This window comes from Rhodococcus sp. RCBS9 (assembly GCF_029457415.1).
GTDB classification, from domain to species: Bacteria; Actinomycetota; Actinomycetes; order Mycobacteriales; family Mycobacteriaceae; genus Rhodococcus_F; species Rhodococcus_F qingshengii.
The window spans coordinates 5,962,382-6,005,000 of record NZ_CP120422.1 but is presented as its reverse complement, the minus strand read 5'-3'; the positions used below and the strand labels follow the sequence as shown (position 1 = coordinate 6,005,000).

The 42,619-nt window shown below is 61.7% G+C and carries 37 protein-coding genes, 1 tRNA gene and 2 rRNA genes (2 of these 40 cut by a window edge); 27 read left to right on the top strand and 13 right to left on the bottom strand.

The window, feature by feature from the left end:
• The 20 genes from P0M12_RS28060 to P0M12_RS27965 form a co-directional block, all read left to right on the top strand.
• Positions 1-2,028 (top strand): 23S ribosomal RNA (locus P0M12_RS28060); it begins 1,106 nt to the left of the window's first position.
• Between the two features lie 153 nt (positions 2,029-2,181).
• Positions 2,182-2,298, top strand: a 5S ribosomal RNA gene (gene rrf / locus P0M12_RS28055).
• A gap of 61 nt (positions 2,299-2,359) precedes the next feature.
• Positions 2,360-3,301, top strand: a complete 942-nt coding sequence (locus P0M12_RS28050) for a hypothetical protein (protein ID WP_073513327.1) — start codon at positions 2,360-2,362, stop codon at positions 3,299-3,301.
• A complete protein-coding gene (locus tag P0M12_RS28045; RefSeq protein ID WP_007731903.1) occupies positions 3,298-4,281 on the top strand; it encodes an HAD-IIA family hydrolase in 984 nt (327 codons plus the stop codon). Before P0M12_RS28050 ends, P0M12_RS28045 begins: the two co-directional genes overlap by 4 nt.
• Positions 4,282-4,357: 76 nt before the next feature.
• Entirely contained in the window at positions 4,358-4,600 is a 243-nt protein-coding gene (locus P0M12_RS28040; RefSeq protein WP_003946140.1) for a hypothetical protein, read from the top strand.
• Position 4,601: 1 nt separating this feature from the next.
• Positions 4,602-5,441, top strand: coding sequence for a TlyA family RNA methyltransferase (locus P0M12_RS28035; protein ID WP_003946142.1), 840 nt, complete (start codon positions 4,602-4,604; stop codon positions 5,439-5,441).
• Entirely contained in the window at positions 5,438-6,385 is a 948-nt protein-coding gene (locus P0M12_RS28030) for an NAD kinase (protein ID WP_003946132.1), read from the top strand. The genes P0M12_RS28035 and P0M12_RS28030 overlap by 4 nt, the downstream gene beginning before the upstream one ends.
• A 2-nt stretch (positions 6,386-6,387) precedes the next feature.
• Positions 6,388-8,166, top strand: coding sequence for a DNA repair protein RecN (recN, locus tag P0M12_RS28025; protein WP_003946143.1), 1,779 nt, complete (start codon positions 6,388-6,390; stop codon positions 8,164-8,166).
• Between the two features lie 86 nt (positions 8,167-8,252).
• Positions 8,253-9,437, top strand: a complete 1,185-nt coding sequence (gene steA / locus P0M12_RS28020; protein ID WP_007731902.1) for a putative cytokinetic ring protein SteA — start codon at positions 8,253-8,255, stop codon at positions 9,435-9,437.
• Positions 9,434-10,387 carry a copper transporter gene (locus P0M12_RS28015; RefSeq protein WP_007731900.1) on the top strand — a complete coding sequence of 318 codons (954 nt, stop codon included), beginning with the start codon at positions 9,434-9,436 and terminating at the stop codon, positions 10,385-10,387. The genes steA and P0M12_RS28015 overlap by 4 nt, the downstream gene beginning before the upstream one ends.
• Before the next feature lie 156 nt (positions 10,388-10,543).
• Positions 10,544-12,304 (top strand): CTP synthase, encoded by a 1,761-nt coding sequence (locus P0M12_RS28010; RefSeq protein WP_003946139.1) that lies wholly within the window; start codon positions 10,544-10,546, stop codon positions 12,302-12,304.
• 6 nt (positions 12,305-12,310) lie between these two features.
• Entirely contained in the window at positions 12,311-12,943 is a 633-nt protein-coding gene (locus tag P0M12_RS28005; protein WP_019748589.1) for an NUDIX hydrolase, read from the top strand.
• Between the two features lies 1 nt (position 12,944).
• On the top strand, positions 12,945-13,868 hold the full coding sequence (gene xerD, locus P0M12_RS28000) for a site-specific tyrosine recombinase XerD (protein ID WP_007731892.1): 924 nt from the start codon (positions 12,945-12,947) through the stop codon (positions 13,866-13,868).
• Between the two features lie 143 nt (positions 13,869-14,011).
• On the top strand, positions 14,012-15,025 hold the full coding sequence (locus P0M12_RS27995) for a ParA family protein (protein ID WP_003946138.1): 1,014 nt from the start codon (positions 14,012-14,014) through the stop codon (positions 15,023-15,025).
• Positions 15,026-15,075: 50 nt separating this feature from the next.
• Entirely contained in the window at positions 15,076-15,897 is an 822-nt protein-coding gene (locus tag P0M12_RS27990; protein WP_046379919.1) for a segregation/condensation protein A, read from the top strand.
• 41 nt (positions 15,898-15,938) lie between these two features.
• Positions 15,939-16,622 carry an SMC-Scp complex subunit ScpB gene (scpB, locus tag P0M12_RS27985; RefSeq protein WP_037127047.1) on the top strand — a complete coding sequence of 228 codons (684 nt, stop codon included), beginning with the start codon at positions 15,939-15,941 and terminating at the stop codon, positions 16,620-16,622.
• Positions 16,623-16,699: 77 nt separating this feature from the next.
• On the top strand, positions 16,700-18,109 hold the full coding sequence (locus P0M12_RS27980; protein WP_277377154.1) for a pseudouridine synthase: 1,410 nt from the start codon (positions 16,700-16,702) through the stop codon (positions 18,107-18,109).
• Between the two features lie 11 nt (positions 18,110-18,120).
• Entirely contained in the window at positions 18,121-18,801 is a 681-nt protein-coding gene (cmk, locus tag P0M12_RS27975; protein WP_172827088.1) for a (d)CMP kinase, read from the top strand.
• A complete protein-coding gene (gene der, locus P0M12_RS27970) occupies positions 18,798-20,225 on the top strand; it encodes a ribosome biogenesis GTPase Der (RefSeq protein ID WP_003946199.1) in 1,428 nt (475 codons plus the stop codon). Before cmk ends, der begins: the two co-directional genes overlap by 4 nt.
• A gap of 102 nt (positions 20,226-20,327) precedes the next feature.
• Positions 20,328-20,401 (top strand) — tRNA-Pro (locus tag P0M12_RS27965).
• A 1,456-nt stretch (positions 20,402-21,857) separates the two neighbouring features.
• Here the strand turns inward: P0M12_RS27965 and P0M12_RS27960 are convergent.
• Positions 21,858-22,283, bottom strand: coding sequence for a hypothetical protein (locus P0M12_RS27960; protein ID WP_064444631.1), 426 nt, complete (start codon positions 22,281-22,283; stop codon positions 21,858-21,860).
• Positions 22,284-22,621: 338 nt separating this feature from the next.
• Here P0M12_RS27960 and P0M12_RS27955 point away from each other — a divergent pair, with 338 nt between their 5' ends.
• Positions 22,622-23,077 carry a hypothetical protein gene (locus tag P0M12_RS27955; RefSeq protein ID WP_021333520.1) on the top strand — a complete coding sequence of 152 codons (456 nt, stop codon included), beginning with the start codon at positions 22,622-22,624 and terminating at the stop codon, positions 23,075-23,077.
• Here P0M12_RS27955 and P0M12_RS27950 read toward each other — a convergent pair whose 3' ends face one another.
• The 8 genes from P0M12_RS27950 to P0M12_RS27915 all read right to left on the bottom strand — a co-directional run bounded on the left by P0M12_RS27950 (position 23,078) and on the right by P0M12_RS27915 (position 30,712).
• Complete coding sequence (locus tag P0M12_RS27950) at positions 23,078-23,419, bottom strand: hypothetical protein (protein ID WP_042451032.1); 342 nt, start codon at positions 23,417-23,419, stop codon at positions 23,078-23,080. It lies immediately after the preceding gene.
• A gap of 35 nt (positions 23,420-23,454) precedes the next feature.
• Positions 23,455-24,135: a hypothetical protein gene (locus P0M12_RS27945; RefSeq protein WP_277377153.1), complete on the bottom strand. Its 681-nt coding sequence runs from the start codon at positions 24,133-24,135 to the stop codon at positions 23,455-23,457.
• A gap of 177 nt (positions 24,136-24,312) precedes the next feature.
• Positions 24,313-25,197, bottom strand: coding sequence for a hypothetical protein (locus P0M12_RS27940; protein WP_277377152.1), 885 nt, complete (start codon positions 25,195-25,197; stop codon positions 24,313-24,315).
• 65 nt (positions 25,198-25,262) lie between these two features.
• Positions 25,263-26,123: an ABC transporter permease gene (locus P0M12_RS27935; protein WP_020969703.1), complete on the bottom strand. Its 861-nt coding sequence runs from the start codon at positions 26,121-26,123 to the stop codon at positions 25,263-25,265.
• Positions 26,120-27,082, bottom strand: coding sequence for an ABC transporter permease (locus P0M12_RS27930; protein WP_277377151.1), 963 nt, complete (start codon positions 27,080-27,082; stop codon positions 26,120-26,122). The genes P0M12_RS27935 and P0M12_RS27930 overlap by 4 nt, the downstream gene beginning before the upstream one ends.
• An 80-nt stretch (positions 27,083-27,162) precedes the next feature.
• Positions 27,163-28,695, bottom strand: a complete 1,533-nt coding sequence (locus P0M12_RS27925; protein WP_277377150.1) for an ABC transporter substrate-binding protein — start codon at positions 28,693-28,695, stop codon at positions 27,163-27,165.
• 131 nt (positions 28,696-28,826) lie between these two features.
• Positions 28,827-29,801: an ABC transporter ATP-binding protein gene (locus tag P0M12_RS27920; protein ID WP_162114853.1), complete on the bottom strand. Its 975-nt coding sequence runs from the start codon at positions 29,799-29,801 to the stop codon at positions 28,827-28,829.
• A complete protein-coding gene (locus P0M12_RS27915; protein ID WP_238592730.1) occupies positions 29,801-30,712 on the bottom strand; it encodes an ABC transporter ATP-binding protein in 912 nt (303 codons plus the stop codon). Before P0M12_RS27915 ends, P0M12_RS27920 begins: the two co-directional genes overlap by 1 nt.
• A gap of 275 nt (positions 30,713-30,987) precedes the next feature.
• On the opposite strand from P0M12_RS27915, the gene P0M12_RS27910 reads away from it, so the two are divergent.
• Complete coding sequence (locus P0M12_RS27910) at positions 30,988-31,545, top strand: QsdR family transcriptional regulator (RefSeq protein ID WP_021333511.1); 558 nt, start codon at positions 30,988-30,990, stop codon at positions 31,543-31,545.
• An 85-nt stretch (positions 31,546-31,630) separates the two neighbouring features.
• On the opposite strand, the gene P0M12_RS27905 is transcribed toward P0M12_RS27910, so the two are convergent.
• Together P0M12_RS27905 and P0M12_RS27900 are read right to left on the bottom strand one after the other, a co-directional pair.
• On the bottom strand, positions 31,631-32,452 hold the full coding sequence (locus P0M12_RS27905) for a class II glutamine amidotransferase (RefSeq protein WP_277377149.1): 822 nt from the start codon (positions 32,450-32,452) through the stop codon (positions 31,631-31,633).
• 21 nt (positions 32,453-32,473) lie between these two features.
• Positions 32,474-32,917: a hypothetical protein gene (locus tag P0M12_RS27900; protein WP_030537512.1), complete on the bottom strand. Its 444-nt coding sequence runs from the start codon at positions 32,915-32,917 to the stop codon at positions 32,474-32,476.
• Positions 32,918-33,261: 344 nt separating this feature from the next.
• On the opposite strand from P0M12_RS27900, the gene P0M12_RS27895 reads away from it, so the two are divergent.
• From P0M12_RS27895 to P0M12_RS27875, 5 genes are all read left to right on the top strand, one after another.
• Positions 33,262-33,984 (top strand): hypothetical protein, encoded by a 723-nt coding sequence (locus tag P0M12_RS27895; protein WP_221742178.1) that lies wholly within the window; start codon positions 33,262-33,264, stop codon positions 33,982-33,984.
• Positions 33,981-34,595 (top strand): class F sortase, encoded by a 615-nt coding sequence (locus tag P0M12_RS27890; RefSeq protein ID WP_277377148.1) that lies wholly within the window; start codon positions 33,981-33,983, stop codon positions 34,593-34,595. The genes P0M12_RS27895 and P0M12_RS27890 overlap by 4 nt, the downstream gene beginning before the upstream one ends.
• A gap of 93 nt (positions 34,596-34,688) precedes the next feature.
• The gene (thiD, locus tag P0M12_RS27885; RefSeq protein ID WP_003946192.1) at positions 34,689-35,489 is read left to right on the top strand and encodes a bifunctional hydroxymethylpyrimidine kinase/phosphomethylpyrimidine kinase; all 801 of its coding nucleotides are present in this window, start codon (positions 34,689-34,691) and stop codon (positions 35,487-35,489) included.
• Between the two features lie 48 nt (positions 35,490-35,537).
• A complete protein-coding gene (gene pepN / locus P0M12_RS27880; protein ID WP_162114849.1) occupies positions 35,538-38,021 on the top strand; it encodes an aminopeptidase N in 2,484 nt (827 codons plus the stop codon).
• 65 nt (positions 38,022-38,086) lie between these two features.
• Positions 38,087-39,376 carry an alpha/beta hydrolase-fold protein gene (locus tag P0M12_RS27875; RefSeq protein WP_054187376.1) on the top strand — a complete coding sequence of 430 codons (1,290 nt, stop codon included), beginning with the start codon at positions 38,087-38,089 and terminating at the stop codon, positions 39,374-39,376.
• Here the strand turns inward: P0M12_RS27875 and P0M12_RS27870 are convergent.
• Positions 39,338-41,605: a DUF2254 family protein gene (locus P0M12_RS27870; protein ID WP_007731986.1), complete on the bottom strand. Its 2,268-nt coding sequence runs from the start codon at positions 41,603-41,605 to the stop codon at positions 39,338-39,340. The two genes, P0M12_RS27875 and P0M12_RS27870, sit on opposite strands and share 39 nt — an antisense overlap.
• 4 nt (positions 41,606-41,609) lie before the next feature.
• Positions 41,610-42,619: the final stretch of a DUF2156 domain-containing protein gene (locus tag P0M12_RS27865; RefSeq protein ID WP_192712379.1), read on the bottom strand. 1,126 nt of this gene lie beyond the right edge of the window; the window shows 1,010 of its 2,136 coding nt (coding positions 1,127-2,136); its start codon lies off the right edge, out of view — the gene reads right to left on this strand; its stop codon occupies positions 41,610-41,612.

Genomic DNA, 42,619 nt, shown 5'->3' with positions numbered 1-42,619 from the left:
CCCTAAGCGTGTACTAAGTGGAAAAGGATGTGGGGTCGCGAAGACAACCAGGAGGTTGGCTTAGAAGCAGCCACCCTTGAAAGAGTGCGTAATAGCTCACTGGTCAAGTGATCCTGCGCCGACAATGTAGCGGGGCTCAAGTACACCACCGAAGCTGCGGCATTCACGCAATAGCCCCCAGTTGATCCAAGGATTTTCTGGCAGGTGTGTGGATGGGTAGGGGAGCGTCGTGTGGCCATGGAAGCGGCAGGGTGACCTAGCCGTGGAGGCCACACGAGTGAGAATGCAGGCATGAGTAGCGAAAGACGAGTGAGAAACTCGTCCGCCGAATGACCAAGGGTTCCTGGGCCAGGTTAATCCGCCCAGGGTGAGTCGGGACCTAAGACGAGGCCGACAGGCGTAGCCGATGGACAACGGGTTGATATTCCCGTACCCGTGTGAACGCGCCCATGGTGAATCAGTGATACTAACCATCCTGAAGCCACGAGAAGACCTTCGGGTCTCGAGTTGGTGGATGCATGGGACCTGATCTGGTAGTAGCCAAGCGATGGGGTGACGCAGGAAGGTAGCTGAGCCAGTCAGTGGTAATACTGGTGTAAGCGTGTAGGGCGTGACCTAGGCAAATCCGGGTCGCACATAGCCTGAGACGTGATGCGTAGCCGATTGAGGCGAATTCAGTGATCCTATGCTGCCGAGAAAAGCCTCTAGCGAGCTTTCACACGGCCCGTACCCCAAACCGACACAGGTGGTCAGGTAGAGAATACTAAGGCGATCGAGATAACTATGGTTAAGGAACTCGGCAAAATGCCCCCGTAACTTCGGGAGAAGGGGGGCCCTGTCTGGTGACGACATTTACTGTCTGAGCTGGGTGGGGCCGCAGAGACCAGTGAGAAGCGACTGTTTACTAAAAACACAGGTCCGTGCGAAGTCGTAAGACGATGTATACGGACTGACGCCTGCCCGGTGCTGGAAGGTTAAGAGGACCGGTTAGTTCCTTCGGGAGCGAAGCTGAGAATTTAAGCCCCAGTAAACGGCGGTGGTAACTATAACCATCCTAAGGTAGCGAAATTCCTTGTCGGGTAAGTTCCGACCTGCACGAATGGCGTAACGACTTCTCAGCTGTCTCAACCGTAGACTCGGCGAAATTGCATTACGAGTAAAGATGCTCGTTACGCGCGGCAGGACGAAAAGACCCCGGGACCTTCACTACAGCTTGGTATTGGTGTTCGGTTCGGTTTGTGTAGGATAGGTGGGAGACTGTGAAACGGTGACGCCAGTTATCGTGGAGTCGTTGTTGAAATACCACTCTGATCGAATTGGACCTCTAACCTCGGACCATGATCTGGTTCAGGGACAGTGCCTGGTGGGTAGTTTAACTGGGGCGGTTGCCTCCCAAAATGTAACGGAGGCGCCCAAAGGTTCCCTCAGCCTGGTTGGCAATCAGGTGTCGAGTGCAAGTGCACAAGGGAGCTTGACTGTGAGACTGACAGGTCGAGCAGGGACGAAAGTCGGGACTAGTGATCCGGCACCGGCAAGTGGAAGCGGTGTCGCTCAACGGATAAAAGGTACCCCGGGGATAACAGGCTGATCTTCCCCAAGAGTCCATATCGACGGGATGGTTTGGCACCTCGATGTCGGCTCGTCGCATCCTGGGGCTGGAGTAGGTCCCAAGGGTTGGGCTGTTCGCCCATTAAAGCGGCACGCGAGCTGGGTTTAGAACGTCGTGAGACAGTTCGGTCTCTATCCGCCGCGCGCGTTAGAAACTTGAGGAAGGCTGTCCCTAGTACGAGAGGACCGGGACGGACGAACCTCTGGTGTGCCAGTTGTTCCGCCAGGAGCACCGCTGGTTAGCTACGTTCGGAAGGGATAACCGCTGAAAGCATCTAAGCGGGAAGCCTGTTCCAAGATGAGGTTTCTCACCCCCTCGAGGGGTAAGGCCCCCGGCAGACCACCGGGTTGATAGGCCAGAACTGGAAGTGCAGTAATGCATGCAGGTGACTGGTACTAATAGGCCGAGGACTTACCACAAAGAAGCTACGCGTCCACTGTGCGGTATCTGAAACAACACACAGATACTGATGAGAAACCCTGTTTTCTCCATCCCCCAACACCAGAAACTGGTGTTGACGGGTGGTGAAACCAGGTGATCAGAAGAAGGTTACTGTGACAGTTTCATAGAGTTACGGCGGTCATAGCGAAGGGGAAACGCCCGGTCCCATTCCGAACCCGGAAGCTAAGCCCTTCAGCGCCGATGGTACTGCACTCGACAGGGTGTGGGAGAGTAGGACACCGCCGAACACCCGTTAACCGAAAGGGGACCCAACATATTGGGTCCCCTTTCGTGCGTTGTATGAGAGGAATGACTGTGTCGGAGAATGGCGACGAGCGTCGGTCCTTCCGTGGGGGAGGAGCGCCTCGATCAGGTGGCCCCCGTCGTGACAACGACGGGCGTGGATCACGCGGCGCTGCAGGCGGAGACCGCCGCGGTGGTGCCGGAGACAACAACCGTGGCGGTGCTGGAAACAGTAACCGCGGCGGCGGATTCAACGGCGGACAGCGTCGCGGCGGCGAGGGTGGGTTCACCCCTCGTGGACGCGATGGCGACCGCAACCGTCAGCAAGCACGACCTGACGAACCGGATTTGCCCGACAACGTAGAGCCCACGGAGTTGGACCCGGCCGTTCGTCGGGATCTGCTCAGCCTCGACAAGGACAACGCCAACACGGTTGCGCGTCACCTCGTCATGGCGGGCAAGCTCGTCGACGAAGATCCGGAACTCGCACTGCTCCACGCTCGCGCTGCCCGTCAGCGCGCCGGCCGAATTGCGGTCGTTCGTGAAGCTGCCGGAATCACCGCGTACCACGCCGGTGAATGGGCTGAAGCTCTCTCCGAGCTTCGTGCTGCCCGTCGAATGGCTGGCGGACCGGGTCTGATCGCTGTCATGGCCGACTGCGAACGCGGTTTGGGTCGACCCGAACGCGCGATCGAGCTCGGCCGTAGCGACGAGGCTGCCCTGCTTTCGGGCGACGAGGCGTCTGAGTTGAGGATCGTCGTCGCGGGCGCCCGCATGGATCTCGGTCAGTTCGATCAGGCAGTTGTCACACTGCAGACCAAGGATCTGGACGCAGCGCGTACCGGTGAAGCTGCGGCTCGGCTGTTCTACGCCTACGCCGATGCCCTCGTTGCAGCTGGTCGTGTCGAAGACGGACTGAAGTGGTTCCTCAACGCTGCAGCTGCTGACCTCGAGGGTGACACGGATGCTGAAGAACGGGTGGCCGAGTTGACCGGAGAAGATCAGTGACCGTGCTTCGTACTCAGTACGACGTACTTTTGCTCGATCTCGATGGCACTCTGTACGCCGGAGCTCATGCGATTCCCGGCACCCAGGCCGCTCTCGGTCAGGGCACGCAGGCCTTGTACTACGTGACCAACAATGCGAGTCGCTCGCCTTCGGCAGTGTCGGCGCATCTGACCGAACTCGGTTTCGATTCCGAAGACGATCGTGTCGTCACCAGTTCTCAGACGGCAGTGCGTCTGCTGTCGGAGCGTCTCGAACCCGGTGCCGCTGTGCTCGTCGTCGGTACCGACGCATTGGCCGACGAGGTGACGCGCGTCGGGTTGCTTCCGGTGCGCGAATTCGCGGATTCTCCGGTTGCTGTCGTTCAAGGACATTCGACGGAGACCAACTGGTCGATCCTTGCCGAGGCGTGCTTGGCGATCCGGGCCGGTGCGCTGTGGGTAGCGGCAAACCTGGACACAACACTGCCGTCGGAGCGGGGTTTGGTGCTGGGCAACGGCTCGATGGTGGCAGCTCTACGCGCTGCGACCAAGCAGGAACCGTTGGTGGCAGGTAAGCCTGCTGCACCGCTGATGGAGGACGCGCTCGCTCGCAGCGGGTGCTCGCGTCCACTGGTGGTCGGTGATCGTTTGGACACCGATATCGAAGGCGCACAAGCTGTTTCGATCGACTCGTTGTTGGTTCTCACCGGTGTGAGCACGCCGGGTGACGTACTGCGGGCTCCGGTTGAGCAGCGCCCCACCTACATTGCAGCAACTCTGGATTCGCTCAATCAGCCGGCCGTCGAATCGCTGGTCGGTGCGGACTCCAAGTGGTCTGTCTCCGTGAACGGGTCGGCGCTGGTTGTCGACGGCCCGGTTGTCGGGGACGAGATGTCGCTTCTACGCGCGGTTGCGCCTGTCGCATGGGCTAATCCGTCGTTCCGGACCCTGGAAGCGTCGGATGCCGGCGTGGCGGATCTGTTTGCATCCTGGCTCGTCTGATCTCTCGCAAATGTGTTCGACTCGCGGGGGTGCGGGTGTATGCGTAACCGAGAGTCATGCACTAACGTTGTGCCCGATGAGCACGCCGACACCGCACCCCGGAAACACGAGTAACGGATCTCCGTTGCCCGGGCCACGCCCTTCCGTCGATCCGGAACGCATACGTTCTGACGTCGACGGTTTGCTGGCGCGCCTCGGTGGCATCGAACAGGATCCGAACGATCAGCACGGAGCAGGTGTGATTCCGCAGAAGGCACATATTTTGGAACAGGCACACGAGGTGCTCGTCCAGGCACTCGCCTCTGTGGACAGGGCTTGACGTGGCACGTAGAGCACGGGTGGACGCCGAACTTGTCCGTCGCGGACTCGCACGGTCACGAGATCATGCGCAAGAACTGATTTCCGCCGGGCGAGTTCTCATCTCGGGAGCCGTTGCGACCAAGCCTGCGACGGCGATCGAAGCCGGAACGCCACTTCGGGTCGTCGAGGTGGAGCAGGAAGTTTCGTGGGCGTCGCGAGGTGCTCACAAACTGATCGGCGCACTCGACGCCTTCGGTGCCGAAGGATTGACGGTCGAAGGTCGCCGTTGCCTCGACGCCGGCGCATCCACCGGTGGGTTCACCGATGTTCTGCTGACGCGTGGTGCGAAGGAAGTTGTCGCAGTCGACGTCGGCTACGGACAACTGGTGTGGCGCCTGCAGTCCGATGACCGGGTGCACGTCATCGACCGAACCAATGTTCGTGCAATTGATGCAGAGACCATCGGCGGAACTGTCGATCTCGTTGTCGCGGACTTGTCGTTCATTTCTCTCAAACTTGTACTCGGGGCGTTTGTCGCCTGTACTGCTGACGGCGCGGACCTGGTTCCGATGGTCAAGCCTCAGTTCGAGGTGGGCAAGGACCGCGTCGGTGCCGGTGGCGTCGTACGAGATCCGGAATTGCGAATCTCGGCTGTGCTCGACGTGTCGGAGGCTGCTGCAAAGGTAGGTCTGCGGACGTTAGGTGTTGTGGCCAGCCCATTGCCCGGTCCGTCGGGAAATGTCGAGTATTTCCTGTGGCTTCGAAAGACAGGTTCGCCCGGTGATCACGAGCCGGACACCGAGGGAATTCCTTCGGTGGAGGACATGATTCGCAAGGCTGTAGAGGAAGGGCCCCAGTGAACGCGGTCACGAACGGCGAGTCGCGCGAGATCCTTCTTGTCGCACACCCTGGTCGACGTGACATCACGGAAACCGCCAAACGAGTCGGGAAGATTTTCGAACGGGCGGGAATCGGGCTGCGAGTCCTCGTCGACGAAGCAGACAGCTCGCGCATCGAAGCAATGACGGAACCCGCGGGCTTCTCTGCGCCGGGTCTCGACGTCACGGTTGTTCATCCCGGCCCTGATGCTGCCGTCGGATGCGAGTTAGTTCTGGTTCTCGGTGGTGACGGCACATTTCTGCGCGCCGCCGAACTCGCTCAAGAAGCGTCCATTCCGGTACTGGGCATCAACCTCGGACGGATCGGATTTCTGGCAGAGACCGAGGCCGAGCATCTCGACGAGGCGCTCGCACAGGTAGTTCGCAAGGAATATCGCGTCGAGTCCCGTATGACACTCGACGTTGTGATTCGGGTGGACGACGAGATCATCGATCGCGGGTGGGCGCTCAACGAGGCCAGTATCGAGAATCGTTCGCGTCTGGGAGTTCTCGAAGTTGTCCTCGAAGTCGACGGCCGACCGGTGTCTGCCTTCGGTTGCGACGGTGTTCTCGTGTCCACTCCTACAGGCTCGACTGCTTACGCATTTTCCGCAGGCGGCCCTGTCGTGTGGCCCGAACTCGAAGCTTTGCTCGTCGTACCCAGCAACGCGCACGCGCTGTTCGCGCGGCCGTTGGTCACCAGCCCGAATTCGATCATCGCGGTGGAGACCGTCGCCGGTAGCCACGACGGCCTGGTCTTCTGCGACGGTCGTCGTACGTTGGAACTGCCTGCCGGCGCTCGCGTCGAGATCGTTCGCGGCGCCACTCCCGTCAAGTGGGTCCGGTTGGACTCTGCGCCCTTCGCTGATCGGATGGTTCGCAAGTTCGAGCTTCCGGTTACCGGATGGAGAGGAAGGAAGCCTTAATCGTGCTCGCAGAGATCCGTATCGACAGTCTTGGTGTGATCTCCGAGGCCAGCGCCCAGTTCCACGAGGGCCTGACCGTCCTGACCGGTGAAACCGGCGCAGGTAAAACGATGGTCGTCACCAGCTTGCACCTCCTCAGCGGAGCGCGAGCCGATGCCGGGCGGGTGCGGTTGGGCGCGTCGCGAGCCGTCGTCGAAGGACGATTCATCGCCGACGACGTCTCACCGGCCACCGAGCGTGAGATCGTCCGAATCCTGGAATCGTCCGGCGCCGAGCGCGACGAGGACGGGACCATCATCGCCGTCCGGACAGTCGGCAGCGACGGCCGCTCACGGGCTCATCTCGGCGGACGAAGCGTGCCGGCGGGAGTTCTCTCCGAATTCACGGACCCACTTCTGACTGTCCACGGGCAGAACGATCAGCTGCGATTGCTTCGTCCCGACCAGCAACGCAATGCGCTGGACCGCTTCGGGGACAAGGCAATCGGAACGCTGCTGACGAGGTACCGCAAACACCGTCGTGAATGGCTCGATGCTCGTTCGGAGTTGATCGAACGCACGTCGAAGGCTCGTGAACTGGCGCAAGAAGCAGATCAGTTGACCTTCGCGCTCAACGAAATCGACGGCGTGGCACCCGAGCCAGGCGAGGACACGGCGATAGTTGCCGAAGTTCGACGACTCAGTGAACTCGATTCGCTCCGCTCGGCTGCGGAAGAGGCGCACGCTGCGCTCGCCGGTAGTGACGACATGGCAAGCGGCGACGTCGGGGTCATGCCGGCGCTAGACCTGATGTCCGAAGCGCGGGCGCGTATCGAGTCGGTCACCGACGCAGATCTGGACGGCCTCGGTTCCCGGTTGGCCGACGCTATTGCCGTCGTCACCGATGTTGCCGGTGACCTGAACACCTATCTGTCCGGGCTGCCCGCAGACCCGGGTGCGCTGGACTCTTTGCTGTCGCGGCAATCGGAACTGAAGACTCTGACTCGCAAGTACGCCGCCGATGTCGACGGGGTTCTCGAATGGGCAGATACCGCTCGCGCTCGTCTGTCCAAACTCGACGTGTCGTCGGATGCGTTGTCGCTGTTGGCCAAGCAGGTCGAGGAGACGGCTGGCCTCACCGCGGAAGCCGCCACAAAGCTGAGCGCCGCGCGAGTCAAGGCAGCGGCAAAGCTCGCCAAAGCCGTCAGCGCGGAACTCGCCGGTCTGGCGATGGGACGTGCGGGTCTCGAGGTGACTGTGCGTTCGCAGCCTGCCGGCCCGCAGGACTCGGCGCCGCTCAGTGTCGGGGGAGTAGACCTTCATGCCGGGTCTGCCGGCGTCGACGAGGTGGAATTTCGTCTGTCTGCGCACAGCGGGGCACCGTCACTTCCGATCAGTAAGAGCGCTTCCGGTGGCGAGCTGTCACGCGTCATGCTGGCGCTCGAGGTTGTTCTCGCTGGTAGCGACACCGGCGCGACGATGGTTTTCGACGAAGTGGACGCGGGGGTCGGTGGTCGCGCTGCTGTCGAGATCGGCCGCCGATTGGCGAAACTTGCTCGTACGCATCAGGTTATCGTCGTCACCCACCTTCCGCAGGTTGCTGCGTTTGCCGACACCCACCTCGTGGTGGACAAGGTCGACGACAAAGGCGGAGTGGTGAGCAGTGGCGTGCGGACCTTGTCGGATTCGGATCGGGTGGTCGAATTGGCTCGTATGTTGGCAGGGCTGGACGACACCGAGACCGGTCGTGCGCACGCCGAAGAACTGCTCGAGATCGCGAATGCGGCCCGCGTCACAGATTGAAGGTTCTGTGGTGTTGGTGTGACTGATGTGGTAGTTGTCGGCGCGCCTCCACCGGTCAACGCGGTTTCAGGTTCATCATCGAAGCCATGAAGATGCCCGGATTGCTCTCACGTAACACCGAATCCTTGCCTGGGATCAGTGGCATCGCCAGGGCCGATCGGAACACGGCGAAGCTTCTACGCCGCGTCGGTCCTGGAGACATCGTGATCCTCGACGAAGTCGACATCGATCGCCGGACCGCCGATGCTCTGGTGAAAGCCGGAGTCATGGCCGTGGTCAACGCGTCGCCGTCGATTTCGGGGCGGTACCCCAACCTCGGACCGGAAGTGATCGTCGCCAACGACATCGTTCTGATCGATGCCGTAGACGGTGACGTCTTCAAGAACGTCAAGGACGGCAGCAAGATCCGCCTGCACGAGGGCGAGATCTTCAACGGCGAGAAGAGCCTCGTCAAGGGCGAAGAGCAGACCGAGGCCGAGATCTCCGATCGGATGATCGAGGCCAAGACCGGCCTGGTCGATCACCTGGAAGCGTTCTCGGGTAACACCATCGAGTTCATCCGCACCGAAAGTCCTTTGCTGATCGACGGAATCGGTGTTCCGGACATCGACATCGACTTGAAGGATCGCCACGTCGTGGTCGTCTCCGACGGACCCGAACACGAGGCAGATCTGAAGAACCTCAAGCCCTTCATCAAGGAGTATTCGCCGATCCTGATCGGTGTCGGCGCAGGTGCGGACGTGTTGAGCAAGGCCGGATACCGCCCCGATCTGATCGTGGGCGACCCGGAAGAGATCACCAGTTCCACCCTCAAGTCCGGCGCGGAAGTTGTACTGCCCGCAGACCAGGACGGTCATGCGGCGGGGCTTTCCCGAATCCAGGATCTCGGTATCGGGGCGATGACGTTCCCGGCGACCTGCTCACCGACCGACCTTGCGTTGCTGCTCGCCGATCACCACGGAGCTTCACTGATCGTGACGGTCGGCAACGTGGTGTCCTTGGACGAGTTCTTCGACCGTGGGCGTCGTGAAAGCAATCCGTCGGCGTTCATGACACGGCTCAAGGTGGGACCGAAACTGGTCGACGCCAAGGCTGTGGCAACGCTGTATCGAAGTCGAGTGTCCGGCGGCGCGATCGCGCTCCTGGTGCTCGCCGCCCTGGTGGCAGTGATCGTCGCCCTGGTCGTGTCCAATGCCGGTAGTGAAGTTCTCGACTGGGCAATCGCAACGTGGAACAGCTTCGCGCTGTGGGTTCAGGGGCTCTTCAAGTGATTTCGATGCGTCAACATGCAATTTCCATAGCGGCAATCTTCCTGGCACTCGCGATCGGCGTGGTGCTCGGTTCCGGAATGCTGTCCAGTGGATTGCTTTCGGGTCTGCGCGACGACAAGGCGGACCTGCAGAACGAGATCGAAGACCTCAATCAACAGTCCAATCAGCTTCAGCAGCAACTCAATTCCGCGGACGGCTTCGATGCCGCTGTCGGCGGTCGCGTCGTGCGTGACAGTCTCGCTGGTCGCACCGTCGTCGTCATCACGGCACCGGACGCCGATCCCGGTGATCTCGACGGTGTCAACCGACTCGTCACTGCCGCCGGCGGTGCCGTGACCGGACGCGTCTCGCTCACCGATTCGTTTGTCGACGCCACCGGTGGTGACCGCTTGCGGACCGTCGTCACCAATGTCATCCCTGCGGGGATCACCCTCAAGACCGGTGCGGTCGATCAGGGCAGTCTCGCGGGTGATCTGCTCGGTTCGGTTCTGCTTCTCAACGGGCAGAACAGCGAGCCGCAGAGCACTCCGGACGAGATGAATCTCGCGCTCGACTCGCTGCGTAGCGCCGGTTTCATCAGCTACGACGACGGAGCGGTCAAGCCGGCTCAACTCGCCGTGGTTCTCACCGGCGACAACAAGAGTGAATCCGACGCAGCCACGGGTAACCGCGGCGCCGTCATCGCCCGGTTCGCCGGTGCTCTCGACGGACGCGGCGCAGGAACGATTCTCGCGGGCCGGCCTGGCTCGGCCGAGGGCAGTGGTCCGGTTGCCGTCGCTCGTGCGGACGCGGCGCTCTCAGCGGGCTTGACGACCATCGACAACATCGATCGGGAGTCGGGCAAGATCACCACGCCGTTGGCGCTGCAGGAACAGTTGAACGGCGGCGCCGGCCGCTACGGCACGGGACCGGGAGCGGCGGCGGTCACCGTCGGCGCACCCACCAACTGAACACCCCGGTATTGATACGCCGGTCACATCGGGGGCGGAAAGTCGGCGCGTTGTAGGCACCGACCCCCGATAGGTGTTACCGTGAAATCCCGTGGGTCGGCAGGCCCCAGCATGCTTCATCAGACCAAGCCCTGCACAGTCGTCACGGGAGCCCCTTTGCCACAGTCACGCACTAACACGCGTACCGCCACCAAGCACATCTTCGTCAGCGGAGGTGTAGCTTCCTCGCTCGGCAAAGGTTTGACCGCCTCGAGCCTGGGACAGTTGTTGACCGCGCGGGGAATGCGCGTGACCATGCAGAAGCTCGATCCCTATCTCAATGTGGATCCGGGCACCATGAACCCCTTCCAGCACGGCGAGGTCTTCGTTACCGAAGACGGTGCCGAGACCGACCTCGACGTCGGACACTACGAGCGGTTCCTCGACCGTGACCTCTCCGGCCAGGCGAACGTCACCACCGGCCAGGTTTACTCGACGGTCATCGCCAAGGAACGCCGCGGCGAGTACCTCGGCGACACCGTTCAGGTCATCCCGCACATCACCGACGAGATCAAGCGTCGCATCCTCGAGATGAGCGGTCCGGATCTGCAGGGACACCGCCCGGACGTCGTGATCACCGAAATCGGTGGCACCGTCGGCGACATCGAATCGCAGCCCTTCCTCGAAGCCGCTCGCCAGGTCCGCCACGACGTCGGCCGCGACAACGTCTTCTTCCTGCACGTCTCCCTCGTGCCGTACCTCGGCCCCTCCGGAGAACTCAAGACCAAGCCCACGCAGCACTCGGTTGCGTCGTTGCGCAGCATCGGCATTCAGCCCGACGCGCTGATCCTTCGTTGCGATCGTGACGTTCCGCAGGGCCTCAAGAACAAGATCGCCCTGATGTGCGACGTGGACGTCGACGCCTGCATCTCGACGCCCGACGCTCCCTCGATCTACGACATCCCGAAGGTTCTGCACCGTGAGGGCCTCGACGCTTACGTCGTTCGCCAGCTCGGACTCCCGTTCCGCGACGTCGACTGGACCGTGTGGGGCAACCTCCTCGATCGTGTTCACCAGCCGCGTGAGACGGTGCGCGTCGCATTGGTCGGCAAGTACGTCGACCTGCCCGACGCATACCTCTCCGTCACCGAGGCACTGCGCGCCGGTGGATTCGCGAACCGGTCCAAGGTCGAGATCTCCTGGGTACCGTCGGACGCCTGTGAGACCGAAGCCGGAGCGCAGGCCGCTCTCGGTGACGTCGACGGTGTTCTGATCCCCGGTGGCTTCGGCATCCGCGGCATCGAAGGCAAGCTCGGCGCGATCCGTTTCGCACGTTCGCGCAAGCTGCCGCTGCTGGGTCTGTGCCTGGGTCTGCAGTGCGTCGTCATCGAAGCTGCTCGTAGCGTCGGCCTCGACGATGCCAACTCGGCCGAGTTCGAGCCGGACACCAAGCATCCGGTCATCTCGACGATGGCTGATCAGGAAGACGTCATCGCCGGTGACGCCGACCTCGGTGGCACCATGCGTCTGGGTGCTTACCCGGCCGTGCTGACCAAGGGTTCCGTCGTCGCTCAGGCCTACGGAACCGAGGACGTTTCCGAGCGTCACCGTCACCGCTACGAGGTCAACAACACCTACCGCGATCGGATTGCCAAGTCCGGCTTGCAGTTCAGCGGAACCTCACCGGACGGTCATCTGGTCGAGTTCGTCGAGTACCCGCGTGAGCAGCATCCGTTCTTCGTTGCCACCCAGGCACACCCGGAGCTCAAGAGCCGCCCGACACGCCCGCATCCGCTGTTCGCCGCCTTCGTCGAAGCAGCGTTGACGTACAAGCTCGAAGAGCGCCTGCCCGTCGACGTCCACGGTGACGAGAAGATCGACACCGCCGCCACCGAGACGGCGCTCGACGCTGCAGTCGAGAACGTGGAAAAGGTCTAGCCACACATGAGCGATCCCGGTCGGCACGAATTCGACACCCTCGGCTCCAAGACGGTCTACACCGGCGCGATCATCGCGTTGCGCGTCGACACCGTTGCGATGCCTGGTGGTCAGCGTGCCGATCGGGAAGTCGTCGAACACCACGGCGCCGTTGCCGTCGTGGCACTGGACGAGCACGACAACCTGGTGCTGATTCACCAGTACCGTCACCCGCTCGGGCACCGGTTGTGGGAAATCCCTGCCGGTCTGCTCGACGCTGCGGGGGAGAGCCCGGTCGAGGCGGCAGCGCGCGAGCTGGGCGAAGAAACCGGACTCGGCGCCGATCGGTGGTCGGTGCTGGTCGATGTCGCTCTCTCACCCGGGTTCACGGACGAGGCGGTTCGCGTCTTCCTCGCCGAGGGGTTGCACGAGGTGGAGCGCGACGATCCCGAACACGAAGAAGCCGATCTCGAGATTTCGCGGGTTCCGCTCGCCGACGCCGTCGACATGGCGCTACGCGGCGACATCGTCAATGCCACAGCGGTATCAGGCATTCTCGCGATCGCCACCGCACGCGCGACGGGAAAGCCGCTACGCCCCGCCGACGCACCGTGGCCCGATCGTCCTCGCGCATTCGGAGAACGCAAGTCGCGAGCCTGAAGTGCTTGCCCGACAGGTGGACTCGTATCTCGACCATCTAGCGGTCGAGCGAGGATCTGCGCGCAATACTCTACTTTCCTATCGCCGCGACCTGAATCGGTACGCGGAGTACCTGCACGGACGCGGCATCGACGACGTCGCGGGCGTGACGGAGAACGACGTCACCGAATTCGTGACACATCTGCGCCTGGGTGACAAAGATTCCGGCGTCGTACCATTGGCGGCCAGTTCGGCAGCACGCACCCTGATCGCGGTTCGCGGATTCCACAAGTTTTCCGCCGCCGAAGGTCTGGTCAGCGTCGACGTGGCCCGAACGGTCAAGCCGCCGACGCCCGGACGCAAGCTGCCCAAGGCCCTGCCTCTCGACGACGTGATCGCCCTGCTCGACGCTTCGGGTGGCGGTGCGGCCGGTGACGGGCCCCGCGACCTGCGGGATCGCGCTCTGCTCGAGCTCCTGTACTCGACCGGAGCGCGAATCACCGAGGCGATCGATCTGGACGTCGACGACATCGATACCGAAACTCGTTCCGTGCTGCTCAAGGGCAAGGGCGGCAAGCAGCGGATCGTCCCCGTCGGCAGGCCGGCGATCGCCGCCGTCGACGCGTATCTCGTCCGCGGGCGCCCCAGCCTGGCGACGCGCGGTGTTCCTGCCCTCTTTCTCAACGCGCGCGGTGGACGCCTCTCGCGTCAGAGTGCATGGCAGATTCTTCAGGACGCGGCCGCGTCGGCCGGGATCAAGGCGGACGTCTCACCCCATACGCTCAGGCACTCGTTTGCCACACACCTGCTCGACGGCGGCGCGGACGTACGCGTCGTGCAGGAACTTCTCGGTCACGCTTCGGTAACCACGACGCAGATCTACACACTGGTCACCGTCACAGCGCTGCGCGAAGTGTGGGCTCAGGCACACCCACGCGCCCGTTAGGCGTTGGTTGGCTCATGCGTGTCTGCGAGACCATTCGGTGATGTAAGCGGTAGCGTTCAAGGAGCGCGAGCGGCCTCCACCGCAGTTTCGGGGGTTTGCCGGCGCCGAGAGCAACCGCCGAAAGAGTAGGGGAGCATCGGACCGTGTCGACATCGCAGCCACCAGCGGCGGAGTCCGCGCCGCCGCATGTCAATGCCCAACTCTTCGAGCGCGTGAACGAATCAGCACCAGCTGTACCCTCCGAACCAGAGGCGATGTTCGAAATAGATACGACGCCAGTAGCCTCTCCACCTGCGGAAACCCTCACCGTTTCCGCGGAAGAACTCGGCCCGACAGGTCGACCGGTCCGCGAGGTACCCCAACCGACACCGTTGGCGCACCACGGACCCGCGATGATCATCGCGATGTGCAACCAGAAGGGCGGCGTCGGCAAGACGACGTCGACCATCAACCTGGGTGCGTCGTTGGCCGAATACGGTCGCCGAGTGCTCCTGGTGGATCTCGATCCCCAAGGCGCGTTGTCTGCTGGACTGGGCGTCCAGCATCACGACCTGGAACTGACCGTCCATAACCTTCTGGTCGAACCGCGTGTGTCCATCGACGATGTGTTGATGCGAACTCGGGTCGACGGCCTCGACCTGCTGCCCAGCAACATCGACCTTTCGGCCGCCGAGATCCAATTGGTCACCGAGGTCGGACGTGAGCAGACCTTGGGACGCGTGTTGCACCCTGTTCTCGATCGGTACGACTACGTGCTCATCGACTGCCAGCCGTCGCTTGGCCTGCTCACCGTGAATGCGTTGGCCTGCGCCGATTCGGTCATCATTCCGATGGAATGCGAGTACTTCAGCCTGCGCGGCCTGGCACTGCTCAACGACACCGTCGAAAAGGTGCACGATCGTCTCAATCCGAAGCTCGAGTTGGCCGGTATCGTCGTCACGATGTTCGACGCTCGGACCCTGCACGCTCGTGAGGTGATGGCGCGAGTCGTCGAAGTGTTCGGCGACGTCGTCTACGACACGGTGATCAACCGCACCGTCCGATTCCCCGAAACCAGCGTCGCCGGTGAGCCGATCACGACGTGGGCGCCGAAATCGGCTGGGGCCGAGGCATATCGAGCATTGGCCCGCGAGGTCATTCACCGGTCTGGTCGTTAGTGGAACTGATTGCATCGCAAGAAGATTCGGTCGAAGTCGAGCCGGATTCGATCGACCCGAACGTGCCGACCGACGCTCAGACCGCAGCCAAGGCTGCCGGTTTTCGAGTCACTCTCCGGAACTTCGAAGGCCCGTTCGATCTGCTGTTGAACCTGATCAATCAACGACAGCTCGATGTCACCGAAGTCGCCCTGCACACCGTCACGGACGATTTCATCGCATACACCAAGGAACTCGGCAGTGCGATGGGCCTCGATCAGACAACAGAGTTTCTGGTCGTCGCGGCCACGCTTCTGGACCTGAAAGCGGCAAGGCTGTTGCCCGCCGGGCAGGTCGAGGACGCGGAGGATCTGGCGCTACTCGAAGCCCGCGACCTTCTCTTCGCGCGACTGCTGCAGTACCGGGCGTACAAACAAGTTGCGGCGCTGTTCGGTGAGTTGGAGGAAGCAGCGCTGCGGCGCTATCCGCGCTCGGTTGCCGTCGAGGATCAGTTCACCGAACTCCTGCCCGAGGTGTTGTTGGGCGTCGATCCTCAGCGTTTTGCGGAGATCGCGGCGACGGTGTTCACACCGCGTCCGGTGCCGACAGTGGGCCTCGATCACCTCCATGTGTCCAATATCTCGATACCCGAACAAGCCGAGCGAATTCTCGAGTTGCTGCGCGAGCGAGGCATAGGGGAGTGGACACCCTTCGGGGACCTCGTTGCCGAGTGTGAGATCACCGTCGAGATAGTCGCAAGATTTCTCGCGTTGCTCGAGTTGTATCGCCGGCAGGTCATTGTGTTCGAGCAACCCGAAGCACTCGGACCGCTGATGGTGAGTTGGACCGGAGACGACCCGGCCGCGCCGGTCACAGAGGAGGACTACGGATGAATGCCGAGCCGACGGAATCAGAGTCTTCGCAGCTAGACGAGATGATCGAGCCTACCGAACACGCCTCGGAGTCCGAAGATTCCGCCCCCGATTTCGAACTCGACGACGATCAACTCGACGCAGTGCTGGAGTCGCTTCTGCTTGTCGTGGATTCGCCGGCCGAAGTGAACCAACTCGCATCTGTCACCGGAACCGCGCCGGAACGAGTCGAAGAACGCCTGACGTCGATGTCAGCCGCATTGACCGCTCGCGGCAGCGGAATGGACCTTCGCTACGCGGGCGACGGATGGCGTCTGTACACGCGACAAGAGTTTGCCCCGTACGTGGAAAAGCTGCTATTGGACGGCGCACGCACCAAATTGACCAGGGCGGCATTGGAAACTTTGGCCGTAGTCGCATACCGTCAACCGTTGACTCGTGCGCGGATCAGTGCGGTACGAGGCGTCAACGTGGACGGGGTGGTACGCACCCTCCTTGCCCGCGGACTGATCGCGGAAGCCGGGCCTGACCCGGACACCAACGCGACACGGTACTCCACGACCGAACTGTTCCTCGAACGGCTCGGCCTGGCCTCGCTCAGCGAGCTCCCGGAGTTGGCCCCGCTCTTGCCTGATGTCGATCTCATCGACGACATCAGCGAAAGCCTGGAATCCGATCCGCGATTTGCGAGAATGAACAAGGCAGACGTGCCCGCTGACGTAGTGGACACCGAAGTCGACGACTGACCGGAATTCCGGCGCTCGTCAGCACCGAGAAAGACCCGACCACGCTCGGGAAACAGTAGAAAACTGACAGGAAAAAAGTGAACAATCCCGCTCGCCGAGATGGCACACCGGACCGTAACAACTCCCGCGACAACCGCGGCGCACGCAGCGATGCCCCCCGTGGTGGTCGCAGCGGCGCACGTAGCGAAGCGCCCCGTGGTGGACGCAGCAACACTTCCCGCAGTACCTCTGGATACGACCGCAATGCCGGATCCGACCGTCCCCGCACGGACGACCGTCGCGGTGGATTCAATGATGACCGTCGCCCGCCGCGCAGTGATGACCGTCGCCCGCCGCGCAGCGACGACCGTCGCCCCGCACGTACGGACGACCGTCGTAGTGGCTACAACGACGATCGGCGCGGCCCGCGCACGGACGATCGCCGCGGACCCCGCAGCGATGACCGCCGTACCCCCCACGTCGACGCCCGTCGCGCACCGCGTGGCGGCGCTGACCGTCGTAGTGAGGATCAGCGCGGCGCACGCCCCGACGCTCCTCGCGGCGGCGCATGGTCGAACGCACCTCGTGGGTCCAAGTTCGACGGACCTCCGCGCAAGCGCCCGGCAGCCCCGACACCGCCGGCGACCAACAAGCGTGGCAAGCCGAAGACCGAGAAGCCGCAGCGCGTCGTCTCTCAGAACCCGTTGGTCTCCAACGCCAAGCCGGCGCGTCATCAGCATGCCGAGATCACCAAGCACGACGGCCCGCCGAAGGGCGACGGCGTCCGCTTGCAGAAGGTACTGGCTCAGGCCGGCGTCGCATCACGCCGCGCTGCTGAAGAACTGATCGATCAGGGTCGCGTCGAGGTCGACGGCCGCATCGTGGTCGAACAGGGTCTGCGTGTCGACCCCGAGAACGCAGTGGTTCGTGTCGACGGCGTCCGCGTCGTCGTGCAGAAGGACCTCGTCTACCTCGCGATGAACAAGCCGCGTGGCTGGCAGTGCACCATGTCCGACGATCTCGGTCGTCCGTGCGTCGGTGACATCGTCTCCGAGCGCGTTCAGTCGGGTCAGCGGCTCTTCCACGTCGGCCGTCTCGACGCCGACACCGAAGGCTTGCTTCTCTTCACCAACGACGGTGACTTGGCTCACCGCCTGATGCACCCGTCGTTCGAGGTTCCGAAGACGTACCTCGCCACGGTTCACGGAGTTGTCGAGCGCAGCACCGGCAAGCAGTTGCGTGACGGCGTCACTCTCGATGACGGTCCGGCCAAGGTGGACGCGTTCACCGTGCTCGAGATCAACGAGGGCAAGACGCTCGTCAAGCTGGTTCTGCACGAGGGCCGTAAGCACATCGTGCGTCGCCTCCTCGATGCCGTCGGTCACCCCGTTGTCCGCCTGGTACGCACCAACGTCGGAGTTGTCGCTCTCGGCGATCAGCGTCCGGGAACGCAGCGCGTCCTCGGACGTAGCGAGGTCGGTGGACTGTACGAGGCGGTCGGCCTGTGACCGATTCGTCCATGCCGCTGGTAGTCGCAATGGACGGACCGTCCGGAACCGGCAAGTCCAGCGTCTCTCGCGCGTTGGCGCAGCGTTTGGGCGCTCGCTACCTCGACACCGGAGCCATCTACCGGATCGCGACCCTGCACGTGCTGCGTCAGGGAATCGATCTGGCGGATTCCGCCGCGATCACGGCCGCCGTTGCGGCGTTGCCATGGTCCATCGGTACCGATCCGAGCAGCGAGCAGGTGCATCTCGACGGCGCGGACGTCAGCGAGGAGATCCGCGGCGACGCGGTCACCAAGGCTGTCTCCGCAGTGTCGGCCGTACCCGAAGTTCGCGACCTGCTGGTCGCCACTCAGCGTGAGTTGGCGGCCGGTGCGGAGCGGATCGTCGTGGAAGGTCGCGACATCGGAACCGTCGTACTCCCCGATGCAGACGTCAAGATCTTCTTGACCGCATCGGCGGAAACCCGTGCGGCACGGCGCAATACGCAGAATATCGGCCAAGGCCGTGAAGACAATTATGAAGCGGTGCTGGCTGATGTGCAGCGCCGTGACCATCTCGATTCGACTCGGGCAGTGTCGCCGTTGCGCCCTGCCGAGGATTCCATTCTGGTGGATACGAGCGAATTGGGAATTGAAGATGTGATCGCCAAGTTGCTGTTGGTGGTCAGCGACAGAACTGGAGCAGTGCAGTGAGCGACGATCTGGTAACCGAATATGCCGGTGACGGAACTTGGTCCGAGGAATCGGAGTGGGATTACGCCGATCTCGAAGCGGACGGCGAAGGCGAAGCGCACATTGCCGTCCCGACCTTGGCTGTTGTCGGTCGACCGAACGTCGGCAAGTCGACACTCGTCAACCGCATCATCGGCCGTCGTGAAGCGGTAGTCGAGGACATCCCCGGCGTTACCCGTGACCGTGTCTCGTACGAGGCGAACTGGGCCGGACGACGCTTCCTCGTCCAGGACACCGGCGGATGGGAGCCCGACGCAAAGGGTCTTCAGCAGGCCGTTGCCCGGCAGGCCGAGTTGGCCATGGGAACGGCTGACGCCATTCTCCTGGTCGTCGACGCCGTTGTCGGCGCTACCGCGACGGACGAAGCTGTGGCTCGCGTGCTTCGCCGCTCGAAGACTCCGGTCATCCTCGTTGCCAACAAGGTGGACGACGGACGCACCGAGTCCGAGGTTGCAGCACTGTGGTCCTTGGGCCTCGGTCAGCCGTACTCCGTGAGTGCGACGCACGGACGCGGTACCGGCGACCTGCTCGACGAGGTTCTCGAGAAGCTGCCGGAAACCCCGCGTGAAGGTATCCCCGGCGGCGGTCCGCGTCGTGTTGCTCTCGTCGGAAAGCCGAACGTCGGAAAGTCCAGCTTGCTCAACAAGCTGTCCGGTGACGAGCGGTCCGTCGTGCACAATGTTGCCGGCACCACCGTCGACCCGGTCGACTCCATCGTCGAACTCGGCGGGCGCCCTTGGCGTTTCGTCGACACGGCTGGTCTGCGCAAGCGCGTCAGCCATGCCAGCGGCGCGGAGTTCTATGCGTCGCTGCGTACGAAGAGCGCGATCGAGGCCGCTGAGGTTGCGATCCTGCTGATCGACGCGCACGAGCCGATCACCGAGCAGGACCTGCGTGTTCTGAGCATGGTGGCCGACACGGGTCGTGCATTGGTGATCGCATTCAACAAGTGGGACCTCGTGGACGAGGACCGTCGACTCATGCTGGACAAGGAAGTGGACCGCGATCTGGTCCGCGTTCCGTGGGCTCAGCGAGTCAACATCTCCGCCCACACCGGTCGCGCCGTGGCGAAGCTCGTGCCGGCTCTCGACACGGCTCTGGAGTCCTGGGACAAGCGCATCCCCACGGGTCGCCTGAACACCTGGCTCAAGGAAGTTGTGGCAGCAACGCCGCCTCCGATGCGTGGTGGTCGCCTTCCTCGCATCATGTTCGCGACGCAGGCAAGCACACGCCCGCCGACATTCGTTCTCTTCACCACGGGCTTCCTCGAGGCCGGCTACCGCCGCTTCATCGAGCGGCGTCTGCGTGAAGAGTTCAACTTCGACGGCAGCCCGATCCGCGTATCCGTCCGAGTGCGCGAGAAGCGTGACCGTAAGGGCCGCTGATTCTGCGTCCAATTCGGTACTGAAACGGCTCTGACCAGCCGATTGGTACTTCGGCCCGTCCCTGATGTAATCTTTCCAAGCGCCCGAAACAAGGGCGTGGGACGGGCTGTGGCGCAGCTTGGTAGCGCACTTGACTGGGGGTCAAGTGGTCGCAGGTTCAAATCCTGTCAGCCCGACCGAAGTTAGATCAAAAAGGCAGTTTCTCAGAAATGAGAAACTGCCTTTTTGTTTGTGCCTTCAAAGGTTCGGCAACGGATCTCGGGGAAGTCCTGCGGCGACGTTCAAGACACGTTGACAAACGCACAAATCAGCTTGAGTCGTCGTCCGGGAACCTTCAGGCCAACTTGAGGTCTAAGCGCTTAACAACATTGGTAGGAAAACTCATGTGTTTGAGCTATGCACTGGGTGATCCAACGGTTGAACCGATTCCATTGTCCTGGGCATGATGGGCACGCTGTGAGGCGTAGACGGGTGGTTGCCGCGATCATCGACTGAGCGTCTAGCTGATAGCCAAACCTTTCGTATCCTTCTATCTAAATGAGGCAGTCAGAACACCCCGAGGTGGGGCAAGTGTTGGAAGTGGGAACTCGTTGTGATGGCTCATCCGGAGCGGAACCTCGTGCTTCACTCGGTCCAAGTGGATCTGCAACCACTTTCGTCGCACACGACGCCGTCGGCCTCGGTGATCCCGCACGCGTGGCCAGATTCGCAGACGAACTCGGTCGGCCCTGAATCTGGGACAATCTCGTTTTGGAGAAACGCATCGCGAACCGTCTGACAATAGTCGGAGTACCCGGTTACGGTGCCGTCCGACCAGGTCGTCTCGATCGGGTTGTACCCGGATTGACAACCGATGATTGTTGCCGGCGTGGGTGTTTCGAGGGTGGTCTCCAGCAGTGTCGTCGTTGTTGGCAGCGGGACTGTCGTGGTTGTGAGTGGTGGAGTCTCGGATGTGGATGTGGATGTGGATGTGGATGTGGGGGAAGGGGGTGCGTCTGAGATGTCTGATGCGACACCACACGCGGATAGCATCAAGGAAAGCGCTCCGACAGATACAGCGGCGAACTTGATTTTCATATCTTTGCTTTCGTTGGTTGTGGTGGATCCGTCCGATTTTGACGAAGTTGTCAGATGGAGCTCTGAGCGCTGCGTGCGTTGACGGTCGCACTAGGGCACGAGGTTTGTTCCTATTATTCTCATTTTCCCGTTGTTCTCATTTTCCCGGTTGAGGCAATAGACCGCGATATTGGTCGGGGCAGAAGCGGACGCGGACTAGACCGTGTAGCCCCAGTCCAATCTATCTCAGGCTCCTGTGACGATTATCCATAAGGGGCTATGTGACTGCAGGTTAATAGCATGTCAACTGATTCAATCTTGTGAGCTTGACCGAAGGTTCTGTACGAGTGGCAACTGCGTTTCAATAGCGCCTCACAGGTTCGGCAACGGATCTCGGGGGAAGTCCTGACGTGATCTCCGCGTCGGCAGCGTTCACGACTGCAACATATTCTTCGTCGGTTTCGCGCTCATCAGAACGTCTGCTGGAAATACGTACCGGATCTCGTCATCTGGATGCAAGTGGGAGCGAAGGCGCGCACGGACACTCGCGGAAACCGGCATGCGCGGAAGGCTAGCTCAGGTTCGCTGACTGAGGCGAATATTGTGAACGGCAACGGTTACTCCGAAGAGCGCGATCAGAATGGCGGTAAAGATTGCTGCCAACCACCACGGCGCCGAACCTGCTGTATTCAGCCAGATGGTCAGTGCACCGAAAATTGTAGTGGGAATGCCGACAGCACGAGACAGGTCGACGTTCCTCGGATTGACCGGCGGTGTTCTCCGCCAATGAAGGCGATGTCCTCGATTCTCACGCAGCATTCGCAGGATGGACCAGACAGTAAGCGGCAGACCAATCGCGAGGATGACCATCCCGCCAATGATCGCCAAAGTGCACCCGTCTCGGAAGTACGTCACGGCAGCGCCCACAACACCTGCAAAACCGATGGCCGTGAATACTTTCCACGCCGGGGTTATGGACTGGCCATGCGGTTGTGTTGCCATGCAAGCACCCTTCCACAAAACATAGTTGAAAACTTCAACCCTGTTGCGGCCGTCGATTGTGCATCAGGGTGACAATCAAACTCGGTAAGCCGTTAACTACTCCGAGTACAGCGACTGCGATACCCGCACTCAAGAGAGGTGCTGTCTCCCAATAGTTGTCGACGATGGCAGATGCTCCGATCAAGCTCGATACCCAGCCCGTGAGTTGAGCACGTCGGACATGTTGTGCCGCTCGCGAGGAGGTCGGTCCTACCGAGAGAGGTAATCTCCGCCCCTTTCGAGTCGTAATTGCTTTCTTCTCCGGAGCGCAATTTCGCCTTCTGGCATGATCTCTTCGTATGATTGGGATTCGGATCGCGTGGGTTGTATTGGCGGTCGCCACCGGGATTCTGGGATCCGCGACGGCACAGTGGCCGCTGTACGAGATCACCGATTGCGAAATAGGCCTCGGCCCGCTCAGTTCTGCCGATTGTTACCGCTCGATTCACGACTATTTCGGGCGGGAGCTCTTCTTGGTGCTGGCGTTGCCGGTGGCTCTGTGCGTTATTCCAGCCGTGATCCCACGACCATTAGTTTCCTGGATCGTCTCGGCGACAATGCTTTGCGCTGCAGTACTGGGTTTCTTTACCGCTTTCAGCTCTGGTATGCCTTCTCTGCTGTCGATGGTGGGGAGCCTCCCTGCTGCAGTGCTGGCATTGGTACTTGCTGCGGTGCATCAGGGGATCGCATTGCGCAACAAGGGCGCCATTGCGCGTGCGCGCAGTGGGGTTCGCGATACGCAGCCGAGTGAGTGATCAGTCGGGGCTGAAGAACAGTTCCATCGAGATCCAGAACCACGCCACCATTGCTGCCACAGAAAGGAACGCGAGCACCAATGGCAACGCGAATTGCCTGCCGGTGCGGCTGGGAATAGTCATAAGTCCGAGAATGACGAACACGGCGGCAGGCGCCGCCCAACTTATCCAGTAGGTGAGCGGTGGCGGGTTGGGGCCGAACGACGTGAACGAACGGTTCGGATAAAGCTGCGGCTGCGGGACATCGGCGAAGTGTTGCCACAGGAGTACCAATGGCAGGTAGCCGAACAGTCCCAGTAGGAGGCCGACGACGAGTCCCGCGAAGATTCGTTCGCCCCTCATCTCAACGCACCCGTCCGAATCAATCGTCCCACTGCCTATGCGACTTCTGGTAAGTCACGAGGCTGAATCCGTAGAGCCCACGCCCGGGCCGCAACGAACGTCATGGCCAATACGAGAACGACCAGCAGTACGACCGCGATCCAGGTGGGAGTGGTGGTGGAAAAGCCCAGCCTCCACGCAGTACCGACACCTACAGTCGTCGCCGCCAACGCCCCGACCGGAAGCATCGCCGCGACCGCTCGCGTCGTGCGAACAGTAAGTCGATCCCCGGCAGCGCGAAGAACTCCGAACACGGCGGCGACCGAAAGGCCATAGGCCAGAAGACCGCTGACGGCGTAGACCAGGAGCGGGGACCATCCCATATCAACCGACCCGGTGAATGCCATGCCGATCAAGACCAACAGGGGCGTCAGCCCAAGCGTGACGCCTGCGATGCCTGCCACCACAGTTCGAACCAGTCGATTGTCTTGGCTTCCGGAGATTCGCACGCCCGCGAGGCGGAGCACGAACCCGGTCAGCGCGCCCAGAAGGGCGCCGATCACCGCAGCCTCGATGGGCCAGGTCCATTGCGATTCACCCGCGAAGCCCGAGATTGTGGTGCCACCCGAAAAGAGGGTGATCGTGGCGGACGCCTGTGCCGATCCCTGTGTCAGCGCCGCCGTGACGATGGCAACGGTCGCACCGAACAAAGCAAACCCGAGTGCCTGTTTCCACATCTAGCCATCTTGACCCATCCCGCGGGAGAATTCGGCACAACGGCAGTCTCGTCCGGATGCCTTCTCACTGTGCAGATTGGGGGGCGCAGCCGACTTCGGCGATAATTGTGTGAAGGGGCTGGTGGTGACACCCTCGTCGTATCACCACCAGCCACGTTCGACACTCACGACCTGCTGTCACGCACGCAATCGGCGACGTGCTGCCAGTGCTGCCGGAAATCCGAGATCTGCATCGATCACTTCACCGGAGAGACGTTCCGAGATTTCGATCAGTCGACTGCATCCGGTCTCTCCGATCGCCTCGTACGGGTACGACCCCAGCACATCGGTCTGATGCTCAACCCGCTTCCGGCGATCGCGACCCACCCCGTTCAGGTGAAGCTCGGGGCCGTCTTCGAGCCATCCACGCGCCCGCACACCTTCGACGCCTTCCGCCCACTGATCGTTGTCCCATGCCCGGCTCATTTGCAGAGCAGCAGCAGGAACATCACCGGTTGCGGCGTGGACTACCAACGCTTCGACACCGTTGAGTCCCTCGGCGTGAAGAAGTGCGACATGAGAATCTCCGCGAAACTCCCGGAGCAAGGATTGGGCATGCCACAACACGAGATGAGGCTCCTCAGGCCACGGCAATGATGCGTGCCCACCGAACAGGGGTCGCCCTTGTGGTCTGTTGCAGGCGCGTTCCGCGGCTCGACGTGCGAGTTCGGCAGCTTCGCGAACTTCGGTGCCGTCGACATGTTCTCCCCAGGCCTTGCGCAGCGAACGGTCGACAGCGTCGAGTCGAGCGGTGAGGATCTGTTCGGGGGTGGCGATTGTCCAGGCTTCCGGCAGCACCGCGTGTACCAGTTCGGGGTTGAAGTTGAAGAACGTAGCGATGGTGACTTCAGCCGCTACTGCGCCCATGGGCGCAGACCGCGAAGCGAAGTAGCCCATTCGAGGGTGTGTAAAGCCCAGTGCGGCATATGCTTCCGCGCCGAAAGGGGTGAAGTAGATCATGCCGTGTATTGGTTCGGCTCCACGGAAGACGCGGCGCGCGGTTTCTGGTGCGATCGAGGTCATCGATAGTCCTTCATGCTGGTGGTGTGGTCTTCGAACAGTCGAGTCGGATGGTTGTTCTACGCCGGCTATCTCCCTCTGACATACATGCGGTCCCGGACGGCATCACCCACTCGGTAGACGGCCAGGACGACCAATGAAATCAGAATGCCGGAGGGGAGAATCTGTTGTGGTGCACTCAAGATGTGCAGGTACGCATCGGATAAGTCACCGCCCCAACTCGGAGTGGGCGGCTGTATACCCAACCCGAGGAACGAGAGTGCCGCCTGCGCGAGAAAAGTCAGGCCGGTGAGCACGGTCACCTGAACGACAACCGGCCCGATTGCGTGCGGAAGAAGATGACGCAGGAGCACTACGTGCGGCGGGCATCCTGAGAGTCGCGCGCTCAGAACGAAGTCTCGGTTCCTCGTTTCGCTGACCCCGGCAGCCAGAATTCTTGCAATTGTGGGTGCATAGACGACTCCGAGCGCTGACATCGACGTGATCAGGCTCGGCCCCAGAACACCGGTAATAGCCACTGCGAGAACCAAACCTGGGAATGCCAGCAATGCGTCCGCCACCCGGAGGAGTGACGCGCCGATCCAGCGTGGCCAATATCCGGCGATCAACCCCCACGGAATTCCCAACAGCAGACTGACAGCGACAGCGATCGCGACGCCGAAGAAGGCGGAGCGTCCTCCCCAGATCAATCGACTGAGCACGTCACGACCGAAGCCGTCAGTGCCAAGCAGGTGCTGTGCACTCGGACCGGCGAACGTGTTGGTCAGGTTCTGATCGGTCGGACTGTGCGGAGCCACGAACGAGGCCAAGACGGACGCCGCTATCAGCGTTCCGAGAAAGCAGTAGCTGAGCCATAATCCGGGGTGCAGTCGAGGGAGAGCCCACTTGGAGCGGGTCTCGCCTGCGGTGGTAAGCGCGAGTTGGCTCACGAGATCGTTCCCTTCCTCAATTGTGGGCTGATCATGTTGTTGACGACGTCGACCAGGAGGTTCACGAGAAGCACGATCACGACGAACAGCAACACAATGCCTTGAAGCATCGGATAATCTCGCGTGTCGATCGCAATGACGAGAGCGCTCCCGAGGCCCGGCAACACGAAGATCTGCTCGAGAATGACCGTCGCACCCAGCATCGCCACGGCGAGCAATCCATAGACAGTGACAATCGTGGGAACGATGTTTCGTAGCGCGTAGCGCCACACGATCTTCCGCTCGTCGATACCCATCGCACGCGCAGTTCGTACGTAGTCACTTGACAGTGTCTCGATCATCGCAGCCCTGGTCTGCCGAACCGCAATCGATGCTGCGCCGGCAGCGAGCGCCGTTGCTGGTAGGACCAAATGGCTCAGGTTGTCGATCACACTGTTCTCGAGAGGAACCCAGCCGAGCACCGGTAGAACTCCCAAACCGAGGGCGAAGACATCGACCAGCACGATAGCGAGGAAGAAGTCCGGTACCGCGAGTCCGATCCCCGAAACCGTGCGGGTCAGACCATCGCTGCGTCGTCCCTGCCGCGTCGCGGTCCACACACCGAGCGGTATAGCGACGACGGCGGACAGTAACAGTGCGAGTACAACGAGCTCGGCGCTCGCCGGCAGGCGCGCAAGGATCTGTGGGCCGACGGGGGCGCTGTTCTGTAGCGACGTTCCCAGATCTCCGTGCAGAGCCGACACCACCCAGTTCCAGTACTGGACCAGCAGAGGTTGATTCAATCCGAGGCGCTCGTTGAGTGCGGCGATCGATTCATCGCTGCCGTTCGGACCGAGAAGGGCCTCGGCTGGTCCACCGGGGATTATCCGGATAAGGGCAAAGGTTATGAAACTAGCGATGATCGCGGTAGGAATTATCTGTGCGAACCGGACGCCGATCATCCGTATGTAAGGATTCACCGGCGATCGGTGAGGGTTTCGGGTCGGAACGCTCTCAGGCTCGGGGGCCAACGAATTCTCTTGCGATACAACGGTCGTCGTCATGACTTCGAGAGGTACGTCAGATTGGGGGAGCCGTTCAGTGCAGGAACGGCCCCGTGGACGTTCTTCGTGTAGGCGACCACGTCGGGAGTGAAGTACAACGGTACGTACTCAGCGGACTTGATCACGACTTGATTGATCTGTTTGACGATGTCGAGCTGAGCGGTTTCGTCATACGTGTTGTTCAGCAGTGCGACCAGCTTCTCCAACTCCTCGTTGGGGACGGAATTCTGCCGGAAGTACGATCGCGAACCCAGAGAGGCTTCGAAATTGAGCGGTGCGGATGCTCGCGTGGGCCATCCCACGCTGAAGACGTCCGCGCTGTTGTGTGCGACGAACTCCGTAATCGCCTGAGGTCCACTCATTTCGACGAAGTCGACCTTGATGCCGACTTTCTCCCATTGTTCTCCGACAAGGACCGCGTTGGTCGAGTACGGCGGTAGGTTGCCTGCTAGTCCGCGCACGGTGACCCCATTCGGATACCCCGCCTCCGCTAGCAGCGATTTGGCCTTCTCCGGGTCGTACGGCCATGCATCTTCGGTTTCCTCGTCGTAGAACTGCGAACCGGGAGGATATTGACCGAACGCCGCAGTTCCTTCCGAGCTGTCCAGCGCGGCTCGCGCAATTGCCTTGCGGTCGAGCGCATACTGCATCGCCAGACGAACCCGGACGTCGTTAACCACAGGGTTCTTGTTGTTGATCACGACGAGCGCAACTCCGAGTCTCGGGTCGTGACTGACGTTCAGGTTGGGATTCCGTTCGAGGATCGGAGCACTCGACGGTGTGAGCCCGTATGCAAAATCCGCAGCGTTCGATGTCAGGGCATTTGTCAGCGCTGTGGGATTGGAGATCACCTGGATCTGGATCTTGGCGAGCTGGGGGCTGGGTGGACCTGCCGGTTTGTAATCGTCGAATCGACTGAATGTGTATGAACTGTTCGGGACTGCGCTGGTGAATGTGTACGGCCCTGCGCCTACAGGCTTGTTGGCGAAGTCTGCCCCTGCTGCTGCCAGCGCAGTGGGGGAGACCACCATTCCCAATCTGCCGTTGAGCCAGCCTGGTAAACCGGAGGTAGGTGAACTCAACGAGATCGTGACGTGATCTGGGGACGTTGCTTCGATGCTCTTGATCGTCGGGACGGAAACGATTCCGAGACTCAAGCAGTGTTCCATGCTTGCCTTGACGGCTGCTGCATCGACAGCTGTACCGTCGTGGAAGGTCAAGCCGTTCTGCAACGTCATCTCGAACGTCAGGTTGTCCGGTCCGGAGAAGCCCCACTCGCTGGCGATTCCGGGCCGCAACTTCTGGGTGGCAGGTTCCGCATCGATCAGTGGTGCATACATCAACTGTAAGTAGTCGATGTCGTATCCGATGTTTCCCGCACACGGGTCGAGCGAGGCGGGCACGTGCGATGTCGCGACCTTGAGTTCGGCGTTCGGATCGGCAGGTCCGGTATCGCCGGCGGTACCGGTGGCGCTGCTCGAACAGCCGCTGAGCACAAGAGCAGAAAGTGCAAACGCAGCTACCAGCACACGTGGGCCACTTTTCCCATGATTCTGGAAGCGTGTGATCGGATATCGGGATCGCAAAGACAGACGCGGATTCATATGGTGGACTTTCGCTTTGGTCTTCTCGGAAGGGGGGAGACTGACGCGGCACGCATTTACTGCGGCGGGTTGAAGATTCCGATCGATGTGGCCGGGGACGATAGATGGCAGGCGGAGCTGTGTGCGGAATTCGAGGCCGCGCGAAGTGACGGCGCTTCCGACGCACAGCGATCCATCGCAAACGGGCAGCGGGTGCGGAATCGACAGCCCGAGGGTGGATTCCGTGGGTCGGGTAACTCGCCCCGCACCAATGCTTTCCGACGACTGCGCCGCTCGAGTTCGATGTGCGGGGCCGCGGCGAGAAGCGCCTGCGTGTAGGGGTGCGATGGAGTCCTCAGGACCGTGGCAACCGGTCCGATCTCGACGATTCGGCCGAGGTACATCACCGCGACGCGATCGGCGATCCATGCCACCGAACCCAAATCGTGCGAAATGAAGATGTACGTGAGGTCATGTTCTTCTCGGAGATCGGCAAGAAGCTGCAACACCTCTTCCTGAAGCGAAACATCCAGGGAGGCAACAGGTTCGTCGCAGAGAATCAGTGGCGCCTTGGAGGCAAGTGCACGAGCGATGGTCACGCGTTGGCGTTGGCCACCGGAGAGCTGGGTCGGGAGGCGGTCGGCAAGCTCAGCGCCGAGACCGACCCTACGCAACAGCTCGACGGCTTTCGGCCGCAAGGACTGTGGGATGCGCAGACGCCCTGGCGCCATCGGCTCGGCTACGCAAGCCCATGAGGACATCCGATTGTTCAAGGCCGACGTAGGGTTTTGAAAAATGAGATGGGAAGATCCACCCTTGCCGAACGCCGGGTCGTCGAGATTCATAGTGATGGAGCCTGCGGCCGTAGCCACCAGACCCGCGAGAGCGTGAGCCGTCGAGGATTTTCCCGATCCTGATTCACCGATTATCGCAAGGGTTTCGCCCCTCTGTACGGAGAAGCTGACGTCGTCGACCGCGCGAAGAGCTTTGCGTCCGCGTCCGTACTCGACTGCCAGATTCCGAACGTCGACGATGACGTCGGTGTTGCTCATCAGCTCACCAGTCCGAGCAACTCGAGTTCGTCGCTGCGGTGACATCTTGTTGCCGATTCCGGTGATCCGATCAGAAGTGGATGATCGGATATGCAGAGCTCCTCGGAGTAGTTGCACCGGGCGACGTATCGGCAACCCACGCCGTCAGCAGGGGCTTTGCTGGTGAAATCGCCTCGCGCCTTGGGTGATTGGGAGGAGACTTCTTCGAATGTCGAGCGTGCCGCCTCGAGAAGGCTGAACGTGTAGGGATGCGCGGGCCGCCGAAGCAGCACGTCTCGTGGCGCGACGTCGACGATCTCGCCGCGAAACATGGTGATGACTCGATCCGCGACCTCGGCGACAACCGCGAGGTCGTGACTGATCAACAACACGGCAAGATCGCGCTGTTCGGCCAGTTCTCGAAGGAGATCGACAATCTGAGCTTGGATGGTGACGTCGAGCGCTGTTGTCGGTTCGTCCGCGATCAGCAACTTCGGACCGCATGCCAGGGCCATCGCGATCATCACCCGCTGACACATCCCGCCGGAAAGCTCGTACCCGTACGACTTCAAGGTTCTGCTCGGGTCGGCCAGTCCGACCTGGTGGAGAAGATCTGTAGCCACGTCCTCCGCATCGACTTTCGTGATGTCGCGGTGGGCCTTCAACACATCGACGATCTGGCGACCGATGCTGACGGAGGGGTTGAGAGCCGAACTCGGGTCCTGGAAGACCATACTGACGTCGCGACCGCGTATTTTCCTCAACTCGGCGGCGGGCCGACCCACAAGTTCCTGTCCTTCCAAACGGATGCTTCCGCTGGTTGTTGCCGTACGGGGCAAGAGACCGAGCAGAGCGAGTCCGGTCAGTGTCTTTCCGCTCCCGCTCTCTCCTACGAGGCCGGTGATTTCGCCCGACCCCAACTCGAAGCTCACTCGGTCGAGGAGTCTGTTCGAAATCGATTCTGTCCCAATGTCAACCGTGAGGTCTCGTACTTGCAGAAGTGGGCTCATCGTCGGGTCGTCCACGTGTGATCGTTCATCGCATTCCTCCGTAAACAACTGAACTGTTGTGACTGGAATCACGTACCGGGGAACCATAAACACTCACCTGCAACAAAGTCAATGAATGTTGCAACGATTGCCGTCGATGGCGCCGTCTGATCGCCTCCGGCTACCGACCAGCACGTCGTCAGCGATACATTCACTCCATGGCCGAGACACGTGACATCCGCGCGGAAGCGTTGAGTGCCGCCCGACGACAGTTCGCAGCCGGAAAACCGCTCGATGTGAACGCTTTGGCCACCGAGTTGGGGGTGGATCGGACCACCTTGTTCCGGCGTGCAGGGAATCGCGACACAATTACCGGTGACGTGCTCGATTCGCTGGCGCGCCGAACGTGGCGAATGGGCCTCGAGGAGTGCGGTGGAAGCGGAGCGTCAAGGGTTGTCGACGTCCTCACTTACCATGCACGGGCGACAATCGAGACCGAATTCTTCCGGACGTATTTGACTCGGGAACCGCAAAAGGCGTTGTGCATACTCACAACTGGACTGGGGCCGATTCAGGGCACGATGGTCGAATCCGTGCGAAGGCTGATCGAAGCTGAAATACCAGAGCAGATTCGGCCCGACCTGCCCGTCGAGGACATGGCATATCTGCTGGTTCGCGTGGGTGAGTCGTTCATCTACAACGATTTGCTCACCGGTGGCACTCCGGATACGGAGAAGGCTCGCTTGGCGTTCCGGCTCATCCTCTCGCGTGACTAGTATGCCGAGTTTCCGTTTTCTCAGTTTTCGTGAAAGCGCTTCGAATGCAAGCTATTTCATAGCTATGCCTGGTTTCATGACCCACTCAGGCTGGTGGGATCGGCACAAAGGTCCGCATCTCGTCCCGTCCGGGCCGGATGACGCCTGCGGCGGATTCGGGAACCTCGTTCCAGGCGCCGGGAAGGTCACGTAGAGGCTCGGAGACGACGATTCGGGTCTCCTCACTCAGATGGTGCAGGGCATCCACCTCAGGATGGAGCTTGCGCAACGTGGAAATCTCGGTGGAGAAGAACAACGACCTCGACTGGTGCTCGCTGGAATAGCGAAAGATCCAGGTGGAGATGCCATCCGACGTGGCGACGGTCATCTGAACCGGATTGTCGATTCCCTGCGAGCGGGCCGTGTGCTCGACGAATCCGACGGCCCTTGCGACACCTTCGAACGGATCGTCGGTCAGGCCGAACGTCAGCGCGAGGAAGAACAAGGTTTCCGAGTCCGTCGATCCTTCGAGATCCGGAAAGAGCGACGGATCAATGGCAGTCACCAATTCCCGTTTCATGTCGTGGAATCCGTGTAGTGAACCGTTGTGCATCCACAACCACCGCCGGTGCCGGAACGGGTGGCAGTTGCTGCGCTGCACTGCAGTTCCCGTCGAGGCGCGGATGTGAGCGAACAGCAGAGGGGTGCGCAATTGGGAGGTGACTTCGCGCAGGTTCGAGTCGTTCCACGCGGGTTCGATGCTCTTGAAAACTGCCGGTTGGGGGCCTTCCCCGTACCAGCCGATTCCGAAGCCGTCGCCATTTGTCGTCGTGGCCCCGAGTTGAGAATGCAGGCTCTGGTCGATCAGCGAGTGCTGTGGCCTGAACAGCAAGTCATGGGCCAGTATCGGCTCTCCGGAATACGCCATCCACCTACACATACTTTCAACTCAAGCAGATCGAGTCGGCGTTGACGGTGCATGCGCAGCGGCGTGCGTCGTCTGGGTGGGCTTCCATGTCGACACAGCCCAGATCACGACGATGTTCAGCGCGATGATGAGAGTCGACCACCAGGGGTAGTACGGCAGCCACAAGAAGTTCGCGATGATCGAGATCGCGCAGATCACCACTGCCGACACCCGCGCCCAGGCCGCTCCGGTGAACAGTGCAAGCCCGACGAGAGCGACGAGCGCGCCCAACACGAGATGGATCCAACCCCACGTCGTCAGGTCGAACTGATAGACGTAGTCGATCCCGACTACGAACACTTCGTTTTCGGCGACGGCAGCGAGTCCTTGGAAGAACTGCACGATGCCGACCGTCACCAAGATGACGGCTGCCCCGATCGATGTTCCTACCGCGAAACCCTGCTTGACTGATGTTGTATCCGACATGACGGTTTCCCTTGATTCGGTGGGGGGCGACCGGACACGTGCCCGGCACGCTCGTTGTAGTGATCGTTGTTCCACCGGCTGACCGCTATGAAACGGAAATACCTGTCCAATGCGGTGAGAAATCAGTGCGATCTGCTCCGATGTGCGGGCGAAATGTAACTTCTGACCCCTGTTGATCCGATGTACCCCTTGCCGGAACGCGTGTGCGGAGAAATTGCTCGTAACCGAAGTTCACAGAAAACAAGAGGAATTCGGCACGGAATTCGACCTATTTGTCCAGCTGTACTGGTATTTTGACTGAATTGACCGGAAGCTACGGTCCGCGGAAAAAAGGTAGCGAGAGAATGACGATCTTCGGCAGGCGTACCGCGGGCATCACCGCGACGGCCTTCGTCTTGGCGACCGTTGTGTCGACAGCACTCCCCGCAGTGGGATCGGCTGCCCCCGTTTCGCTCACCCGCGCGTGCAACTCGGAAATCAACGAAAATTCGATGTCACTCGATCCGGCCGTGATCGACGGTTGGTACGACATCTCGACTGGATCGCCTGGAACGAAAATCAACTCGATCGAGGCGTGGCGGACAGTGCCGGGAGACATCCTCGAGTTTCGCGCATCGGTGACGATCAGAGCCCACGGAAGTCCCGTCCGAGGGACCCTTCGGATCGACGGCGCCGGCTTGACCGGAGATCAGGATTTGATCTCCAGAATGACGTTGACCCAAGATCTCGGTCGCTCAGGATCAACGGTCACCGATGCCGACGACGGTTCGGTCATCCCCGTACGTGCCAAGCTCGCCTTCGACGTCACAACTCCTGGACAAGTCGCGCAGAACCAGACGGTCAACCTCTCGGCAGTCAAGATTGTCTTGGCAGGCGACACCACCGATCCGGGAGGTGAGTGCCCCGGCCCCGGCGGCGGGGGGAATGGAAGCGGTGGCGGAAACGGCAGCGGTGGTGACGGTTCCGGTGGCAACGTTGGGGATTCCGGTGACGCACTTCCCGGTCGTGACGTCGGAAACCGAGTACCAATTTCCCAGATTCCGTCCGGCCCGACTTCTCGTCCGTGACAGCGGCACCTGGATCCACGGCCAGCCGAACGTGGGCCGCTGCAGTAGTGGCGACAATGCTCTTGATCGGCGGATGTTCCGACGACGGTGACTCGCCGACCCGCGTCCTCGCGACCGGCCAACAAGATTTGCCGCCAGAGATTCGCGCGGTGGTCGACGGTCCGGATGTCCCGACCACGCTGCGCACAGGCAACAGCACCGCTGACATCCTGCCGATCAAGACGACGACGGACGGCTCGCTCATTCCGCCCGAGGATGTCAGTGAGATCGGATGGTGGGCAGATTCGGCATTTCCCGGCTCCGGCGCGGGCACTGTGGTGATCACCGGACACGTCAACGACATCTATCAGGGTGACGGTTTCGGAAAGAAGTTCTCGACACTGGAAATCGGCTCGGTCGTGACCGTGGCGGGCGCCGGGGGACAGACCTGGAACTACCGTATCGATGCGGTCGATCACTACGGCAAGGACGGCGAGCTGCCGGTCGAGCGATTGAACAGCCTCGACGGACCCGAAACCCTCGCGCTGATCACCTGCGGCGGCGAGTTCGTCGGTCCGCCGTTCGGATACGAGGACAACGACGTCGCGTGGGGAACTCCGGTGCCCGCATAGCCGAAAACCAGACGTCGGAACGGTTGATAAACTGGGTCCCGCGTTCGTGGCCATCCACGCACGTTTCGAAAGTCCGAAGAAGGAGATTGTGCTGTGGTTGACCTCGCCTATGTCATCGCTGGGTCCGAAGCGACTGGCGGTGCCGGCCTGCAGGTCGACCTGAAGACGTTTCAGGCATTGGACGTCTACGGCGTAGCGACCACCACATGTATCGTCTCGTTCGATCCCAAGAACAACTGGGGTCATCGCTTCGTACCGATCGCTCCTGACGTGATCGCTGATCAGATCGAGGCTGCCACTGCGGCTCACGATCTGGACGTCGTCAAGATCGGCATGTTGGGCACGCCCGCCACCATCGAGGTTGTGGCAGAGGGCCTGCGTCGGCAGTCCTGGCGCCACGTCGTCCTCGACCCGGTCCTGATCTGCAAGGGCCAGGAGCCCGGCGCGGCTCTCGATACTGATACAGCACTTCGTGATTCGATCCTCCCGCTCGCCACCGTCGTCACACCCAACCTGTTCGAGGCACGCACCCTCGCCGGAATGGACAGCATCGAAAGCGTCGACGACCTCATCGAGGCCGCACGTCGTATCCATGATCTCGGACCCAAGTACGTGCTCGCAAAGGGCGGTGTCGAACTCGCCGGTGGCGACGCCGTCGACGTGTTGTTCGACGGGACCGACGTGACTGTTCTCTCCGCCCCCAAGGTCGGCGAAGAGCGCGTCTCGGGTGCCGGTTGCACGCTGGCCGCCGCAGTGACCGCGGAGCTGGCAAAAGGCGCCGACGTGGGAGAAGCCGTCGCTCTGGCAAAGAAGTTCGTCACGGCGGGCATCGAAGGCCGCGTCTCGGCACACACGCCGTTCGACACCGTCTGGCAGGGCGCGTTCAAGGGATAGGCGCACGGCGGCTCACATCGCCGCGCGCGGCCTGGCAGGATCGAGTGCGTGAGTACTGCGAACCTGAATCGAAGCGAAGTCGCCGAACGATCTCGAGCCATCTCCGTCGCCGGTTACCGGGTGGAGTTGGATCTGCGATCGGCGGTCGACTCCGCCGTGAAGACCTTTTCGACGGTCACGACAATTGATCTGACGTCCTCGGTGGAGTCCACGTGGCTCGATTTCATCGGTGCTGCAGTCGATTCCGTGGACGTCGACGGTGCGTCGATTCCGGTGGAGTACGACGGATCCCGGATCGGGCTGCGCGGACTCGGCGGATCGAACGTCGTTCGGGTGGCAGCTCACGGCCACTACAGCCGTTCGGGCGAAGGGCTGCACCGATTTGTCGACGACGCTGACGATCAGACGTATCTGTACACGCAATACGAGCCTGCCGATGCCAGGCGTGTTTTCGCCTGCTTCGAGCAGCCGGACCTCAAGGCGCCCTTCACATTCGAGGTGACAGCACCTGACGGCTGGGAAGTCCTGTCGAATCAGCCCGCGACCCAGACTCTCTCCGTGGACGGTGCACAACGCGTCACTTTCGCCCCGACGCTGCCGATCTCGACCTACATCACCGCGATCGCGGCCGGGCCGTATCACCGCGTGGCGTCGTCGTGGAGTCGCGGCGAACTCACTGTCGAGTTGGGTGCGCTGTGCCGGGCGTCGTTGGCTCCACACCTCGATGCAGACAACGTTTTCGACATCACCCGTCAGGGGTTGGACTTCTACGCCGAGTACTTCGACTATCCGTATCCGTTCGGCAAGTACGACCAGATCTTTGTCCCCGAGTACAACCTCGGCGCCATGGAGAACCCGGGACTGGTGACCTTCACCGAGGCATACGTGTTCCGCGGCTCCGCAACCGACGAGCAGCATCAGCGCCGCGCCAACACGATCCTGCACGAAATGGCGCACATGTGGTTCGGCGATCTCGTGACCATGGTCTGGTGGGACGACCTGTGGCTCAAGGAATCTTTTGCCGATTTCATGGGATCGCTGGTCAGCGCCGAAGCCACTCGCTTCACCGATGCCTGGGTGGCATTCGCCATCAAGCGAAAAGCGTGGGCGTACCTCCAAGATCAGCTGCCGACGACTCATCCCATCGTCGCCGACATCGTCGATCTCGAAGCTGCGAAGCTGAACTTCGACGGAATCACCTACGCCAAGGGCGCCAGTGTCCTCAAACAACTTGTGGCGTTCGTCGGCCGTGACGCGTTCTTCGAAGCGGCACGACGGTACTTCAAGGCCCACGCCTTCGGGAACACCACGCTGGTTGATCTGCTCGACGTGCTCACGGAGACTTCCGGACGTGATGTGCGCGAATGGGCCCGAATCTGGTTGCAGACCACCGGAGTGTCCACGCTGTCGCTCGACGGAACAGACCTGGTCCAGACGGACCCGAGGCCGCATCGGCTCGCAGTCGGAATCTACGACTACAACGAGTCCGGAGACCTTGTTCGCACCGAACGCGTCGAACTCGACATCACCGAATCACGCACGTCGGTCGACCTTCCGCCCGGAGCACTCACACTGCTCAACGACGAAGACCTCACCTACGCCAAGGTGCGATTGGACGCGGAATCTCTGTCCACTGTCGAGGCATCCCTGGACCGCGTGAGCGATCCGCTTGCGCGCGGGGTGATCTGGTCGTCGCTGTGGAACTCGGTGCGTGATGCGCAGCTCTCGGTGTTCCGGTACCTCGACATGGTGGAACGATTCGCTCCCGCGGAGACAGATCTTGCGATTCTCAGCTCGATCCTGACCGATGCCCAATACGCGGTTCTTCACTACGTTCCGAAAAGTTTGCGGCCCAATGTCAGTGCAGGCTGGTTGGAAACGACCTGGAAGGCGGTGTTCGAAGCCGAACCGGAGTCCGGAAGACAGCTGGCATGGGCACGGGCTCTGTCGGCCGCTGCAGCGGTCAACGATGCTCGCGCCGACGAGGTGCGGTCGATACTCGACGGCACCTGCCCGGGGCCGGTCGGACTGGCTCTCGATCCTGATCTGCGGTGGGCATTGTGGATCGCCCTGTCGGCGACCGGCCATGCGAGTGTGAGCGACTTCGACGGTGAGCTGAGCAAGGACAGCACGTCAGCGGGTCGAACGGCGTACGTCCGCGCCGCGGCGTCGATTCCCGATGCCGAGACCAAGGCGGCTGCCTGGGCGTCGGCGACCACCGATGCCTCACTCTCGAACGACCGCCTGGATGCGACGATCGCCGGATTCCGTTCGGGCACAGACCCGTCGTTGATCGAGGGATATGCGGTCGAGTACTTCTCGTCCCTGGGGAAGTGGTGGTCCGAACGCAGCATCGAGATCGCGCGACGGTTGGTGAACGGGCTCTTCCCGGCAGCTGAAGACACCTCTGCTGTCGATTCCTGGATCCAGGCCAATGCTGAGGCGCCCGCGTCGCTGCGGAGGCTTGTTCTCGAGCGTCGGGATCACCTGGCCCGAGACCTACGTGCCCAGGCGTCGAACGCAGTGATCTGACGCCATCAGCTCCGAAATGTCCTGTTCTTGGATATTGTCTAAACAGGGCTGCGACGGGAGACGACGTGCACACGATCACGGATCTGTCGCTGGTCACGGGCCCGGTTCCGCCCGTGGTGACGGTGCTCGGAATTCTGGCACTTCTGTGGCTGATCTTCTCGAGATCGAGGCGTCACGTGCTGATCTCGATTCCGGTCTGCATCGTCGCGGCAATCGCGATCACTCTCGTGCTGTACTGGCTGATCGAGAAGGTGTGGCACCCGTTCCCCGATCCGATTGCCCGTCCGGTCTACGTGTGGATCGGGTTGGGCATTCTCGGCGTGCTGCTGGGCGTTTCGCGGGTATTTGCGGCGACGCGGATCGACGGCCGCGTGCTCACCGTGGTCTCCGTGCTCCTGGTGGTCGTGTCGAGCGCGGCTCACGTGAATCTGCAGTTCCAGTCGTATCCGACGTTGGGAACAGCGCTGGGACTCTCGGACGCGGAGAAGGTTTCACTCGCCGACCTGGACGACGGCAAGGACGGCGCGGTACCGGTTTCGCAATGGAAGGCTCCCGCGGACATGCCGTCGACCGGCAAGGTCAGCACGGTCACGATTGCGGGGACGGTCTCCGGATTCAGCGCCCGCGACGCCGAGATCTACCTACCGCCCGCGTATTTCACCAACCCGCGACCGGAGTTGCCCGTGTTGGTCCTGCTAGCCGGCCAACCAGGCGCGCCCGAGGACTGGCTACAGGGCGGACGTCTCGTCCAGACCATGGACACCTACGCCGCTGCGCATTCGGGCTTGGCTCCCGTTGTCGTCGTTGCTGACGGGACCGGGTCGGAACTGGCGAATCCGCTCTGCGTCGATTCCCAACTCGGGAACGTCGCAACGTACCTTTCGCGCGATGTTCCCGACTGGGTGCGCGGGAACCTCCAGGTGGATCCCGACCCGAGGAAGTGGGCGATCGGGGGACTTTCCTACGGCGGTACCTGCGCGTTCCAGATGGCGACGAACTTCCCCGCGGTCTATCCGACGTTCCTGGATCTGTCCGGTCAGATCGAACCCACACTCGGCGATCGCAAGCAGACGGTCGATGCAGCGTTCGGCGGCAATGAAGCCGCGTTCGTGGCAGTGAATCCGCAGGATCTGCTCCGGGAGAAGAAGTTCCCCGACAGCGCCGGGGTGTTCGTGGTCGGCAAACAGGACAACGACTACCGCCCAGGTCTTCAAACGCTCTACGAAGCCGCAAAAGCCGCAGGGATGGACGTCCAATACGCCGAGGTCGACGGAGGACACAGCTTCCAAGTGTGGTCGGCTGGATTGGCGAGTCAATTAGGTTGGCTGGGAACGCGACTCGGCCTGCCCGGATGAACGATCGTCCGGAAGTTCCGAAGACCCGATGATCAGCGGGTGAATTCTTCCGGTCGCCCCGGCTTCGGAGCCCAATCCCTGCGGATCCGCCACACTCGCGAGCCGAAGGTCGAGTGCGCCGGTCCATTCTCGGGTCAATTGCGCATCGAGTGCGTCGACGCGCTCGAGTAGCGGAGGGTGCTGGTCCGGCGGGCAGGCTTCGAGCAAGGTCGCGAATACCGCGCGTAGACGGCGCTGGACCTGCGCGGAATTGGTACTGAAGTGCCGGATCTCGTCGGTGGCGACGGACACGTAATCGGTCCAGGTGCGTTGCTGCCCTCTGATCAGCGTGAGATCCGAGGTTGATGTGTCGAAGCGGACCCGCGGGGCGAGAAGTACCAGAAGATCTTCGATGTGGTCGAGAGCCTGGACGGCTCGGCCCGGGTCGTTGATGGCGGGTGACAGTGCCTTGAGCGCGATGTCCACGATCGACTGAAGCGCTGCACCGGGGCTGACGACCGGGCTGTGCGTGTCACCGAAGATCAAGCACGACATCAAGGTGTCCGGGCGTACCTTCAGCGAGGGTCCGCGTACCTCGAAGAGGGGCGCGTTCTGGGCGACGAACTCGCCGATGCTGGGGACGACTTCGACCGAGACGTCCCAGCGGCCGGCCAACCGCTGCAGTCGTGCGAGATCGATCGCCAGCAGAATCCGGCCGTCGGGTGAGAGGTGGCGCAGGCGAATCACCAGTGCGTCGGCGCTCTCGGAGTTCTCGGACTCGCGCGGTTGGGGTAGGGGGAGCGGCTGACTGGGTTTCGGTGCGCCAGAGGGCAGGTCCTCGTACAGCGGATAGGCACGAATCGTCGCGCTCCGGCCCTGGGCCGCTATCCAACGCAGCAACCGACTGGAATTGAGAATCGACCCGACCTTCGCCACCAACGCGATGAACAGGATCGCACTGGCCAATGCCAGAAGCAGTGCGATCGCCGTGGAGATGGTCGGTGAGGAATTCTCCGAATCGAGCGCCAGATCGAGCGCAATGATCAAGGAGAAGACGAACGTGGCCAGAAACATGCCGATCGACCACCGCATCACCCGCTGCTGCGCGAGCATCGGGACCACCCGCACCGAAATCTGCGAGGCGCCGAACTGCATTGCGAGGGTGATGGCGGTGAACACCAGACCGGTGAGAGTGATCATCCCGCCGGCGATGACGCTGAGCAGCGTCGCGGTGGCCCCGGCGTCGACGCCCTCGGAAATGGTACCGACGTCGCCGTCGCTGACGAGATCTCCGTCGATCCCGACGAGGATGTTCGCGGTGACGACGGACAGGACGACGAGGATCACGGGGAGACGCCAGACGGGGACTGTTCGTAGTCGTCGGCGAGTTCGACGCCAGCGAATTCTGTCCGAGAGCCGCCGCGACAATCCGACCTTCGACGTGGGGGTTGCGGTGTCGACGACGGGGAGCGGTGGTGGGGGCGGGGGAGTGGAACCGAAACTTCCCGACACCGTTTCCTGAACGTAGATCTTCGCGTGGATCATCGGCTCGCGATAACGCTGTTCACGGGCCACTGCCCGGCTCATCTTGGCGGGCTTGTCGCGGTAACGCGAGCGCGCCCACGGGGCACCCGGGCGACTCAACCGAATTGCTCCGATCAACAGAAGTGGGGTGAAGAACAGCCCGATCAAGCCGGTCCAGAGTTTGCCCTTCATCAACGTGATCACGGCGAGTCCGAGTTGGATGACGATCGCGACGACAACGCCGATCAACGTCGCCAGGCTACGGTCCTGCTCGTACGGGTCGAACTCTCCCGCGAACCCGATCGGGTGGACCCCGAGAAGGAAAAGGAACGAGATCGCGATGGCAACGAACACCGCGTCGATGGACGAGCGACCCTCCTCGGCCCAGTAGACATCGCGCAGATGCAACACGAGCGCGTACTCGTCGAGGACCAACGCGCTGCCGATACCGAACACCGACGCGAGAACACAATTGGCGATCGGGGTGTGATAGTCGGCCAGAGCGATGAAGGCGAAGCCGGACACGAGCATCATCATCAAACCGAAAACCATGTGGTGGATGTGCATTCCACCGGGCGTGACATTGCCTGGCCACCACGAGACCTCGGCCCGGATCATCCGGACGCTGAAGCGGATGAACAGGAACGTCAGGACAAAGGCGAGTAGGAGGAAGAACAGCGGGAGCCTGCCGGTGTCGACGACCGTGTGCTCGAACCAGGACCGCACGGCGTCAACTCTTGCTGGTGGCGAGCTTGATCAGCTGAGGAGCCGTTGCGTCGGGCAGGTAGGCACGCGTCAGTGCGATTCCGATCCGAGGCAGGTCGGCCTCGTCGCGGAAACACAGGAAAACGGGTTCGTACCTCGGCTTGAACTTCTTCTTGAACGCGTGAAGAGACCGGAAGCCGTAGAGCGGTTCCATCGCGGCTCCGAGCATGTCCAGCAGGCGGTCCATCGATGCGGCGTCGGCGCCGTCGTCGCTGCGGGCGAGCGGTGCTCCGGACAGTGAGACGAATTGGGCACCTTGTTCTTTGAACTCGAGGGCCGACGATGCGATGAGGAACTCGACCACCGGACGGAACCCGTCGGGACGTCGACGCATGACGTCGAGTGTCCAACCCTGAACCACGCCGCCTTCGCCGTACACCGGCAACCACGAGGTGACGCCGTGAATGCTTCCGGTCGGGTCGACGGCCAAGCCGACCCGGACGTCGCGGTCGAGCGCCTCCTCGACGCTTCCGAGGGTGAACCCCATCTCGGGTAGCCCCTTGTCGCCCACCCATTCCTCGGAGATGGCGCGCACCTGAGCCAATACGGAGAACGGCTCGTCGGCCAATGTTGTCATCCGGAAGGTGATGTCGTCCTTCTTGGCCTTGTTGAGCGCCGAGCGGATGTCCTGCCAGGATTTACCGGTGAACTGCAGTTCTGGTAGGTCGACGATCGTGTCTTCGGCGACCTGAACGGTGCGCCAGCCACGCCGGGTGGCGGCGTCGGCTGTCTCCTTCCCCACGGAGAACAAGCAGGGAGTGAGGCCGTTGGCTTCGGACATCGTCGTGAATTCGTCGACCGCTGCGGCAAGTCGGTCGGGGCTCGCTATCGGATCGGCCAGGACCACGACGACACCGACATGCCGTTGGAATGCAACGACGCTCTCACCCGACTCGCCGAAGTAGTAACTGTTGCCGTCCCACGTCGTCATCCACGACATGGTTCCGCCGCCGTGTCGTTTGAGCAGTTCCCGAG

Excerpts from the sequence above, each read along its gene's own strand:
- P0M12_RS28050 (WP_073513327.1), top strand. The coding sequence starts at position 2,360 with ATGACTGTGTCGGAGAATGGCGACGAGCGTCGGTCCTTCCGTGGGGGA.
- P0M12_RS28040 (WP_003946140.1), top strand. The coding sequence starts at position 4,358 with ATGAGCACGCCGACACCGCACCCCGGAAACACGAGTAACGGATCTCCG.
- steA (WP_007731902.1), top strand. The coding sequence starts at position 8,253 with ATGAAGATGCCCGGATTGCTCTCACGTAACACCGAATCCTTGCCTGGG.
- P0M12_RS28005 (WP_019748589.1), top strand. The coding sequence starts at position 12,311 with ATGAGCGATCCCGGTCGGCACGAATTCGACACCCTCGGCTCCAAGACG.
- scpB (WP_037127047.1), top strand. The coding sequence starts at position 15,939 with ATGATCGAGCCTACCGAACACGCCTCGGAGTCCGAAGATTCCGCCCCC.
- cmk (WP_172827088.1), top strand. The coding sequence starts at position 18,121 with ATGCCGCTGGTAGTCGCAATGGACGGACCGTCCGGAACCGGCAAGTCC.
- P0M12_RS27960 (WP_064444631.1), bottom strand. The coding sequence starts at position 22,283 with ATGGCAACACAACCGCATGGCCAGTCCATAACCCCGGCGTGGAAAGTA.
- P0M12_RS27955 (WP_021333520.1), top strand. The coding sequence starts at position 22,622 with ATGATTGGGATTCGGATCGCGTGGGTTGTATTGGCGGTCGCCACCGGG.
- P0M12_RS27950 (WP_042451032.1), bottom strand. The coding sequence starts at position 23,419 with ATGAGGGGCGAACGAATCTTCGCGGGACTCGTCGTCGGCCTCCTACTG.
- P0M12_RS27945 (WP_277377153.1), bottom strand. The coding sequence starts at position 24,135 with ATGTGGAAACAGGCACTCGGGTTTGCTTTGTTCGGTGCGACCGTTGCC.
- P0M12_RS27940 (WP_277377152.1), bottom strand. The coding sequence starts at position 25,197 with ATGACCTCGATCGCACCAGAAACCGCGCGCCGCGTCTTCCGTGGAGCC.
- P0M12_RS27920 (WP_162114853.1), bottom strand. The coding sequence starts at position 29,801 with ATGAGCAACACCGACGTCATCGTCGACGTTCGGAATCTGGCAGTCGAG.
- P0M12_RS27910 (WP_021333511.1), top strand. The coding sequence starts at position 30,988 with ATGGCCGAGACACGTGACATCCGCGCGGAAGCGTTGAGTGCCGCCCGA.
- P0M12_RS27905 (WP_277377149.1), bottom strand. The coding sequence starts at position 32,452 with ATGGCGTATTCCGGAGAGCCGATACTGGCCCATGACTTGCTGTTCAGG.
- P0M12_RS27900 (WP_030537512.1), bottom strand. The coding sequence starts at position 32,917 with ATGTCGGATACAACATCAGTCAAGCAGGGTTTCGCGGTAGGAACATCG.
- P0M12_RS27895 (WP_221742178.1), top strand. The coding sequence starts at position 33,262 with ATGACGATCTTCGGCAGGCGTACCGCGGGCATCACCGCGACGGCCTTC.